The following is a 41,323-nucleotide window of genomic DNA, read 5'->3' on the forward strand; positions in this document are numbered from 1 at the left end:
GGGAATTGGTGCTATGATCGGCATCGCTCAGTCCGGTTGGTGATTTGGGATATTCAGCGATTGATCAGATCGCACAATTCGGGCTGAGTTCCCTCAAAGTGATCTACTATTCCGAACAGTTATTTAGAAAAAAGCACGGGTAATCTGAAGGTTGGATATGATCGTTAGACAGCATAACCATTGCGTATAACAACAGACGAGTTGAAGGAAAAAAACTGCTAAACCTCCGCTCTTGGCACAGGGCCGCTGTCGCAGCCCTGACAACCTTAGACTTCGATCGATTCAGATATCTCCAGCGCATCATCGACTTCAATGCCCAAGTATCGAACTGTACTTTCCAGTTTCTTGTAGCCCAGAAGGAGTTGGATCACTCTGAGATTCTTAGTTTTTTTGTAGATCAGGTAAGGTTTTGTTCTTCGCATAGAATGCGTGCTGTAAAGTGAATTTTCGAGACCAAGCTTTGCTATCCACCCATGAAAAATTCGGTTGTATTGCCGGGTTGATATGTGTTGGCAAGTACCAACCCGAGACCGGAACAAGAAGTCTTTACTATGCAAATTACCAAGCTTTATCAATGCAGCAACAGCTTCTCTTGTTCCTTTGGTTATCTCAAATTGGACAGGACTACCGGTTTTCTGTTGCAACACCGTTGCTCTGCTTGAAACAGAACTGCCATATGCAACATCTGATACTTTGAGTTTGACCAGGTCACAGCCTCGTAGCTTACTGTCCAAAGCCATGTTGAACAGTGCAAGATCGCGTGTTTTACCTTCCAGCTCAAGTCGAATCCGGATCCCCCAGATATGAGATATCTGAAGCGGCCTTTTTTGACCGATGATACAGTCTTTGTTCCACGGTGACGTTTTCATACTCAAATCTCCTGCAATATGGGAGATTTGAGTATGGTTGTCCCTTAAGAGCGAAGAGCGAAGAGCGGAAGCTAGCTTTATGGGTAATCTATTCCAGGTGATGCTACCAACTTACTGATGTAGTGTATGATGGTGTTTTTGAGGTGCTCCTGTGGCTTCCGTCTCCGTCTGTTGTCCCTCCTGTTCAGCTACTGACGGGGTGGTGCGTAACGGCAAAAGTACTGCCGGGCATCAGCGCTATCTCTGCTCTCACTGCCGTAAAACATGGCAGCTCACCTTCACTTACACCGCATCTCAGCCCGGAACACACCAGAAAATCATTGATATGGCCATGAATGGTGTCGGTTGCCGCGCCACCGCACGCATTATGGGCATTGGTCTCAACCCCATTTTCCGCCATTTAAAAAACTCAGGCCGCAGTCAGTAACCTCCCGGATACAGCCGGGCAGTGATGTCATTGTCTGTGCGGAGATGGACGAGCAATGGGGCTACGTCGGGGCAAAATCACGGCAGCGCTGGCTGTTTTACGCGTATGACAGGATACGCAGAACGGTGGTGGCGCATGTCTTTGGTGAACGCACCATGGCTACGCTGGAACGTCTTCTTGGCCTGCTGTCGGCCTTTGAGGTGGTGGTATGGATGACGGACGGATGGCCGCTGTATGAGTCACGCGGCTTTGTTGAATAAATCGAACTTTTGCTGAGTTGAAGGATCAGATCACGTATCTTCCCGACAACGCAGACCGTTCCGTGGCAAAGCAAAAGTTCAAAATCACCAACTGGCCCACCTACAATAAAGCCCTCATCAACCGTGGCTCCATAACTTTCTGGCTGGATGATGAAGCTATTCAGGCCTGGTATGAGTCAGCAACACCTTCTTCACGAGGCAGACCTCAGCGCTATTCTGACCTTGCCATCACGACTGTGCTGGTCATTAAACGCGTATTCAGGCTGACCCTGCGCGCTGCGCAGGGTTTTATTGATTCCATTTTTACACTGATGAATGTTCCGTTGCGCTGCCCGGATTACACCAGTGTCAGCAGGCGCGCAAAGTCGGTTAATGTCAGTTTCAAAACGTTCACCCGAGGTGAAATCGCGCATCTGGTGATTGATTCCACCGGGCTGAAGGTCTTTGGTGAAGGCGAATGGAAAGTCAAAAAACATGGCCAGGAACGCCGTCGTATATGGCGAAAGTTGCATCTGGCAGTTGACAGCAACACACATGAAATCATCTGTGCAGACCTGTCGCTGAACAATGTGACGGACTCAGAAGCCTTCCCGGGTCTTATCCGGCAGACTCACAGAAAAATCAGGGCAGCAGCGGCAGACGGCGCTTACGACACCCGGCTCTGTCACGATGAACTGCGGCGTAAGAAAATCAGCGCGCTTATCCCTCCCCGAAAAGGTGCAGGTTACTGGCCCGGTGAATATGCAGACCGTAACCGTGCAGTGGCTAATCAGCGAATGACCGGGAGTAATGCGCGGTGGAAATGGACAACAGATTACAACCGTCGCTCGATAGCGGAAACGGCGATGTACCGGGTAAAACAGCTGTTCGGGGGTTCACTGACGCTGCGTGACTACGATGGTCAGGTTGCGGAGGCTATGGCCCTGGTACGAGCGCTGAACAAAATGACGAAAGCAGGTATGCCTGAAAGCGTGCGTATTGCCTGAAAACACAACCCGCTACGGGGGAGACTTACCCGAAATCTGATTTATTCAACAAAGCCCCCAGCCACATGAAGGCCAGCGTGGTCACCGTTGAAAAGATGATAAAAGCATATCACAGTGAACGTTATGAAGGTGTTACCGCTTTTCTTTTATTTGGTAATCCAACAGATGTTCTTCATCTTGTTGAGGGCGGAGTTAAAATTCCTTCAGTAAATATTGGAGGAATGATTTATGAAGAGGGTCGTAAACAACTCACGAAATCCGTCAGCGCAACTCCTGAAGACATCGCGTCGTTTAAAAAACTGCATGAGAAAGGTGTTCAGCTTGAACTACGGCAATTACCCTCTGATTCCGCGGTTGATTTTTATTCTAAAATTGAATAATGAAGGTTAAATGACATGGAAACATATCAAATTATTGCACTGGTCATGGTAGCTGCTTTAGCGGGGATAGGGAGTGTGCTGGACGAAGCTCAGACCCACCGCCCACTTGTGGTTTGTACGCTGGTCGGGATCGTTCTGGGTGATATTAAAACCGGTATTATCTTAGGCGGTACACTTGAAATGATGGCCCTGGGCTGGATGAACGTCGGGCTTGCAATGGCGCCAGATACCGCCATTGCTTCCGTCATTTCAACTATCCTCGTCATTACGACCCATCAGGGCATTGGGCAAGGTATTGCCATCGCAGTCGCCCTGGCAGCAGCAGGTCAGGTCTTAACTATTTTTATCAGAACGATAGCGGTATTCTTTGTCCACAAGGCAGATACCTATGCCGAGTCCGGCAATATTCGAGGTATCGAGTTCATGCATATCAGTGCGCTGTCATTACAGGCATTACGCGTTGCACTCCCCACGCTGGCCGTACTGATGCTTGATGTTACCACCGTTCAGAACGTTCTCAACAGTATCCCGGAAGTCGTCACAAAAGGTCTCCAGATCGGAGGTGGCATTGTTGTCGTTGTGGGTTATGCAATGGTTGTCAATATGATGAATGTCAGACATTTGATGCCATTCCTGTTTGCGGGTTTTCTGATTGCGGCTTTCACCAATTTCAATCTGGTTGGACTTGGAGGGATGGGGTTAGTTGCCGCCATTATTTACCTTCAGGTAAATCCAAGATTTTCTGCGGCCAGTAAAGCGGTAAGTAGCCCATCGAAAGCAACCTTGTCTGATGAAGACGATCTCGATTCCTGAGGAGCCAATCATGTCAATCGATAATACCAATAAAGACACTACTGTTACCGAAAATAAACGCCTTACCTCTGGCGACCTTAGAAGTATGTTTTTAAGATCAAACGTCCTTCTGGCTTCAGCAAACTTTGAACGTGTACAGAATCTGGGTATTTGCTATATCATGATTCCTGCCATAAAACGGTTGTATGCGCCGGGTCCGGAAAGAATAGAAGCTCTTAAAAGACATCTGGAGTGGTTTAATACTCAGCCCTACTGCGCCTCCCCCATATTGGGTGTTGCGGCGGCGATGGAAGAGGAAAAAGCAAACGGTGCACAGATTGAAGGGAATAGTATCAGTGGTGTAAAAATCGGTTTGATGGGTCCCTTCGCAGGTGTTGGAGATCCTATTTTTTGGGGGACTATCAGACCCGTTCTTGCTGCCCTGGGAGCCTCTCTTGCGTTAACCGGAAATATCCTTGGCCCAATCATTTTTTTTGTATTGTTCAACGCAATCCGTTTAGCACTGAAATACTATGGTTTAAATTACGGATACCAGAAAGGAAGAGAAATTCTTAAGGATTTGGGTGGGGATCGCCTTCAGAAACTGACAGAAGGTGCATCAATTCTGGGACTGTTCGTTATTGGCGCCCTGGTTTGTAAGTGGACGACAATTAATGTACCGATTGTTGTATCCCGTGTCACACAGGCAGATGGCCATGTCACAGTAACAACGCTGCAGAACATCTTCGATCAGTTACTTCCGGGAATGCTTCCTTTGGCTCTTACATTGTTAGTTGCAAGATTGCTCAGGAAGAAACTGAGTCCCCTACTATTGATTATGCTTATTTTTGCATTCGGTATTCTGGGTTACTGGGCTGGAATATTGGCTTAATAATAAAACACAAAAACTTGGAGCTCCCCTGTCATCGGGGGAGCCTCCATCATTTCTTCATAAAAAATTCAACTCCATAAACAACACCTGTTTTATTAAATTGTTACTTACTCTCAATATGAAATTCATTAAAGATTTATCCCCAATGAAAATCATACGTGTGACGAGAAGGGTTTAAGTTTTGTGACGCTAGCACAACCTTTTGTAACTCCGATGTACCGCAAAACATAAAAAAGCATGAATTGGAATTCCAGACTGAATTCAGACCTACCCACAGACGATTTTTATATAATACCAAAAAGTATTTCTATTTCTTAGAAAACCCCCATCACCTTAATATACACACATCCTCAGCAGCAGTATTTTGACACGCGGCCATTATTATATTTTATTTAACATTAAACACTCATGAAAATTAAATATTGAGAAACGATCCTGGGGGTACATTTATTTAATAAGAATAAATTTTGACGCTGCTATAAAATTAAATCATTAGATATCAATGGAATACCGCGCATATCACGCATCCATTATCTTGTCTCATGACTTTACCTAAATTTGGTATTACCTCTAAGATTATATATATTCATTTTTTGATATTTGTATCCTCCTGTCGCCTCACTATTCGCAAGTAAGGTTGGTCATAATACAATCATGAAAAAGAGAAGGTCTGGCAATATCACCATCTACGAAATAATCAGAGACCTCTTTTCTATGCTAAACCGCGGACATACAAGCTCTGCCTCGTGGGCAGAAGCAACCACACTCGACAACATAATGCAACAAATAAATTAAAATTATTTTCTTCGCCAACGCAAGAACACACCATCAGTTAAATATTATTTAATTTAAAAAACAATCACATACATTAAAAAATGGCAAATCAACACCTGAAAACGCAATAATGATGCTTCAAAAAAAAAGATCCCCGCAATTATTTTAAAATCCAATCCCTTACCCTTTCCGGGTGAATTATCCCCCACAGACGATTTCCTCCCGGAAGGAGAACAATATGCAACAAGAAGCGTTAGGTATGGTCGAGACCAAAGGTCTGACTGCAGCAATAGAAGCTGCTGATGCGATGGTCAAATCAGCCAATGTCGTGCTCATTGGTTACGAAAAAATTGGTTCTGGTCTGATAACAGTGCTCGTACGCGGAGATGTGGGTGCAGTCAAAGCCGCCACCGATGCCGGTTGTGCCTCTGCTCGTCAGATCGGCGATGTCATCGCTACCCATGTCATTCCACGTCCGCATTCTGATGTTGAAAAACTCCTGCCAGCAGGCCTTAAACCATCTGAAGGAGTTAAACAATGAGTAGCGATAACCTCGTAGAAAATATTATCGCCGAGGTGCTCGGAAAAGTCGGGGATTTGAAAACCCCGTCCGCCGCATCCCAGCCGGGGATATCTCAGCAGGAGCCCGCTATCCCAAGAAAACTTTGCGGTTTAACCGAGTTCGTCGGGACGGCAACGGGCGACAGTATCGGCCTTGTAATTGCCAACGTTGACAGCGCCTTGCTGGATGCCATGCATCTGGAGAAGAAATACCGTTCAATAGGCATCCTTGGTGCACGTACTGGTGCGGGCCCACAGATCATGGCGGCTGATGAAGCTGTCAAAGCCACAAATACTGAAGTCGTTGCAATTGAACTGGCCCGCGACACTAAAGGCGGCGCAGGACACGGTTCACTGGTGCTGTTCGGTGGTCAGGATGTTTCCGATGTGAAACGGGCTGTGGAAGTGGCGCTAGGCGAACTTGAGCGTACTTTCGGTGACATTTACGCCAACGCAGCAGGTCATGTGGAACTCCAGTACACCGCACGCGCCAGCTACGCTCTGGAAAAAGCATTTGGCGCCCCCCTTGGACGCGCCTGTGGCGTGATTGTCGGTGCCCCGGCAGCGATTGGTGTGCTGATGGCAGACACGGCGATCAAATCTGCCAATGTGGATGTGGTGGCTTACAACTCCCCGGCAAAAGGCACCAGCTTTACTAACGAAGTTATTCTGATTGTTTCCGGTGACTCCGGTGCTGTGCGCCAGGCGGTGCGTTCTGCACGTGATGTAGGTCTGACTCTGCTGGAAACAATGGGTGGCAAAGCGCCTTCAGCCACAACCCCCTATATCTGATTTCCATGTAGTGGAGAACAAGAAATGAGCCAATTATCACAGGCTTTTGGTGAACCAACTGACCGAATTCGTGCCTTACGGGAACAAATCCTTGATACGACCCCCTGCATTGAGACGGATCGTGCCCGCCTGATCACCGAGTCCTATAAGGAAACGGAATCCCTGCCCATGATCATCCGTCGCGCCAAAGCGCTTGAGAAGATCCTTGCGGAATTGCCGGTCACCATCCGGGCAGGTGAACTAATCGTTGGTAGTCTGACAGTCACTCCTCATTCCACACAAATTTACCCGGAGTACTCAAATCGCTGGCTTCAGGATGAATTCGATCGTCTGAATCTGCGTAAAGGCGACCGTTTTACCATAACCGATGAAGCGAAACAGCAGCTGGATAGCGTATTTGGCTACTGGGAAGGGAAAACAACGAATGAACTGGCTACATCCTATATGTTGCCTGAAACGCTTGATTGCATGGCAGAAAATGTCTTCACTGTCGGCAACTATTACTTTAATGGCGTCGGTCATATAGCCGTGGACTACGCGCGTGTTCTCGCTCGTGGATACAAAGGCATCATCCAGGATGTTGTTGCAGCAATGGCCAGCGCTGATAAAAAAGACCCCGCTTTTCTGAAAAAAGAATCGTTCTACAAGGCGGTCATTATTTCTTGTAACGCAGCAATCAATTTTGCTCATCGTTACGCGGTTAAAGCTCGTACTCTCGCGGAACAGGCCTCACCAGTCCGTAAAAAAGAGCTGCTGAAAATTGCTGAAATCTGTGACAAAGTACCTGAAAATGGTGCAAGTAATTTCTATGAAGCCTGCCAGTCATTCTGGTTTGCCCATGCCATTATTCAACTTGAATCCAACGGGCATTCTATCTCCCCGGCGCGTTTCGATCAGTACATGTACCCTTACCTGGAAAAGGACAGCTCCCTGAGCGAGGAACAGGCGCAGGAATTGCTGGATTGTCTGTGGCTCAAGTTCAACGACGTTAACAAGGTTCGTGATGAAGGCTCGACCAAAGGTTTTGGTGGCTATCCGATGTTCCAGAACCTGATCGTTGGCGGTCAAACCAGCGGCGGACAGGACGCCACTAACAGACTGTCCTTTATGGCCATGACGGCTACCGCCCATGTTCGTCTGCATGAACCTTCACTGTCAGTACGTGTCTGGTCAAAATCTCCGGACGATTTGTTACTGAAAGCCTGTGAAGTCAGTCGTCTTGGTATGGGGATCCCGGCCTATTACAACGATGAAGTTGTTATCCCTGCATTGATTAACCGCGGCCTGACCCTGGAAGATGCGCGGGAATACGGCATCATCGGCTGCGTCGAACCTCAACGTCCGGGAAAAACAGAAGGCTGGCACGACGCCGCGTTCTATAACATGAGTAAGGTACTGGAAATAACCCTGAACAACGGACGCTGCGGGGATAAACAACTCGGCCCCAAAACTGGTGAGCTGGATTCATTCCAGAGTATTGAAGACATCATTGAAGCTTATCGTAAACAGAACGAATATTTTGTCTATCATCTGGCAATGGCCGATAACAGTGTTGACCTTGCTCATATGGAACGGGCCCCCCTGCCGTTCCTGTCCTGTATGGTGGATGACTGTATCAGTCGCGGTAAAAGCGTTCAGGAAGGCGGTGCCCATTATAACTTCACGGGTCCGCAAGGTGTCGGCGTTGCCAATGTGGGCGACTCGCTGATGGCTATCAAACGTCTGGTATTTGAAGAAGGCCAATTATCGCTGGGTCATCTGAAAGAAGCACTGGATGCCAATTTCGGTGTATCTGGCGGGATAGAGAAACCTGACACTATAGCCACTGAAAGTACGCCGAAACAGGATGCAACCTATGAACTAGTCCTTGAGGCCGTGAAGAAAGTGCTGGGCGAAAGCGGCGCACTTGCACTCACCTCACTCAATAGCAACCCACCGGAGCCTGTCAAAGGGGCTAATGCCGGGCTGACAGCAGTGCGTCAGTTACTCATTAATGGCGCCCCCAAGTTCGGTAATGACATTGACGAAGTGGATATGCTGGCCCGTACCGGTGCTGAAATTTACTGTCGCGAGGTAGAAAAATACACCAACCCACGTGGCGGTTTATTCCAGGCTGGCTTATATCCGGTATCCGCTAATGTGGCTCTCGGTGAGAGCGTCGGGGCAACTCCAGATGGACGTCTGGCCGGCCAGCCGCTTCCCGATGGGGTGTCGCCCAGCAGGGGCATGGATACAAAAGGTCCAACCGCTGCCGCCAACTCAGTAGCCAAGCTGGATCACTTCCTGGCCTCAAATGGCACGCTGTTTAATCAGAAATTCCATCCGGCAGCTCTGAAAGGCGATGAGGGATTATACCATCTGGCGGCCTTACTGCGTGGTTATTTCGATCAGAAAGGCATGCATGTTCAGTTCAATGTGATCGACCGTAATACACTGCTGGCAGCACAAAAAGAACCAGAAAAATATCGTGATCTGGTTGTGCGTGTGGCGGGTTACAGTGCGCAATTTGTCTCACTGGATAAAAGCGTACAGGACGATATTATCCTGCGAACCGAACATGTCTTTTAATTGACAGTCGGCCGGATTTCTCAACATAAGGATATTATCTTCTGATGATTGTTTTCCTTGTTTTTACAGACAAGGAAAACACATCCGGCCAATAACATGCTGAATATCAGCATGAAGAAAAGAAATAAAGGTATTGACATGGCGGAAATTGATTACGCGCAGACTGGCACCGTATTTAATATACAAAAATTCTCCTTACATGATGGCCCGGGAATACGCACCATTGTATTCCTGAAAGGCTGTTATCTGGCATGTAAATGGTGCAGTAATCCGGAATCACAGCACACTGAACCGGAAATATTTTACTACGATCGCAATTGTATCCATTGCGGACGCTGCGTATCCGCCTGCCCCGTTGGGGCTATCGATGCCTCACGTCAAGGGCTTATTGACCGGAATGCCTGTATTCATTGTGGAGCTTGCGCTGAGGTCTGCCCGGCTGGCGCGATGGTTCAGTCAGGTAAGAGAATGTCGGTGGTGGAGGTTATAGACGAACTGCGTAAAGATGAGACGCATTATCGCCGCTCCGGTGGAGGTATTACATTGTCCGGTGGCGAAGCACTGGCTCAGCCTGCATTTGCAGCAGCATTGCTGGCCGCCTGCAAAGCCAGAGGATGGCATACAGCGATGGAAACCACCGGAATAGCCTCCCGGGCCGTGCTGGAAAAGGTTATCCCATTGCTTGATATCGTATTGCTCGACATCAAAACCTTTTATAGTGAACGGCATAAGGAATTTACGGGACATCCGAATGAGACGGTTTTACGTAATGCACTGACAATTTCAGAACTGGCAAAGAATGTCGCCGTTCGGATCCCGGTAATTCCTGGATTTAATGATGATGAACAAAGTATCGAAGCTATTGCCAGATTTGTTACGCACATGAAAAATGTATCGCGATTACATTTATTGCCCTATCACAACTATGGCCAGAATAAATATAACCTGCTTGGCAGAACGTACGACATGATTGAAATAAAACCACCGGAAGAAAGTCGTATGCATAAATATAAAGATATTGTGACATCCCTTGGAATCGACTGCGTCATCGGTGGGTAACCGGTAGTTTTTTAAACTTTTGCAGGAAACGATTATGAACACAACCTTACCGACATTAAAGCAGGAGTGCCTTGCCGAATTTCTGGGCACCGGACTCTTTCTGTTTCTTGGTATCAGTTGCCTCGCAGCGATGAAACTGGCTGCCGCCAGTTTCGGTTTGTGGGAGATCTGTATTGTCTGGGGACTGAGTGTCGCACTCGGTGTTTACCTCACTGCGGGAATATCCGGAGGGCATCTTAATCCGGCAGTCACTATCGCATTGTGGCTTTTCGGCAATTTCAGTGCCCATAAGGTCTTACCTTACATCCTGTGCCAGATTATGGGCGCTTTTGGCGGCGCCATGGTGGTCTACCTGCTTTACCACAATCTGTTTATTGATTATGAGCTGGCACACCATATTCAACGCGGCAGCATGGACAGCCTTGCACAGGCGGGTATTTTCACGACGTTTCCCCATCCGGAAATTAATCTGCTTCAGGCTTTTGCCAGTGAAACCATCGGAACGCTGACGCTGATGTGCCTGATCATGGCGCTGACCGACGACGGCAACGGTGTTCCTCGCGGTCCGCTGGCGCCGCTACTGATTGGGATTTCCGTGGCCCTGATTGGGGTTGCCATCGGTGCACTGACGGGTTTTGCGCTGAATCCGGCAAGGGATTTAGGTCCCCGTCTGTTCAGCTATCTGGCTGGCTGGGGTAGTAATGCTTTAACAGGCGGACGTGCATTCCCCTACTTCATTATACCACTCGTCGCACCGATCTTCGGAGCCTGCCTTGGCGCCGCGCTGTATCGCGGTCTGACCAGGTTACCACTTCTGCCGGGCAAGGGGGGCCAGGGAAAAAGTCTGTCGCTGCCGGAATAATTATCTCCCGTCCCGTCAGGGACAGGAGCTGAAGATGAACTTTACACAAGAAACTCAGGAGTAAAAGAGAAATGAACAATGCGCTTGGAATGATCGAAACCTATGGACTGATTGGCGCCATCGTAGGTGCAGATGCCATGGTCAAATCGGCAAACGTCCAGTTGGTGGGTTACGAAAAAATTGGTTCCGGCCTGGTTACCGTCATGGTACGAGGTGATGTCGGTGCGGTAAAAGCTTCGGTGGAGGCGGGCTCCGCAGCTGCAGCCGGTGTGGGCCAGGTGAAATCAACTCACGTCATCCCACGTCCTCATAATGAGGTGGAAACGCTGTTGCCGGTTTATCAGACCGCAACAGCCGAGTGAAAAATTAACAAGGAAAAGGGGGAGCTTGTGCAACATTCTCTTGGCCTTATCGAAGTCTCGGGTATGTCTCTGGCGATAACTGTTGCTGATGTGATGGCGAAAACCGCCCAGATCAGACTGATCGGCGTGGAAAGAACCATCGGGTCTGGCTGGATGCTGGTGAAAATTGCAGGCGATGTTGCTGCAGTGCGTACGGCTCTATCGGCCGGAGAAGAAACAGCCAGAGCACACCAGGGATTTGTTGCCTGCACCACAATCGCCCGGCCAGCGAAAGGAACCGGTGAACTGGTTTCAACAACTAAACCGCCCCGAGCTGAGCCTGTTCAGAAGATAACCGTTCTCCCGGCCGTTGCCCTCACGGCATCCGCCGCCCATACCACAACCGGACCTGAATCCGTTCAGGAGGATCCGGACGCAGAAAAGGCAGTCCCCCCGATCAGGGAGGCTGTCGAGGGAAGCACAGGCAATATCATTCAGGTCGATGCTATCAATGATCCTGTGGAAACGGCCAGGGAAATCAGTAAACCAAACGCTTCAGCAAAGTCTCCTCCTGCTGAATATGGTGAAAAACAATCTGTGGCGACGGTCAAAGCATTTCCGGTCATGGGAGATATCGCTACTGACCTCGATATTCCGACAGCGTCAGCGAGATCCGTTGCCGTTGCGCAGCAGGTTAAACCCGGAATATCTCTGCATCAGTTTCATTATCAGGAAAAACCTGATGATGAAACTGCAGATGCGGGTAGCCAACAGACAGGTGAAACAAAACAGGCTGTCGCCATATCAGCAAAATTACTGGTGACATGCAAAATCTGTGGAGATCCTTCATGTCCGCGACATAAGGGCCAGCCACGCAGTAGATGTATTCACAATCAGAAATCGGTATTGAGGTAAATCAATGGATCACGATCTGATCACAAAACTGACCGGTCAGGTAATTGCGCAGATGCGGCAACGAACGATTCCGCTGGGTATATCAAACCGGCATGTTCATTTGTCGGCAAAAGATTACCAGAGTCTGTTTCCCGGACAGACTCTGAAAATTAAAAAGCCCCTTGGTCAGCCCGGGCAATTTGCGGCAGAGCAGACCGTTTCCTTAATCGGTCCAAGAGGTCAGTTGAAAAACGTACGGATACTGGGGCCGTTGCGGGGACAAACACAGGTGGAAATCTCGTACACCGATGCCAGGCAAATTGGCCTGACGGCGCCACTCCGCCTGTCAGGTGATCTGACCGGAAGTGTCTCTGTCACACTCAAAAGCGAGGCCGGAGAAATTAATCTCACCGAGGGAGTAATCATCGCTCGCAGACATATTCACATGTCGCCACTGGACGCTGCGATATTTGGCGTAACACAAGGAGAAACGGTGAAAGTCGGGATTGAGGGCACCGATCGAAAACTGATTTTTGATGATGTCTGTATCCGGGTTGCTGAGGATATGCGTCTTGAAATGCATATTGATACTGATGAAGCGAATGCTGCCGGTATTGATGGAGGCCAGGCAGTGGCAAGACTTCTCCTGACAAAACGCTAATGCAGGTGTGCCTATGCTGGACATGATCGTCTCAAGGGTCATTACACTTTTACAGGGAAGGGAAAGCCGGAGTTTACGGGTGACCCAGGCCGAGCTGGCGGCAGGCTTATCAAAAACGGTTTATTTGCATAATGCACAACTGATATTGCCCTTACCTGATCTGGCTTTTATTCAGAGTCTGGTTGCCTATGATCACCACCACCCGGCAGTGTCGACTGTCCTGGAAGCATGGGCATATGGCGTAAGGTTACACCTTCAGATCCACCAGCAATTACTGACCGCACTGCCACTGCGAGAGTTACGCCGCCTTCCGGTCACACTCACTGACCATATGAGTACACCGGTGAAACTGGCAGCTGCAGCTGGCCTCAGCTATGCCAGCGTTATTCACTGGCACGATTGCTGGGTTTTACTGGAAAAGCAGACGCTGATTACCGCCCTCGCCCGGGAAGTAATGGAAAGACAGAACATCAAACTAATATGGCAGGAGTAATGCAATGCAACTGGCGAAAGTCGTAGGGTCAGTGGTGTCGACGCAAAAATCTGCGTCCCTGACAGGTAAAAAATTGATGGTCGTTACTTTAGTTAATCTGGACGGCTCCACACCGCTTTTCCAGGAAAACACCCAGGAGGTTGCTGTGGATTCTATGGGAGCAGGTGAAGGTGAGCTGGTTCTGGTCAGCCGTGGCTCTTCAGCCAGAAAGATCTTTCCGGAACCAAATCAGGCCATTGATCTTGCCATCGTCGGCATCGTCGATACCATCGACCGGTTTTAGCCCCGGTCGGCTGTTACAGGAGAAACAGAGCTATGCCAGAACAGGATATAGCATCCCTTATCAGCGAGCATCGCATATTGCTGGAGGAGGCCGTCCGCGAAGTTATCCGTCGGTACCCGCAGTCACTTTCGCCATCGGAAAACTTCAGTAAGCACATTTTCAGTTCAGAGCAGTTGAAAAACATTATCGATACTGTTCTGGCAGAGGCGTGGCAGCAAAGCGCCATGGTAGTTATCACCTTGTGTGACGAAAAAGGCGAATGTGTTCTGACTTACCGCATGCCAGGTACATCGGCAGAAGATATTGCTGTCGCCGGGCGTGCAGCCGAAGCCGCGGTAAGTTTCGCTAAAGAAAATAAACAGATCATTGACCCCACACTACATAACGTTATTGGCGGGATTGATACCTCCCGCGGAGGCTGTGTCGTGTATTGTGCGGGGAAAGTGATCGGCGGGATCGGAATTAGCGGCGCATCCGCTGAAAAAAATCATCTTATTGCATTACGGGCTGTCGACAGCCTTAAATCAGGGAGTCAAAAATGAATACCACTGAACTGGAGAATATGATCCGCAATATTCTTGCTGATAATCTGAAAGGGACCGCTACTGCCCCTGGAAACATTCAGCACACTATCTTCGCTCGTGTGGAAGATGCTATCACTGCCAGCTACGATGCCTATAAAAAATACATGGCAGAACCTCTGGCACTTCGAACCAGGATCATTACAGCCCTGAAGGAAGAGCTGGCACCCTGGATCAAAGAGATGTCCGAACGCGCCGCAGAAGAAACCGGCATGGGTAATGCACCCGACAAAATCAGTAAAAACACTGCGGCACTGAATAATACTCCGGGGATTGAGGATTTGACCACAAGCGCCCTGACTGGTGATGGTGGCATGGTTTTATTCGAACTATCTCCCTTCGGAGTCATTGGCGCTATCGCCCCCAGCACCAATCCGACCGAAACTATCATTAACAACACCATCAGTATGCTGGCCGCTGGTAATGCTGTCTACTTCAGCCCCCATCCGGGCGCAAAAAAGGTATCCTTGTGGCTTATTGAAAAAATCGAAGACATCATTTATCGGGTAAGCGGGATCCGCAATCTGGTTACCACCGTAGCAGAGCCCACCTTTGACGCTACTCGCGAAATGATGTCAGATCCGCGCATTGCTCTGCTTGCGGTTACAGGTGGTCCGGCAATTGTCAATATGGCCATGAAAACCGGTAAAAAAGTTATCGGTGCTGGCCCTGGTAACCCCCCTGTACTGGTGGATGAGACTGCCTGTCCGGTCAAGGCTGCCAAAGATATCGTTGATGGTGCCTCTTTCGATCATAACGTCCTTTGTATCGCCGAAAAATGCGTCATCGTAGTAGATAGCATCGCCGATCGCCTCATGGATAATATGCAGAAAAACGATGCCTTTCTGGTAAAAACGCCCGGTGATATTGCCAGACTGCGCAAGGTCGTTATCAATGACAAAGGAGAAGCAAACAAGAAACTGGTAGGTAAAAGTCCGGCAGTGATCCTGCAGGCTGCTGATCTGAACACATCAACAGCACCGCGACTGATTATTGTAGAAGTGGAGCAGGACGATCCGCTGGTGATGGTCGAACAATTAATGCCAGTTCTGCCTGTTGTACGGGTCAGTGATTTCGAGACAGGACTGGCACTGGCTCTGAAGGTGGAAAACGAGCAGCACCATACCGCCATAATGCATTCTCAGAATGTTACCCGTCTGAACCTGGCTGCGAAGACCATGCAGACTTCAATATTTGTGAAAAATGGCCCTTCCTATGCCGGACTGGGCATAGGTGCCGAGGGTTTTACCACCTTTACTATTGCGACACCCACTGGCGAAGGGACAACATCAGCACGGAGCTTCGCCCGTAAACGCCGTTGTGTGCTGACCAATGGATTTTCCATCCGCTAAGTGGAGGATGTGAAGATGTCCCTGTTCACGGTAAAAACGCGGGTATATAGCGGAGCCGACAGTTTAACCTGGCTCAGAACGCTCCACGGTAAAAAGATCTGGATTGTCTGCGATGGTTTTCTGGCTGGCAGCCCCAATCTGAAAATGGTCACCGACAATATCCACGAGGACAACACTGTCGGTCTGTTTAGCGATATCATCCCCGATCCGCCTGTCGCTACAGTGGCGGCTGGTATTGAGGCTATGAGTGCGATACAGCCGGATGTAGTGATCGGTTTCGGCGGTGGGTCGGCACTGGATTCAGCAAAGGCGATAATTTTCTTTGGCCGCAAGCTTGGCATTATGGTTGAGAACTTCGTTGCAATCCCCACTACCAGTGGTACGGGTTCTGAAGTCACCAGCGCCAGTGTTATCAGCGATCCGGCCAGCAGAATAAAATACCCGTTGTTTGATGACAGTCTTTACCCTGATATAGCGCTTCTTGAACCGCGACTGGTGCTAAGCGTACCACCGGCAGTAACAGCCAATACCGGGCTTGACGTACTGACGCATGCACTTGAGGCATATGTGGCCAAAGGCGCAACGGACTTTACTGATGCACTGGCAGAAAAAGCAGCACAACTGGTCATCAGTTTCCTGCCCGTCGTATATCGGGACGGTAATGAACTGGAAGCTCGAACCCGGATGCATAATGCTTCCACGCTGGCCGGTATCGCCTTCAGCCAGGCCGGGCTGGGAATGAACCATGCCATTGCTCATCAACTGGGTGGTCAACTGCACATACCCCATGGACTTGCCAACGCGCTGTTGCTGTGCCACGTGATCCGGTTCAACAGTCGTGATTTAGCCGTTCGTGCAAAATATGCACGGTTAAGTAAACTGTGTGGCCTGGCAAACTTCCAGTCGGCGGATGAGTATTGTGTCGCGAGTCTAATCACCCATCTGCACAATCTCATGAAGCAGGTTAATGTCGCAGACAACCTTAGCGCATTAAACATCACTCGCGAACAGGTAACGACTGCTGAAAATGCCATGATTACAGCCGCTTTACAAGATGCCTGTCTATCCACCAATCCGGTAACCGTATCGGATACGGATATACGTGCTATTCTTAGAGCGATTATATAGAGTCAGGATCAGAAAATTTAAGCCGGAAAAAACTGTTAAGTTACGTGATTTTTTCCGGCTTCTTTTTTAATTTTCAATCCCCCGAACATGTTATATAGGGGTCCGCTTGGAAAACGGAAATTATCCCACGCTAAGACTGCTTTTTGTACAATTCGGTATCGACTGTGCGTAATGGCCGATATTTCCCGGACCCCAGCTTAAGATTATTACGCCAGACGTAATCTCCACTCAGATTGATATGTTCCCAGCCCAGGGGAGAAAGATGAGATACCAGTTGCTCATTAATCGGGATGCCTTTTCGTTTCAGTGACTCAATGGCTCTTTCTATATATACCGTGTTCCACAACGTGATCGCCGCTGTCAGTAACGTCAGCCCGCTGGCGCGGTAACTCTGATTCTCCAGCCCGCGATCCCTGATTTCACCCAAACGATGCATAAAGACCGCTCGCGCAAGGGCATTACGGGCCTCGCCCTTATTCAACCCCGCCTGTACGCGTTGGCGCAGACCGGGATCACGGAACCAGTCCAGCATAAACAGAGTACGCTCGATGCGGCCAATCTCTCTCAGCGCTTTGGCAAGCCCATTCTGTTTTGGGTAACTGGCTAACTTCTTCATCATCAGCGATGCGGTGACTGTCCCCTGTTTAATCGAGGTTGCCAGGCGTAATACCTCATCCCAGTGAGCCTCAATGTCTTTGAAATTCAGGCTGTTTGTTGATATGACGGACTGAAGCCCCGGATAGCGCTCGGCCTTTCCATGAATAAACAGCCGCTTGTCATGAAGATCACGGATCCTTGGCGCAAAAGCGAATCCCAGCAGGTACATCAGGGCGAAAACATGTTCAGTGAAGCCTGCGGTATCGGTGTAATGCTCGGTAATTTCCAGATCGCTTTCATGGTACAGCAGGCCATCAAGCACGTGGGTTGAGTCGCGCACACGGCTGATCACTTTGGCGTAGAACGGGCTGTATTGGTCTGAGATATGCGTATAAATCTGCACGCCCGGCTCCTGACCATATTTAAGATTGACCTGACCCGCATAACGTCCGTGACTGCCTACCCGAAAGTTCTGCCCGTCTGACGACGATGTTGTCCCGTCGCCCCAGAATGCGGCCAGAGGTCGCGCTTTCTGAGCGTTGACCAGCTCGGCCAGTGCCGCTGAATAAGTTTCATCTCTGATGTACCATGCCTGAATACCTTCGAGTGACGATCTTGTGGCCCCAGGGCAGGATTCAGCCATTTTTGTCAGCCCAAGATTGATGCCGTCAGCCAGAATGGTGGTCAGCAACAGCCTTCCGTCTTTTGGTCTGACGTTATTATTTTTGAGGTGCGCGAAGTGACGCGTAAATCCCGTCCAGCTGTCAACTTCTTCCAGTATCTCCGTAATTTTCGGATGGGGGAGCATGCCATAGACCAAATCCGCAAAGGGCGAAACACCTGAAGGAACGCTGTTCTCCAGCGGAGTGATTTTTACGCCTTTATCTGAGATATCAACATCGGGCAAATCACCGGCAAGCGCCATCGCGTTAACTTCTTCCAGCCGCGATGCAAGAAGAGTCATACGGGCCTGAAGGTATGCCTGGCAATCGGTCTGAACGGCTAACTGTAACTGGTCATTATGTCGGGATTTCTCAAACTCAGCAGTTGGGATGAGATAATCATCAAAATTTCTGTAGCGGCGCGATCCTTTTACCCAGATATCACCGGAACGTAACGCCCCCTTGAGTTCATTCAGCACGCAAAACTCGTAGTACTTGCGGTCGATCCCTGAAGGCGTGAGCACCAGTTTTCGCCAGCTTTCAGGGATAAATCCTGTGGGCGCTGCGGGTGGAACTTTACGAAGTTGTTTACGATACATTTCCGTTATGGTGTCCAGCGCATCGCTGAGCGCCTGCGCAGCAGGTGTCGCCATGAACTGCAATGCTGACAGCATACGCGGGGCGTATTTACGCAGCGTGCTGTATTTTTCGGTGATCAGGTGAAGTGGGTCGAAATTGCCCTTACGGGACAGAAACCGCGTTTCCTCCACGCTGTTGATGAATTCCTGCCAGGGAAGGACGTCTTCTATTGCAGTCCAGGGATCTTCGCCAGATTCTCTGGCGTTAAGTAACGCCTGCCCGACGGTAACGTACTGCTTCAGCTTGGTCTGAATAAGCTTTCCCGTTTGCTGGAGTCGTTCGGCCTGCGTGCGTTTTGCCCGGCTGAACAGAGTACCCAGGATACGCTCGTGCAGATCAATGACTTCGTCAGTCAGGGTGGCCCTGGCCTCTGTTATTATACAAACCAGCGTCGCGTAACGTCTGACATCGGTGAATTTTGCCAAGTCTCTGCTGCTCATTTTCCTGCCCTCACGCGCCAGTTTAAGCAATCTGTTCTGGTGAACGGAAAGCGCAATTCCATCAGGCAATCCCAGCGCGGCGATGGAATTAAGCCGGTCGATGTGTTGCAGCACGTTTTTACCGTTGATTTTACCCGGAGGCTGAAGTAGCCATGCCAGACGGGAAGGCTGTTCATCCTCTGATATGAGCAGGCTGTCGAGTGCTGATTTATGCTGCTGTTCCAGTTGCGCGGTAAGTGCCGAAAATACGGATCGGTCAGCGAGCGTGACGACTTCGGCAAGCGTCCGTTCAATCACATCAACAGAAGGGAAAATAACATTATTGTTATGTAACCAGCTGAGCATTTCCTCCGCCAGCATAAACCCTTTGTCAGTTCTCATGGCGTAGGGGTGCAGATGCCGGATACAGTCTTTTTGCAGTGACCGACTAAACGGGGATAATTTCAGGTAGCGATAAAGTTCGGTCAGATGTTCCCAGCGGGTTTGCTCTCTCGATGCATATTCCTGCCATAAATCAGGCTGAAGTTTCAGTCGGGAAGCAACCCTGGATACAATGCCATTGTGAGGGACACTGCTTTTGTCCGGAATAAATCCAGGTCCACGCAGATAACAGAGTAATACAGTAAAGCCCAGGCGATTAGCTGGCCGTCGGTGCTTATTAATGAGCGCAACATCCTGTTCATTTAAAAAGCACATCCGAGTCAGAATCATTTCATCATCTGGAATAACCAGCAAGCGCTCCTGCTCTTCACTGCTGAGAATTTGTCGCCGTGGCATAAATACTTCCCTCGCGTATAGTTTCCATATGTTATGGATTGGCTATGACCGAAACCGGTCGGTTTCGTACACCTTCTAATATATCTGTCCGAAAGTAAGTGAAATTCATTTCGTACAGGTGCTATAATTCGGACATCTATTTCGTACGGAAAGTTTCCTATGTCACGAGTTTTTGCTTACTGCCGGGTTTCGACTCTTGAGCAAACCACCGAGAATCAGCGAAGGGAAATTGAATCGGCGGGTTTTGCCATCAGACCCCAGCGACTGATTGAGGAACATATAAGTGGTTCGGTTGCTGCCAGCGAACGTCCCGGATTTATCCGGCTGCTTGATCGCATGGAAAATGGTGATGTGCTGATAGTCACAAAGCTGGACCGTCTTGGGCGTAATGCCATGGATATAAGAAAAACTGTTGAGCAACTGGCTTCGTCAGATATTCGTGTTCACTGCCTGGCGCTCGGAGGTGTTGATTTGACCAGCGCTGCCGGGAGAATGACGATGCAGGTGATTTCAGCGGTGGCAGAGTTTGAACGGGATTTGCTTCTTGAGCGTACACATTCAGGTATTGCGAGAGCGAAAGCAGCTGGGAAGCGGTTTGGTCGACCTTCTGCACTGAATGAAGAACAGCAACTTACAGTGATCGCTCGTATTAATGCTGGGATCAGCATCAGCGCCATTGCCCGGGAATTTAATACTACCCGGCAAACCATACTCCGGGTAAAAGCAGGACAGCAATCATCATGAATGTAGCTCCAGCTTGACGGCCAGCTATGTGCCAGGCATTTCAAAGCAAAATATGTGTATCACTTGTTGGGGAGGACTTATGTACTGAACCCCAGATTTGACCCTGCCTGTAATTTGTTTATAGTATTGAGCGGCTTTGGTTTGGTCCTGGCTCAGACCCTATGCCTCTTATTTATCCCGGGCAACAGACCCGGCAATACATGCACTCTCGCTTTGGAGAATCTGACAATCGTTATGCGTATTACGCCACCCTGAGTTTTTCCTTCCTCTGTCGTACTGAGCGAACCTCAGAACGCACTCAATAACATCCCGTCTGCGGATGTGTTTTACCGTACATAAAAATGCTGCCCTCAGGGGCTGACTGTATCTAAAAACTGAGAAATTACTATGTTGCTGTCCTCGACGCGTAAGGACTGGCTGGGTAACGTCCGTGGTGACGTTCTGGCCGGTATTGTTGTCGCGCTCGCACTCATTCCAGAAGCGATCGCCTTTTCCATTATCGCCGGTGTCGATCCCCAGGTGGGCCTCTACTCGGCGTTCTGTATTCCTCTCGTTATGGCCTTCTTTGGCGGACGTCCGGCGATGATTTCGTCCTCCACCGGTGCAATGGCGCTGCTGATGGTGACGCTGGTTAAAGATCATGGCTTACAGTATTTACTGGCCGCCTCCATACTGACCGGGGTATTCCAGCTGATAGCCGGATATCTGAAGCTCGGCGGGTTGATGCGTTTTGTTTCACGCTCAGTGGTCACGGGATTTGTTAATGCACTGGCAATACTGATTTTTATGGCCCAGTTGCCTGAGCTGACCAACGTGACCTGGCATGTTTATGCCATGACTGCGGCAGGGCTGGGGATCATCTATCTCTTCCCTTATATCAACAAAACCATTCCTTCACCGCTTGTGTGCATCGTGGTGCTGACCGGCATTGCCATGTGGCTGCATCTGGATGTGCGAACCGTCGGCGATATGGGGAAACTTCCCGACAGCCTGCCGGTCTTCCTGCTTCCTGACGTGCCTTTAAATCTTCAGACGCTGCTCATCATACTGCCATATTCTGCGGGGCTTGCGGTGGTTGGCCTGCTTGAGTCGATGATGACTGCCACTATCGTGGATGACATGACCGACACGTCAGGCGACAAAAACCGGGAGTGCAAAGCTCAGGGTATCGCGAACATCTGCACATCCTTCATCGGAGGAATGGCAGGCTGCGCGATGATTGGGCAATCCGTTATCAACGTAAAATCCGGTGGCCGTGGAAGGCTTTCAACCCTCACGGCGGGCGTGGTGCTGCTTTGCCTGATTGTGTTCCTGCGCGACTGGGTATCCCAAATCCCAATGGCAGCGCTTGTCGCGGTGATGATCATGGTTTCCATCGGGACATTCTCCTGGCGCTCCATTACAAACCTGCGTACACACCCCCTCTCAACCAGCGTGGTCATGCTTGCCACCGTCGCGGTTGTGGTGGCAACACATAATCTGGCCTTCGGCGTGCTGACCGGAGTGTTGATTGCTTCGCTCAACTTTGCTACGAAAGTATCCCGGTTCATGCGTGTAACCTCAGTTCTGGAAGGGACGAGCCGGACGTATACCGTCACCGGCCAGATATTCTTTGCATCAGCAGACCGCTTTACCAGCCAATTTGATTTCCGTGAGGCGATTGAGAATGTGACGATAGATGTTTCACACGCCCATTTCTGGGACATCACGTCCGTCAGCGCCCTGGATAAGGTGGTCATTAAGTTCCGCAGAGAGGGCACCGGGGTTGAGATACGTGGGATGAATGAAGCCACCCGCACCATCGTTGACCGGTTTGGTGTTCACGATAAGCCTGAAGAAGTCGAAAAACTGATGGGCGGTCATTAACAGACCGGAGGGAAAACTATGAATAATACTGTTACAGCCTGTGTGGACGGTTCACTTTCAACGCGGTCAGTGTGTGAATATGCGGCGTGGGCAGCCCGCACTTTGCAATCACAGCTCGCACTGTTGCACGTTATCGAAAAAGACAGCACCCCGGTAGTGTCAGACCTGACCGGCACTCTCGGTATAGACAGTCAGCAATTGCTGACCGATGAGCTGGTAGAAATCGAAGGGCAACGTAATCGCCTGCTGATGGCCCAGGGGAAAGCAATACTGGAAAGTTGTGCTGAACTGCTTCAAAAACAGGGAAACCAGGATGTGCTTTTAATGCAAAAACACGGTACACCGGATGAAGTTCTGGCAGAGCTGAGCGACCTTCGTCTTATGGTGCTGGGGCGTCGGGGCAGCCAGCATCCGGTAGGCTCTCATCTGGAAAGCGTTATTCGTCTACAAAAAAAGCCCCTGCTGGTTGTTCCGGAGAACTACTCTGCGCCTTCCAGAGCCATGTTTGCTTTTGATGGCAGTGAAGAAAGCAGGAGAAACCTGGAACGTCTGACGTTGAGTCCCTTACTCAGGGGGCTGGAGTGCCACCTTGTCATGGTAAACGGTAAGAAGGAAGAGCTGCTGACCACACAGCAAATTTTACGTGACGCGGGTATAGAAAACAGCACAACACATCTTACCGGGCAATCAGTCGGGGATGCACTTATTCGTTACGCCGGGGAAAATGCTGTCGATCTGATAGTGATGGGGGCCTACGGTCATTCAAGGTTGCGGCAGTTCTTTATCGGTAGTCATACCTCCGAAATGCTGCAAAAGACGCAGCAACCGCTACTGATCCTCCGTTAGCTCTGATTTTTTTAAATAAAAAAGGGCGAGTTCTCTCGCCCTTCGTCACCAGAACACGTTTAATTCAGCCGGTTTCCTTTTTCATCAACCACCTTCTCACCGTCCTCTTTCGTGAACGCGCTTTTCTGTGCATCGGGAAGAATATCCAGCACGACTTCAGAAGGGCGGCATAGCCGGGTACCCAGTGGCGTCACCACGATGGGACGATTGATCAGAACAGGGTGCTGCAACATAAAATCGATTAACTGCTCGTCAGTAAAGCGGTCTTCCGCCAGCCCTAACGCTTCAAAAGGTTCGACATTCTTACGCAGCAGATCTCGTACCATGATCCCCATATTCGCAATGAGTTTTACCAGTTCATCTCGTGATGGTGGGGTCTCAAGATAATGAATAACGGTCGGCTCTGTACCGCTGTTACGGATCATTTCAAGGGTATTGCGTGACGTGCCGCAGGCCGGGTTGTGGTAAATGGTAATGTTGCTCATATCAGTATCTCATTACAAAGTGAAAGACAGACGAAGCGCCAGTGCTGCCAGCGTGACAAACAGCACGGGGATTGTCATGACAATGCCCACCCGGAAGTAATATCCCCAGGTAATTTTGATGTTTTTCTGCGACAGAACGTGCAGCCACAGTAACGTTGCCAGACTGCCGATAGGGGTAATTTTTGGCCCCAGGTCGCTGCCGATGACGTTGGCGTAAATCATCGCTTCTTTGATAACACCGGTTGCTGTGCTGCCATCAATCGACAGCGCCCCGACCAGCACGGTCGGCATATTATTCATCACCGATGACAGGAAGGCCGTCAGGAAGCCCGTACCCAGCGTTGCCGCCCATAATCCCTGTTCTGCCAGCTGATTCAGCAAGGAAGAGAGATAGTGGGTCAGACCGGCATTTTGTAAGCCGTAGACCACCAGGTACATCCCCAGCGAGAAGATAACGATTTGCCAGGGCGCACCACGCAGCACCTTACCGGTGTTAATGGCATGCCCTTTTTTCGCAACAGCAAACAGAAGCAGTGCACCAGCGGCTGCGACCAGACTGACCGGTACGCCCAGCGGCTCCAGTCCGAAGAATCCCACCAGAAGCAACACCAGAACCAGCCAGCCGGTTTTAAAGGTATTCACATCACGTATAGCGTCTTTCGGTTCTTTCAACAGAGAAACGTCGTAAACGGCGGGAATGTCTTTACGGAAAAACAGATGCAGCATCACCAGCGTAGCCGCAATCGCGGCCAGGTTAACCGGGACCATCACGGCGGCATATTCGGAGAAACCAAGCTTAAAGAAATCCGCCGAGACGATATTCACCAGGTTTGAGACAATCAGTGGCAGGCTTGCCGTGTCAGCGATAAACCCTGCGGCCATGATAAACGCTAAGGTTGCCCCCCGGCTGAATCCCAGCGCCAGCAGCATCGCGATAACGATAGGTGTCAGGATCAATGCCGCACCGTCGTTGGCAAACAGTGCCGCGACCATCGCGCCAAGCAGGACGATCCAGGTGAAGAGCAGCCGCCCCCGGCCATTCCCCCAACGGGCAACGTGCAGCGCGGCCCATTCAAAGAAGCCGGATTCATCGAGCAGAAGACTGATCATGATCACGGCAATAAAGGTGGCGGTCGCATTCCACACTATCTGCCAGACCACCGGAATATCCCCCAGATGAACGACGCCAGTCAGCAATGCCAGACCTGCGCCCAGTGAGGCACTCCAGCCAATCCCCAGCCCTCTGGGTTGCCAGATAACCAGGACGAGCGTGAATAAAAAGATAGCACCAGCCAGTAACATCAGAAACTCCATTCACATTTGTTTATTCGAATGTATATATCGTCATCAGCAGGAGGCCGATGCAACGCGATTAAGCTTGTTGCGTAGGTTTTCTCGTTCACAGTTCCAGGCTGTATCAATAATACCCGCAGCCCATGCAGGCATGTGTGGCGACAGTCGGTAATGCACCCATTTTCCTTCGCGGCGGTCAATGACCAGTTCTGCTTCACGTAACAGCGCCATATGTCGTGATATTTTTGGCTGAGATTCTGCGGTTGCCCCACAGATGTCACAGACGCACATCTCACCGGACTCCCTGAGGAGCAACACAATGGTCGAACGGGTTTCGTCGGCGAGCAGTTTAAAAAGCTGAACAGGCTGTAGCATACTTAACCTCGTAAAAAAATAACAATACATATGGTATTTCATATGTGATAACTTTTAAAGCATAGCTTATGAAAATGGGGATTTTTTATGACCGACTTACCAGCAATCGAACCGGCTTATTTTGATGATGCGCTTGCCAGCAAACTTACGGGCAACAACGAAACCATGCCGCGTATTCTCATCCTGTACGGTTCAGTACGAGAGCGATCCTACAGTCGTTTTGCAGCGGAAGAGGCCGGGCGGTTGCTGGCAAAGATGGGCGCTGAGGTGAAAATCTTTAACCCATCCGGTCTGCCGTTACCCGATGATGCCCCCGAAAGTCACCCCAAAGTGCTTGAACTCCGCGAGCTGGTCAGGTGGTGTGACGGAATGGTCTGGAGTTCTCCGGAAAGACATGGCGCCATGAGCTCGGTGATGAAGGCCCAGATTGACTGGATACCCCTGAGTGAAGGTGCTGTCCGTCCGTCCCAGGGCAAAACGCTGGCCGTGATGCAGGTTTGCGGCGGCTCGCAGTCGTTTAATACGGTGAACCAGATGCGGATACTTAGCCGCTGGATGCGGATGTTCACCATTCCCAATCAGTCGTCAGTGCCAAAGGCATGGCAGGAATTTGATGATGAAGGGCGCATGAAACCCTCCCCCTGGTATGACAGGATTGTCGACGTTACCGAAGAGTTGTTCAAAATGACGTTACTCCTGAAAGGGCACACAGCCTACCTGTCCGACCGCTACAGCGAAAGGAAAGAAAGTCATCAGGAGCTCTCTGCACGGGTCAATCAGGCAAAAATCTGACGGTCAGGCATGCCCGATTCATTAGCGGGCTAATATATCTGTTTTTCCCAAATATTTCTTCAGTTCGAATGATCTAAGTTAGGGGCATCATTACCAGATCAATACTGCCAGGGAAGGTAGTATAATGTCTGCGTCGCTCAAAGTTGCCCGTCATGCCAGATTAAGAAACAAGCTAAGCGTAGGATATTTTCCGTTTTCCAAGCGGACCCCAATGTCGCGTAACAACGCGACGACTGCCTCCGGTCGCGTGTTATTAAGCGGCTCTTCTTGGTCGGTTCCGAGACCAAGCTTGGCAGACAATCCCTTCAGGCCATGTCGTCCGAACAGAATCAGAATCTGCGCGAACCGCTCGCGCTCCTTCATCGCAGCGGTCTCTGGCTCGTCCTTCAGTGCCGGAACAGCCATGGCTCATCATAGAAGTCCAGTCATGATCTCTACGGAAATCAGTGTCCTCTTCCATCTTGGAAGCAGGTTGGCTCTTGTGACACTAGATGCCCCTCCTGTGCGAGCAATATCTCCGTTCCTCAAACGATGGACCAGCCGGCGTCATCTAAAGCCGCCTTGGCTGCCTCGATCTCCGGCAGTTCTGCCTTCCATTTGGAAGCATCGAGCCGCCTTCCCGTCAGGCCATCTGACGCCTCGGAGGCAAGCCAGAGAAGCGGTTGAACAATGACTGAGGGGGCGAGCAAACTGGATCGCGCCTCGTGCGGGAAACCTTCTGGAATCATGCCTGTCGCCGTTGCGCCGCCTGGAAGCAGAGCGTTAACTGTAATCCCCGTACCGTCCAGATCCTGAGCCCAGATGATGGTTTCGGATTCTAGCGCCGCCTTGGACGGGCCGTATGGTGAGAAGCCGCGGCGTCGCATGGTGGCGTGATTCATTGTGATATTGATGATGCGCCCGCGACCTGCCTTGATCATCACTGGGACCGCTGCCCGTGCCATCAGAAAGGGGCCATTGACGTTGGTGTCGATGACAAGGCGCCAGATGTCCGGGTCGGTTTCCCAGAAACGGGTTGGATCGGTCAGGAATTGCTCGCTGACATACTTCATACCGCGACCGGCGTTATTGACGAGGATATCAAGTCGACCGAAGTGATGCTGTGCCATTGCCACGACGCGGGCACAATCTTCTTCACGCGTGACATCGGCAAGTACCGGAATTAGCCGGTCGTTCCCGACTTCGCTAGCCACGCCCTCGACTTCGGCCGCCTCACGCGATGCGGTCATGACAACCCGCGCTCCGGCCGCCACGAGTCCCAGCACCATCGCCCGACCGAGCCCGCGACCACCGCCGGTGACGATGGCAACCTTGCCCTTGAGTTTCTTGCCACTCATCGGTTCAGCGCCTGCATCTGAGGTGCAGCATAGCGCTCTCCGACGACGGCACCAGGCGGCAAGATGCGGTCGATTCGGCTGCGATCCTCAGCCGTGATACACACCTCAAGCGCCTCTACGTTCTCCTCAAGTCTCGCCCGTTTCTTGGTCCCTGGAATCGGAACAACGTCCTTACCCTGCGCAAGCAGCCATGCCAGCGCTAGCTGGGCTGGCGTGCAGCCTTTCTCACGCGCCATCGTCTCGATTTCCGCGACTAAGTCAAGGTTTTTCTGGAAGCTTTCACCCTGGAAGCGGGGCGCGTGCCGCCGATAGTCGTCCTCGGCGAGATCCTCAATGCTGCGGATCTGACCTGTGAGAAAGCCGCGTCCCAGCGGGCTATAAGCCACATACCCGATGCCGAGTTCGCGCACGGTCGGCAGTATCTCGTCTTCCGGATCGCGGCTCCAGAGCGAATATTCGGTCTGCAGGGCCGAGATCGGGTGAACCGCATGAGCGCGGCGAATGGTTTCTGGCGCGGCTTCCGACAAACCAAGGTAACGGACCTTACCTGCCTTAACAAGATCGGCCATGGCACCTACTGTTTCCTCGATCGGCGTGTTCGGGTCCACCCGGTGCTGGTAATAAAGGTCGATGTAGTCAACCCCAAGGCGCTTCAACGACGCATCACAAGCTTGGCGCACATATTCCGCATCGCCACGAATGCCAAGATATTCACCATTCTCGCTTCGGACGTTGGCGAACTTAGTTGCCAGCACGACCCCATGGCGGCGATCAGCGATTGCCTTACCGACCAAGGCCTCGTTGGTAAAGGGACCGTACATGTCGGCGGTATCAAGGAATGTGACACCAAGCTCGAGCGCCCGGTGGATCGTCGCGATCGCCTCGCCCTCATCGCGACCGCTATAAAATTCCGACATCCCCATGCAACCAAGACCAAGCGCCGAAACTTCCAGCCCCTGTGACCCCAGCTTACGCATACTAACTTGCATAGCTTCCTCCTAAATGTTGCTTCATCAAGTAATCTACCTGACTCAATCGGCTTTGTTGCAAGTATGCAACAAAGAACCAACGGTATGCAAAAGCGTTATCTTACATAACAATCATAATTAACAACGCTCTGCTGGGCGGCATTGACTACGTGCCGAAGCTATCAAGCTACAGCCTGCTGCGCGGCATGTCCACCAGTGTGCACCGCTCCGGTGCCGACTTCCGCGACGTCAAAAAGCAAGGCGGCTCGTGCCATGACGGCACAGTGCAAGGCTGCATTGAGAAGGCGAGCCGGTTCGAGGAAATCGCGGACGGTAGCTTGCTACGCACGCGGGTCAAACCAGCCTAATTTAGCTTAGCGCCAGATTTTTTCCGTTTTCCCTATTCTCCCCTAGCTGTCATTTCATCCTGCCGCCTTACATGCGCTGACGCGCATCAATCCCCGTTCCTCAGTGGAACGAAAACTCACGCTAACAGGGCAGTGACCGGGTAGCCACGATAACAGCCAACAATATTAGCTTAAAGGTTAATTTTACCTTGCCTGATATTAGCCTATAGGTTAATGTTAATAGAAAGGGGAGGTCACATGTTTAGCGTTGTTTATCACCCGGAAGCTAGGGAAGAAGCCACAGTATTACCCGTAAAAATCAGGGTGAAGTTTGACCGTCTCATCGGCAAACTGGAGTATGACGCCCGATTACTGCGGGAACCGGACACAAAGCCCCTGGGCGATGGACTTTTTGAGATCCGCACGATGGGGACGGACATAGCCAGGGGAATATGGGTATACCACAAAGGCAATACCATCATCATGCTCCGGGTTTTCATCAAGAAGTGACAAAAAACGCCAGCGAAAGAAATAGATCTCGCCAAAAAGCGGTTAGCGGAGGTACTTAATGAAACTGGTAAGTCATAAAGAACTGCATAACGAATGGATGCAGGACGACGAATATCGCGCTGCATGGCAGAAAGAAGAACGCAAGGAGAAGCTCAGAGAGCTACTTGCGGAATGGCGCAAGCATGACAACCTGACAAAAGCGCAGGTTGCTGAACGCATGGGGGTTACACCTCCGGTTATTTCCCGCCTTGAAAACAACATCACCAAAGCCAGCATCGACACACTGACCCGCTACGCTCACGCCTGCGGCATCAAGAAACCTGTCATTGCCCTGTACTAAATGACCAGCCCTCCGGGGCTGGCCATTTTGTTTCGGTTGGGCTTCAGACCCCTCTGAGAGGCAGACCAATCTGAGGCGAATAATGGTATTCTTTATATATAAATCTATTTTTTGAATAAGTTACGGTATAGCTAGATGAAACAGAACTTACAAAGTGAATTAGAAAACCATTATAATCAGATGGTTATGAAAAAAATAAATTATTTGAATGATTCATTCTCTGAGTCTTTAGCTATGTACGAGCAAACATCGGGATGTACTCCACTTTTGATGTGTGGTGATTCTCTTGAAGCTCTGGCACAGCTTCCTCCTGACTCTATCGATTTCATCATGACTTCCCCCCATACTGGGGGAAACGAGAATATGATAATGGAGGAATTGGATTAGAAATAGATCACATGGATTTTGAGTAATGCTGTAAGCACACCTGTTTTAGTTCCACTCACTTTTTGAGATTTCCGCGTTTTCGGCCAACAGGCTGTACTCTTCCGGCGTCAGGTTATTCAGAGATTCATGAGGCCGCTCGCTGTTGTATTCCGTCAGCCAGCGCTCTGTGATTTCCCGTACTTCGTTCAGGGTTCTGAACAGGTAAAAATCCAGTATTTCTGTCCGGTACGTCCGGTTAAACCGTTCGATAAAGGCATCCTGCGTCGGCTTACCAGGTTTGATAAATTCCAGTATCACACTATGCTCTTCGGCCCACTGCGCCAGAGCCAGTGAGACTAATTCTGGTCCATTGTCCATCCGCATTTTCAGCGGATATCCGCGGTTTGCCACTATCCTGTCCAGTACCCGAACGACACGCTGAGCCGGGATATTCAGGTCGATTTCTATCGCCAGCGCCTCACGGTTAAAATCATCCACCACGTTGAAGGTCCGGAAGCGTCTGCCGCAGACCAGCGCATCGTGCATAAAATCGATGGACCAGCTCTGGTTTAACGCTTGCGGCGTCGCCAGTGGGACCGGGTTGCGCACCGGCAGGCGTTGTTTACCCTTACGACGTAAATTCAGTTTCAGCAGGCAGTAAATCCGGTGTACACGCTTATCGTCTAATCAGTCAATATCAGGATCAGATGGGGTCTTTGTCGTCTTCGTAGTCATCTGTTGATGCTACTACATGTTGCAAGACGTCGTCCTCATTCCTATGTGATTCCCGCAAGGTTTTTACCCTGCAAAGCGTGTCCCGGAATTGAAGCGGATGACGAAATCCGTCTGATTTGATTATGATTTTTAGACCGTCAACTTACCGTTTTAAGGCGTTCATGATAAAAAGTCTCTGATTTCCACATACTCAACATCAATGTCGTCAGTTTTCGAGCCAGTGCAACAATAACCTTCTTGTAGCCCATCCTGCGTCGGAGTTCATTTGCCCATATAGCCATACTTGTATCTGTACCATAACGCGTTAACAAGCATGCTGCTGCTTCGTAGATAAGCGTGCGTGTCATTCTGTTTCCCTGCTTTGATATTCCCCCATTTCTGTCAACTTCGCCGGATTGATACTTTTTGGGCGTTAATCCGAGGAAAGCTCCTGCATCGCTGACACGTCTTCCGTATCCTGTCATACGCATAAAACAACCAGCGCTGGCGTGATTTAGCGCCCACGTAGCCCCACTGTTCGTCCATTTCAGCGCAGACAATAACGTCACTACCCGGTTGTATGCGCGAGGTTACCGACTGCGGCCTGAGTTTTTTAAGTGTCGTAAAATCGTGTTGAGGCCAACGCCCATAATGCGGGCGGTAGCCCTGCATCCGACGCCATTCATGGCCATATCAATAATTTTCTGGCGTGTACCGGGCTGAGAGGCGGTGTAAGTGAACTGTAGCTGCCATGTTTTACGACAGTGAGAGCAGAGATAGCGCTGATGTCCGGCAGTGCTTTTACCGTTACGCACCACGCCTTCAGTAGCTGAACAGGAGGGACAACTGATGGAAATGGAAGCCACTGGAGCACCTCAAAACCATCATCATACACTAAATCAGTAAATTGGTAGCATTACCCTCTTCTTCAATTTCAGACATTACACGCTCTCAATTATTATTCGATGGTCACACTGAGTATCGCCTTAAATTGGGCAACAACTTACTCAGACTCACACGACTTTTCGTAACCAACGAACATTACCACTAATAACACTTCAATCAATAGTACCTAAGTACTATTAACTCCTGGCTTATATTAGCCTCAATGCATAAGAGCAGTACCAAGTACCGCTCTTAATTTCTTGTCTTGAGGCGCAAAACCTATGCCCGTATCAATTGCGTCATTTCTTCGCGAACCTGCGGTACGGTTAAGCCGACAATAATTTGAAAGCTATCACCATTACGTACCATGTTTACTGCACCATGCTCTTGAAAATATTGCGTTTCCGCTACTTTTTCTGGCTCATGTACCTTGATACGTAACCGCGTGGCACAATTGGTGAGCAATGCTATGTTGTCTTTGCCACCCAGTCCTTCAATAAACGCACTCGCTTGCCCGCCATCAATCACACCGCTCGATGAATCGTTTTGTTGTGCCCCCTTATAGTCGGCTTTGGTATAAAGCTTCGCCTCTGCGCTGCCCCGGCCGGGCGTGGGGATATCAAATTTCAAAATCAGCGCGCGGAACACCACAAAGTAGATAGCGGTGAAACTCAGGCCGATGAGCACTTGCACAATATATGTGTCGCCATGCAAGCCGCCTAGCGGTAGCCAATTTTGAAAAATAAAGTCGATAAGCCCAGTCTGGAAGTTACCTGAGACACCAAACCAATAGGCAATGGTTGCCATGGTTGCCGCCAATACCGCGTGGAGCGCAAATAATGCCGGTGCGATAAACAGGAAGGTAAACTCAATAGGCTCGGTGATCCCAGTAAGAATGGCCGTCAATGCCGCACCAAGCACCAAGCCGAGCACCATTTTCTTGTTTTCTGGCTTCGCGGTTGCGTAAAGCGCCATAGCAATACCCGTACAACCAAAGACTTTCCCCATCCCAGTCAACATCAAGCCACCTTGTGGGAATTGCTCGGTTAAGGGGGCAGGATTGCTGGCAAAGTTTTGGATATTTTGAATCCAATGAGCCACTGTGCCGCCATCCACCGCTACAGGTCCATAGAATACGGGGCCATAGACAAAGTGATGCAGCCCCGTTGGGATCATAATCCGCTCAAGGAAAGTGAACATCCACACCCCGAATGAACCCGCACCGACTAAAAAGGTTTGTAGATTATTAATGCCGTGCTGAATACTTGGCCAAGTAAAACAGGTGATGATCGCCATGAGTACTATGATCGGAAAACTCACAATAACCACCAAAGGTGTGCCACCAAACACTGCCGCCCAGTTTGGCAGTTTTTTGTCGAAGAAACGGTTGTGAACCCAAACGGAGAGGCTAGCAATTACGATGGCACCCAATAGGTTAGTATCCAAAGTAAGTATACCGCCCACATCAGTAAGCCCACGCTCACCCTCCACATAGTTCACCCCAAGCTCAGGTCCCCAGAACTGTAAAATGCCACCAATCACATAATTAAAGGTGATGTATGACACCAGTGTTGCAAGCACTGCGCGCCCGGATGCAGATTTTGCTAGTGCTATCGGTAACCCTACCGCAAACACCAAGGCCATATTTTTAAACACCGCCAACGAGGCTTGGAGAAGGATAGTTGACACTTTTACCCATGCACTACCTTCCACTGCCCAAGGAAAGAGATCTTGGTTGAGTAGCATCACCGATAAGCCTAATAACATACCGGCTGCAGGAAAGAGGAGCACAGGGACAAACATTGCTGCACCAAAGCGCTGGATTATATCTTTCATGATGATCCCTCCCAGATTTTGGCCCCAGATGGTCTCTGGGGCATCATATTATTAATGAAATTGAGGTAGATAGTCGCCGTTAACACGTAAAAGCTCATCGACGATTTGTTGCGCTTTTGGCACATCCACAACGGTTCGGTTGAGCGTGAGCGCATTGACCAGTGTTTGTCGATCCCCGCTAAACCATGCATCCACGACCAGCTTTTCGTAGCCGAGTTGGCCTTCGATCAGTGCTTTTTGGAACGTAGGGATGGTTCCGACCGCAAAGCGTTTCGGGCCGTCATTGGTTAACGCGGCCGGCACTTCCACCATGGCATCATTCTGAATATTTGGGATCGCGCCATCATTCGGTACGATAACCAGATACGTCTCGCCACGGTTATAGGCCAAGGAGGCCGCTACACGCACCATATAGCGCCCATGGATGTCTGCATGAAGATGTTCATTAGCGGTAGTGCCCGCGGCAATGATGCGTTCATTCAGGCTAAACACTCGCTTTTCTCGTCCATTGATTACTTGGCGCGCACGCGTGTTAGCAATATCTTCTTTTTCTACCATTTTTTCCGGATACAAGTAGTACTGCAGATAAGTATTGGGTAAGTACTCAGGATTGTCTTTCAGCATGGTCTGCATGTTTTTAAACGTTGCCTGCCATGAAGGGTCATCAGCAATTTCTGGGTCAACAGCACTGATCCCCTCTTCCAAAATGATGCGTTTAAGCTCAGCGGTAAGGTCGACCCCTTCTCGGTTTCGTACCTTGGTAAACCACCCAAAGTGGTTCAGTCCAAAGTATTCCGGCACCAAATCCCAGATCTCGCAACCGAGTAATTGTGCATAACTCACCATAATGGCGGCAGGCATATCGCAGATGTTTAGAATGCGGTTGTCATGAGGAAATTCGCGCTGCAAGGCTTCAGCCACAATGGCTGCTGGGTTTGTATAGTTTAAAATCCAGGCATCCGGGGCGAAGTGACGAATGTCATTCACGAGAGTAATCATGTCACCTATCGAGCGTAGCCCATACGCCATGCCACCCGCGCCGCACGTTTCTTGTCCCACACAACCGTAAAACAATGGGATCTGCTCATCAAGCTCCCGCATGGCAAGGCCACCAGTGCGGATCTGAATAAAGAAGAAATCTGCATCTGAGAATGCCGTTTCTTTATCCGTGGTATAAACAAACTCTTCGACCTCAGGATAAGCCTCGCGCAGCAAGATCTCCGTCGCTTTGGCATTCGAGGCTTGTCTTTGTTCATCAATATCATAGAAGGTGATTTTGCTGAGCGGAAATGCCTCTTTTTCAGCAATCAAGCTATTGATCATCCCCAGTGTATAGGTGCTTCCACCCCCGACGATAGTGAGCTTTTGTGGTTTCATCATCGTGTCTCCTCTTAATATGTATCTTTAATGTATTACATAGGTGATACTTTAAATATACACAAAGGCTCATTTATTGATCGAAAACACAATGGGAATCTATTTATGTACTTTAAATGTATTATCGATCACAGTTTGTTATGATGGGGCTTGCAGCCAAAAGGAGCCGACATGTTGAAACCTCGCTACATGCAAATAGCCGATTTACTCACTGAGCAGATTAAAGATGGAACCCTGACACCAGGCGCGATGATGCCAACTGAGGCCGAGCTACAAGCCACCTATGACGTCAGCCGAGTCACGATACGTAAGGCGATGAAGGTGTTGGTTGATAACGATCTGCTCTACCGCGTCAGAGGTAGTGGCAGTTACGTAAAAGCCCCTAAAGCACAGCACAACGCCTTTCAACTGATGGGATTTATCGAAGAAGTCTCAGCACAAGGCAAAACGCCAAGCTCAAAGGTGATCGCATTTGAAACGTCACCTTGCAGCCACACCATTGCCAGTAAATTAAACGTGGAGGAAGGGACGTTGATTTATGAAATCCAACGTCTTCGTTTGATTGATGGCGAGCCAGAAATCCTTGAGTGCACCTACCTGCCGGTGGCTATGTTTACCGATCTCAGTATCGAAGTGATGCAAACATCGAAATACGATTATATCGAGCGACATAAGGGGATGCAGATCGCGAAAAGTCGCCAATGTGTCTGGCCAGATAGCACCTCCACCTCACTCGCCGCGCTCCTCAACACCCGTGAAAATTCGCCCATATTAAGGGTCGAATCAGTCAGTGAGCTTGTCGATGGGACACCGTTTGAATATACAGTGAACTACTTCCGCTTATATCAGTACAGCTTTGAATTCATCGCTCACCGCCAAACACCACAATGATCTGTTTCCTCGAGACGTCTCGGTTGCGTTGTTGAGTATGAGGTGTAGTCTGACCGGGTTACCTTATTTCGACGGGATATCTGATGCGAACAAAAGCAGATAGATGACGCCACGCTATCGGTTTTGAACTAACGGGCTTAATCTTGGTGGTCTTGGGGCTCAATTGGATCCTTGGAGCATGCATCGGCCATCTTGGGATCATGGGCGCGATTTTTTCTGTGCTTGCCACCCTTTGGAATTATGTCTACAACATTGGCTTTGATAAAGCGATGTTGGCTTGGCGGGGCTCAGTGCTCAAAACCTTACCGCTGCGTCTGCTGCATGCGGTGATCTTTGAAGCCGGGCTGCTGGTTGCGACCATCCCGTTTATTATGTGGTGGCTGTCGATGAGCTTTTGGCAAGCACTCAGTATGGATATCGGGCTAGTCCTATTTTATCTGGTGTATGCGTTCGTTTATAACTGGCTGTACGATTATCTGTTTCCGATCCCAAATGCGCAATCCCAGAAGGACTGAGTCTGCCAGCCCTTAATATCACGGGTACAAAGATTTACTGACGGAAGGTACGCGGCGAGGGGATCAAGTTGTGTTTGTTCAATAGCCGATACATGGTCGCACGTGACACACCGAGCTCTTTGGCCGCGGCCGATACTTGTCCCTTATTTTCTTCAAGGACGGCGATCAGCGCGTCTCGCTCAGACTCTTCACGGATTTTACGTAAGCTTTGTTTATAATCTCCCTGACGAGGAAGATCTAAGTGCTCCGCTTCAATCACCAGATGATCGGTGTTACCAACGGTGCAAAACTGGGTCTTCCGCAACTTGGGTGGAGTTGTTTAAGCCAGAGGGCTCATGACCCGTCGTCGCAGTAACTCGAAGCCAGCTCGACCGTACATCTGCCGTTTCAGCATTTTTAGGCGGTTTACATGGCCTTCCACAACGCCATTACTCCATCTGCTGCTTATCGCTTCGTGTATTGCTGTTGCATCCGCTTCCATACCGGCCGCAACACGCTGAAGGTCAATGAGCCCACTTTGACTGACGTCAGAGAACCATTGATTTAACTGCGATTTATTCTTCGTTTTCAACATTCGATAGAATGTCGAGCGACAGCTGTTGCGCCATTTTCAGTTGCGGTTCTTTCTGGCACATTGATTCGATGAAGCGGGATGCATAGTTTTCTTCCCCCCTGATCATTCCAGCGGCTTACCCTGGATGCTGAGGGGAGTCGGACTGGAGCGATAACGGGACTGTTAACCGGCTTACGCCACTTAGCCACAGCATCTCTGACCGTCATTTCACTCCCGGTGAAGCCAACATTTACCATCTCCCGCCATAGCTGCCCGGCATTATGGTTACCGTTTATCCGTTGTTCTTCCAGCCACTCCTGCCATGGATCAAGTAGCCCGGGTCTGGGTGGCTTAGTTGATATTTCAGGGAACGCTTTTGACTGTATCCACCGACGAACCGTCACCCGGGACAGCCCGGTGATACGTGATATTTCTCTTATCCCACAACCCTTTTTATAAAGAGAGTCTACCTCAGCCCAGCGCTGATAGCGTTTGTCACGCCGTTCTCGTTTAATACGTTCAGGGCGTCGTAACGTTGAAGTTGGCACCAGAGACGCTTCAGCGTTCTGTTCTTTGGGGGATAACTCGGTGGCCACCAGTCGTATCAATGGCATGTGTCTGTACATCATGCGCTCCAGCGCATCACCAATATTCTTCAGCAGATGCCAGCGATCGGCCACCTGTATTGCCTGCGGAGCACCATCGCGGGCAGCTAACGCATAGATCCCCCCGCGATCGCGTGAGACGACCTGTATCTCCGGGTATTTTTTGAACCATGCAGCCAGAGTACGTTGCTCCCGGCCTGGCAGCAGCACCAGGGGGCGATGGGTATCAAGATTTACGATCAGTGTGCCGTACCTGTGGCCCCGATGCCATGCCCACTCGTCAATACCGACATGCCTAGTCCGGTTTTCTGTTTGTTCCGGAGCCTGAACCACTCTGCGTAGTAAAGTATCCGCGCTAATCTGTATTCCTGAAGCTACTTCAGCTCGTCTCCCTGCTTCACCACCTGCGATAAGCCCCAGCTGATGCTGCAGATTTTTCAGCAATGCAGAAGACTGCTGCTGCGGACCTGCAAAGGGAGCAAGCGATTCAGCAAAAATTTTACGTGAACAGGATGGGTTACGGCAGTACCAGTGCCGGATGACGAAGACTAACCAAAGAGCCTGGCCTGAGCATGGAAGATGCTGTATTCGTCGCCGCCGGCAACTATGAACAGAATTACTGCGCGCGAGGCACTCAGGACATGATGCCGTTTTGCGCGTGGCGCGGAGATGGAGGGTTATTCCATCAGCACCAGTAATTTGTCGGCAGGTTTGCCACCCGCACCATCGTTGACCGGTTTGGTGTTCACGATAAACCTGAAGAAGTCGAAAAACTGATGGGCGGTCATTAACAGACCGGAGGGAAAACTATGAATAATACTGTTACAGCCTGTGTGGACGGTTCACTTTCAACGCGGTCAGTGTGTGAATATGCGGCGTGGGCAGCCCGCACTTTGCAATCACAGCTCGCACTGTTGCACGTTATCGAAAAAGACAGCACCCCGGTAGTGTCAGACCTGACCGGCACTCTCGGTATAGACAGTCAGCAATTGCTGACCGATGAGCTGGTAGAAATCGAAGGGCAACGTAATCGCCTGCTGATGGCCCAGGGGAAAGCAATACTGGAAAGTTGTGCTGAACTGCTTCAAAAACAGGGAAACCAGGATGTGCTTTTAATGCAAAAACACGGTACACCGGATGAAGTTCTGGCAGAGCTGAGCGACCTTCGTCTTATGGTGCTGGGGCGTCGGGGTAGCCAGCATCCGGTAGGCTCTCATCTGGAAAGTGTTATTCGTCTGCAAAAGAAACCCCTGCTGGTTGTTCCGGAGAACTACTCAGCACCTTCCAGAGCTATGATTGCTTATGATGGCGGTGAAGAAAGTCGGAGCAATCTGGAACGTCTGACGATGAGTCCCTTACTCAGGGGGCTGGAGTGCCACCTTGTCATGGTAAACGGTAAGAAGGAAGAGCTGCTGACCGCACAGCAAATTTTACGTGACGCGGGTATAGAAAACAGCACAACACATCTTACCGGGCAATCAGTCGGGGACGCGCTTATTCGTTACGCCGGGGAAAATGCTGTCGATCTGATAGTGATGGGGGCCTACGGTCATTCCAGGTTGCGGCAGTTCTTTATCGGTAGTCATACCTCCGAAATGCTGCAAAAGACGCAACAACCGCTTCTGATCCTCCGTTAGCAATGAAAAGGGGCGGGTACGCTCGCCCTACTTCATGAAGTGGATTAGCCGTCTATCACATGGATCACTCTGAATCGGCATGAGTGCAACGGCATAAGCCTGCTTAAAAAACAGGCTTAACGTGGGATATTTTCCGTTTTCCAAGTGGACCCCTATAAATCATATCCGTTTCCTGGATACTGGATTACCATTACAGAATAATCCCCTTTAAATCAATCCAACCAAATGATGGTCATTCAATGAAAATGACTCAGATCAAGAAATTAATACTTTAAAGCTCAGGCAAGAAAATGTGATGTAGCACAATTTACAACGATTTTAAAAAGAGTATAATTTTCATATGATATAGTCACGAATGTAATGGATTTATCTTTGTGAAAAACCAAGAATAACTAACGGATTACAACTTTTATTGCCAGGTAAAAAAATGAGAAACGCCCACGATATACTTGACAATATTGTATATGATTTTGCCAATGCCACAGGTCTGGGTTCTGTTGCCGTAGATCTGAATGGCAAAGAGATATCCCCATGGTATAATTTTACTTCTTTCTGCCAGCAGGTCAGGCAAATCGCAGCTTACCATCCCTATTGCCAACAATGCGATCGCTGTGGTGGTTTTGAAAGTACGAAAGCAAAACAGATTCAATGTTATCGCTGTCACGCAGGACTCGTAGATTTTTCCATTCCTATTTTCATTAACGGTAATCTGACAGGGTTTGTTTCTTGTGGACAAGCACGTGTTGCAGAAAACTTACCATTACCAAAAATAGTGGAAAACGATAAAAACTTACCAACAGAATCAAAACTTATCGAACTATATCATGAGGTGCCTGAACTGAGCCTGATGAAAATAAAGTCTGCTGCACAGCTCCTGAACCTTATTATAGAGAACTACCTTAGTAAGGAATATAATTTACGTATAGTAAAAAATGTCAGTCCTGTTAAAAATCAGAAACTGGAGACATTGGGTCGACATCAGGCAACAATGGAAATGATACTCAATCACATAAATCAGAATTTCTCTGACAATCTCAATCTTGAACAAATGGCCAGCAAAGCCAACCTGAGTATGTTTTATTTTTCCAGAACGTTTAAGGAGTTGACAGGCACAGGCTTCACTGCTTATTTAATAAATAAAAGAATGACGGAAGCTCATTGTCTCCTTGAACAAACAAACTGGAGCATTGAAAAAATAGCACGAAGTGTCGGTTATAATGATGTCCATTATTTTTCCCGTCTCTTTAAGAAAACGTTCAATAGGTCTCCATCAGAATTCCGAAATCATTCTTCAGGCTTTTCCATGTAAATATCTCGCTTAATCTGTCCATTCACTTTTGAGATCTTCCAACATGTTAATTATGTCTCCTGAGGATATGATTCACCGAATATCAGCTCAGCCCCTCCACCTACCCTAAGTACTTCACTCCCAGTACACCGCATTTCCGTTCAGTTACTTTTGGAAGTTCAAAAGCAACAGGGATGTGAGGAACTCATCCATAACATTCTTAACTCCGATGAAACGATACTTCAGAACCAGAAAAAGACTCAGAAACATGCTGATACTGAATAGACAGTACGACCATGCTTGCGCTTGCGAATCTGCCCACCTACTGCCTGTTCCATTACTTAACATCCCCAGATGGAAGATGTTACTATCGAAACCAGCCGGACGGGGCATTCCTGTCAACCGGGGGCGGTTTGTTTTTGATGTCCCGTTTCGGCTCTGTCAGTTTCAATTTATCGGGTTCCTGTGTTGATCATCCACTATCAGAAGAAATGATTAATCTGTAGCAAGTATCGTGGCTTGTCCTAAATAACTGATCCTAATACCGCTACACTTTAGCCAGCCCGTGTTTTCCACCGGGGAATGGGCTGACGGTATCCATAAAGTGATGAACCTTTTTCAACAGTTGCCACATTGAACGGCACTGGTGATTTCGGGTTATTGTCTCATGAAGCGCCTGCCAC

Annotated in this window: 39 protein-coding genes and 7 pseudogenes; 30 read left to right on the forward strand and 16 right to left on the reverse strand. The window is 49.7% G+C overall.

What is annotated here, in order from left to right; translation table 11 throughout:
- Nucleotides 1–266: 266 nt before the first annotated feature.
- Nucleotides 267–869 (reverse strand): site-specific integrase, encoded by a 603-nt coding sequence (locus QQZ17_RS14875; protein WP_011787827.1) that lies wholly within the window; start codon nt 867–869, stop codon nt 267–269.
- Nucleotides 870–1,020: 151 nt separating this feature from the next.
- Here QQZ17_RS14875 and QQZ17_RS14880 point away from each other — a divergent pair.
- From QQZ17_RS14880 to QQZ17_RS14965, 18 genes and pseudogenes are all read left to right on the forward strand, one after another.
- Nucleotides 1,021–1,541, forward strand: a pseudogene (locus QQZ17_RS14880) (IS1 family transposase); the annotation flags it as partial.
- Between the two features lie 77 nt (nt 1,542–1,618).
- Nucleotides 1,619–2,542 carry an IS5-like element IS903B family transposase gene (locus QQZ17_RS14885; protein ID WP_011787825.1) on the forward strand — a complete coding sequence of 308 codons (924 nt, stop codon included), beginning with the start codon at nt 1,619–1,621 and terminating at the stop codon, nt 2,540–2,542.
- A complete protein-coding gene (locus QQZ17_RS14890; RefSeq protein ID WP_227498154.1) occupies nt 2,539–2,922 on the forward strand; it encodes a PTS system mannose/fructose/N-acetylgalactosamine-transporter subunit IIB in 384 nt (127 codons plus the stop codon). The genes QQZ17_RS14885 and QQZ17_RS14890 overlap by 4 nt, the downstream gene beginning before the upstream one ends.
- A 15-nt stretch (nt 2,923–2,937) precedes the next feature.
- Nucleotides 2,938–3,735 (forward strand): PTS mannose/fructose/sorbose transporter subunit IIC, encoded by a 798-nt coding sequence (locus tag QQZ17_RS14895; RefSeq protein WP_011787823.1) that lies wholly within the window; start codon nt 2,938–2,940, stop codon nt 3,733–3,735.
- A gap of 10 nt (nt 3,736–3,745) precedes the next feature.
- Nucleotides 3,746–4,606 (forward strand): mannose/fructose/sorbose PTS transporter subunit IID, encoded by an 861-nt coding sequence (locus QQZ17_RS14900; protein WP_011787822.1) that lies wholly within the window; start codon nt 3,746–3,748, stop codon nt 4,604–4,606.
- A 1,012-nt stretch (nt 4,607–5,618) separates the two neighbouring features.
- Entirely contained in the window at nt 5,619–5,921 is a 303-nt protein-coding gene (pduA, locus tag QQZ17_RS14905) for a propanediol utilization microcompartment protein PduA (protein WP_011918380.1), read from the forward strand.
- Nucleotides 5,918–6,733 (forward strand): propanediol utilization microcompartment protein PduB, encoded by an 816-nt coding sequence (pduB, locus tag QQZ17_RS14910; RefSeq protein WP_011787820.1) that lies wholly within the window; start codon nt 5,918–5,920, stop codon nt 6,731–6,733. Before pduA ends, pduB begins: the two co-directional genes overlap by 4 nt.
- 24 nt (nt 6,734–6,757) lie before the next feature.
- The gene (locus tag QQZ17_RS14915; RefSeq protein ID WP_011787819.1) at nt 6,758–9,301 is read left to right on the forward strand and encodes a glycyl radical protein; all 2,544 of its coding nucleotides are present in this window, start codon (nt 6,758–6,760) and stop codon (nt 9,299–9,301) included.
- A 138-nt stretch (nt 9,302–9,439) separates the two neighbouring features.
- Nucleotides 9,440–10,360, forward strand: coding sequence for a glycyl-radical enzyme activating protein (locus QQZ17_RS14920; protein WP_011787818.1), 921 nt, complete (start codon nt 9,440–9,442; stop codon nt 10,358–10,360).
- A 34-nt stretch (nt 10,361–10,394) separates the two neighbouring features.
- Complete coding sequence (locus QQZ17_RS14925) at nt 10,395–11,222, forward strand: MIP/aquaporin family protein (RefSeq protein ID WP_011787817.1); 828 nt, start codon at nt 10,395–10,397, stop codon at nt 11,220–11,222.
- Between the two features lie 71 nt (nt 11,223–11,293).
- Nucleotides 11,294–11,584: a BMC domain-containing protein gene (locus tag QQZ17_RS14930; protein WP_011787816.1), complete on the forward strand. Its 291-nt coding sequence runs from the start codon at nt 11,294–11,296 to the stop codon at nt 11,582–11,584.
- Between the two features lie 27 nt (nt 11,585–11,611).
- Complete coding sequence (locus QQZ17_RS26460) at nt 11,612–12,478, forward strand: BMC domain-containing protein (protein WP_011787815.1); 867 nt, start codon at nt 11,612–11,614, stop codon at nt 12,476–12,478.
- A gap of 4 nt (nt 12,479–12,482) precedes the next feature.
- On the forward strand, nt 12,483–13,118 hold the full coding sequence (locus QQZ17_RS14940; RefSeq protein ID WP_011787814.1) for a phosphate propanoyltransferase: 636 nt from the start codon (nt 12,483–12,485) through the stop codon (nt 13,116–13,118).
- 13 nt (nt 13,119–13,131) lie between these two features.
- Nucleotides 13,132–13,611, forward strand: coding sequence for a microcompartment protein PduM (gene pduM, locus QQZ17_RS14945; RefSeq protein WP_011918379.1), 480 nt, complete (start codon nt 13,132–13,134; stop codon nt 13,609–13,611).
- 4 nt (nt 13,612–13,615) lie between these two features.
- Nucleotides 13,616–13,894: a EutN/CcmL family microcompartment protein gene (locus QQZ17_RS14950; protein ID WP_011918378.1), complete on the forward strand. Its 279-nt coding sequence runs from the start codon at nt 13,616–13,618 to the stop codon at nt 13,892–13,894.
- 32 nt (nt 13,895–13,926) lie between these two features.
- Nucleotides 13,927–14,436, forward strand: a complete 510-nt coding sequence (locus tag QQZ17_RS14955; protein ID WP_011787811.1) for a heme-binding protein — start codon at nt 13,927–13,929, stop codon at nt 14,434–14,436.
- On the forward strand, nt 14,433–15,827 hold the full coding sequence (locus QQZ17_RS14960; protein WP_011787810.1) for an aldehyde dehydrogenase family protein: 1,395 nt from the start codon (nt 14,433–14,435) through the stop codon (nt 15,825–15,827). The genes QQZ17_RS14955 and QQZ17_RS14960 overlap by 4 nt, the downstream gene beginning before the upstream one ends.
- Before the next feature lie 15 nt (nt 15,828–15,842).
- Nucleotides 15,843–16,955, forward strand: a complete 1,113-nt coding sequence (locus QQZ17_RS14965; RefSeq protein WP_011787809.1) for a 1-propanol dehydrogenase PduQ — start codon at nt 15,843–15,845, stop codon at nt 16,953–16,955.
- A 130-nt stretch (nt 16,956–17,085) separates the two neighbouring features.
- Here the strand turns inward: QQZ17_RS14965 and QQZ17_RS14970 are convergent, their stop codons facing one another.
- Nucleotides 17,086–20,070 carry a Tn3 family transposase gene (locus QQZ17_RS14970; RefSeq protein ID WP_192468019.1) on the reverse strand — a complete coding sequence of 995 codons (2,985 nt, stop codon included), beginning with the start codon at nt 20,068–20,070 and terminating at the stop codon, nt 17,086–17,088.
- Between the two features lie 159 nt (nt 20,071–20,229).
- Between QQZ17_RS14970 and QQZ17_RS14975 the strand changes: the two genes are divergently transcribed.
- The 3 genes from QQZ17_RS14975 (at nt 20,230) to QQZ17_RS14985 (ending at nt 23,526) form a co-directional block, all read left to right on the forward strand.
- Nucleotides 20,230–20,814: a recombinase family protein gene (locus QQZ17_RS14975; RefSeq protein ID WP_096995113.1), complete on the forward strand. Its 585-nt coding sequence runs from the start codon at nt 20,230–20,232 to the stop codon at nt 20,812–20,814.
- Between the two features lie 387 nt (nt 20,815–21,201).
- Nucleotides 21,202–22,680, forward strand: coding sequence for a SulP family inorganic anion transporter (locus QQZ17_RS14980; protein ID WP_096995110.1), 1,479 nt, complete (start codon nt 21,202–21,204; stop codon nt 22,678–22,680).
- 18 nt (nt 22,681–22,698) lie between these two features.
- Nucleotides 22,699–23,526 (forward strand): universal stress protein, encoded by an 828-nt coding sequence (locus tag QQZ17_RS14985; protein ID WP_096995108.1) that lies wholly within the window; start codon nt 22,699–22,701, stop codon nt 23,524–23,526.
- 59 nt (nt 23,527–23,585) lie between these two features.
- On the opposite strand, the gene arsC is transcribed toward QQZ17_RS14985, so the two are convergent.
- Genes arsC through QQZ17_RS15000 form a run of 3 tightly spaced genes read right to left on the reverse strand, consistent with a single transcriptional unit; the run spans nt 23,586 to nt 25,679 of the window.
- Nucleotides 23,586–24,011 carry a glutaredoxin-dependent arsenate reductase gene (arsC, locus tag QQZ17_RS14990; RefSeq protein WP_096995105.1) on the reverse strand — a complete coding sequence of 142 codons (426 nt, stop codon included), beginning with the start codon at nt 24,009–24,011 and terminating at the stop codon, nt 23,586–23,588.
- 12 nt (nt 24,012–24,023) lie between these two features.
- Nucleotides 24,024–25,313 carry an arsenic transporter gene (locus QQZ17_RS14995; RefSeq protein ID WP_096995102.1) on the reverse strand — a complete coding sequence of 430 codons (1,290 nt, stop codon included), beginning with the start codon at nt 25,311–25,313 and terminating at the stop codon, nt 24,024–24,026.
- A 45-nt stretch (nt 25,314–25,358) separates the two neighbouring features.
- Nucleotides 25,359–25,679 carry a metalloregulator ArsR/SmtB family transcription factor gene (locus QQZ17_RS15000; RefSeq protein ID WP_096995100.1) on the reverse strand — a complete coding sequence of 107 codons (321 nt, stop codon included), beginning with the start codon at nt 25,677–25,679 and terminating at the stop codon, nt 25,359–25,361.
- An 87-nt stretch (nt 25,680–25,766) separates the two neighbouring features.
- On the opposite strand from QQZ17_RS15000, the gene arsH reads away from it, so the two are divergent.
- On the forward strand, nt 25,767–26,471 hold the full coding sequence (gene arsH, locus QQZ17_RS15005; protein ID WP_096995098.1) for an arsenical resistance protein ArsH: 705 nt from the start codon (nt 25,767–25,769) through the stop codon (nt 26,469–26,471).
- A gap of 150 nt (nt 26,472–26,621) precedes the next feature.
- Here arsH and QQZ17_RS15010 read toward each other — a convergent pair whose 3' ends face one another.
- The 3 genes from QQZ17_RS15010 to QQZ17_RS15020 all read right to left on the reverse strand — a co-directional run bounded on the left by QQZ17_RS15010 (nt 26,622) and on the right by QQZ17_RS15020 (nt 28,797).
- On the reverse strand, nt 26,622–26,876 hold the full coding sequence (locus QQZ17_RS15010; RefSeq protein WP_284554140.1) for a hypothetical protein: 255 nt from the start codon (nt 26,874–26,876) through the stop codon (nt 26,622–26,624).
- A 119-nt stretch (nt 26,877–26,995) separates the two neighbouring features.
- On the reverse strand, nt 26,996–27,808 hold the full coding sequence (locus tag QQZ17_RS15015; RefSeq protein WP_192466107.1) for an SDR family NAD(P)-dependent oxidoreductase: 813 nt from the start codon (nt 27,806–27,808) through the stop codon (nt 26,996–26,998).
- Nucleotides 27,805–28,797 carry an aldo/keto reductase gene (locus QQZ17_RS15020; RefSeq protein ID WP_225622146.1) on the reverse strand — a complete coding sequence of 331 codons (993 nt, stop codon included), beginning with the start codon at nt 28,795–28,797 and terminating at the stop codon, nt 27,805–27,807. The genes QQZ17_RS15015 and QQZ17_RS15020 overlap by 4 nt, the downstream gene beginning before the upstream one ends.
- A 584-nt stretch (nt 28,798–29,381) precedes the next feature.
- On the opposite strand from QQZ17_RS15020, the pseudogene QQZ17_RS15025 reads away from it, so the two are divergent.
- From QQZ17_RS15025 to QQZ17_RS15035, 3 genes and pseudogenes are all read left to right on the forward strand, one after another.
- Nucleotides 29,382–29,711, forward strand: a pseudogene (locus QQZ17_RS15025) (type II toxin-antitoxin system RelE/ParE family toxin).
- Nucleotides 29,692–29,973, forward strand: coding sequence for a helix-turn-helix domain-containing protein (locus QQZ17_RS15030; protein WP_192466126.1), 282 nt, complete (start codon nt 29,692–29,694; stop codon nt 29,971–29,973). The pseudogene QQZ17_RS15025 and the gene QQZ17_RS15030 overlap by 20 nt, the downstream one beginning before the upstream one ends.
- Before the next feature lie 135 nt (nt 29,974–30,108).
- On the forward strand, nt 30,109–30,360 hold the full coding sequence (locus tag QQZ17_RS15035) for a site-specific DNA-methyltransferase (protein WP_192466125.1): 252 nt from the start codon (nt 30,109–30,111) through the stop codon (nt 30,358–30,360).
- Between the two features lie 45 nt (nt 30,361–30,405).
- Here QQZ17_RS15035 and QQZ17_RS15040 read toward each other — a convergent pair.
- From QQZ17_RS15040 to QQZ17_RS15060, 5 genes and pseudogenes are all read right to left on the reverse strand, one after another.
- Nucleotides 30,406–31,017: pseudogene (locus QQZ17_RS15040) on the reverse strand (IS3 family transposase); the annotation flags it as partial.
- A 194-nt stretch (nt 31,018–31,211) separates the two neighbouring features.
- Nucleotides 31,212–31,544: a transposase gene (locus QQZ17_RS15045; protein ID WP_192466124.1), complete on the reverse strand. Its 333-nt coding sequence runs from the start codon at nt 31,542–31,544 to the stop codon at nt 31,212–31,214.
- Nucleotides 31,519–31,919: pseudogene (locus tag QQZ17_RS15050) on the reverse strand (IS1 family transposase); the annotation flags it as partial. The pseudogene QQZ17_RS15050 and the gene QQZ17_RS15045, both read right to left, overlap by 26 nt.
- 298 nt (nt 31,920–32,217) lie before the next feature.
- The gene (locus QQZ17_RS15055) at nt 32,218–33,774 is read right to left on the reverse strand and encodes an alpha-glucoside-specific PTS transporter subunit IIBC (protein ID WP_192466105.1); all 1,557 of its coding nucleotides are present in this window, start codon (nt 33,772–33,774) and stop codon (nt 32,218–32,220) included.
- A gap of 51 nt (nt 33,775–33,825) precedes the next feature.
- Complete coding sequence (locus QQZ17_RS15060; protein WP_206098739.1) at nt 33,826–35,154, reverse strand: 6-phospho-alpha-glucosidase; 1,329 nt, start codon at nt 35,152–35,154, stop codon at nt 33,826–33,828.
- 168 nt (nt 35,155–35,322) lie between these two features.
- Between QQZ17_RS15060 and QQZ17_RS15065 the strand changes: the two genes are divergently transcribed.
- Entirely contained in the window at nt 35,323–36,042 is a 720-nt protein-coding gene (locus QQZ17_RS15065) for a GntR family transcriptional regulator (RefSeq protein WP_064760475.1), read from the forward strand.
- A gap of 116 nt (nt 36,043–36,158) precedes the next feature.
- Nucleotides 36,159–36,557, forward strand: a complete 399-nt coding sequence (locus tag QQZ17_RS15070; RefSeq protein ID WP_225622121.1) for a PACE efflux transporter — start codon at nt 36,159–36,161, stop codon at nt 36,555–36,557.
- Nucleotides 36,558–36,591: 34 nt separating this feature from the next.
- Here QQZ17_RS15070 and QQZ17_RS26465 read toward each other — a convergent pair whose 3' ends face one another.
- Both QQZ17_RS26465 and QQZ17_RS15075 read right to left on the reverse strand, forming a co-directional pair.
- Nucleotides 36,592–36,816, reverse strand: coding sequence for a helix-turn-helix domain-containing protein (locus tag QQZ17_RS26465; protein WP_281492800.1), 225 nt, complete (start codon nt 36,814–36,816; stop codon nt 36,592–36,594).
- Nucleotides 36,817–36,876: 60 nt separating this feature from the next.
- Nucleotides 36,877–38,414 (reverse strand): annotated as a pseudogene (locus tag QQZ17_RS15075) (ISL3 family transposase).
- Nucleotides 38,415–38,428: 14 nt separating this feature from the next.
- Between QQZ17_RS15075 and QQZ17_RS26470 the strand changes: the two are divergent.
- The 3 genes and pseudogenes from QQZ17_RS26470 to QQZ17_RS15085 all read left to right on the forward strand — a co-directional run.
- Nucleotides 38,429–38,506 (forward strand): annotated as a pseudogene (locus QQZ17_RS26470) (STAS domain-containing protein); the annotation flags it as partial.
- A gap of 18 nt (nt 38,507–38,524) precedes the next feature.
- On the forward strand, nt 38,525–39,352 hold the full coding sequence (locus QQZ17_RS15080; protein ID WP_192466106.1) for a universal stress protein: 828 nt from the start codon (nt 38,525–38,527) through the stop codon (nt 39,350–39,352).
- A gap of 427 nt (nt 39,353–39,779) precedes the next feature.
- Nucleotides 39,780–40,661: a PocR ligand-binding domain-containing protein gene (locus tag QQZ17_RS15085; RefSeq protein ID WP_011787829.1), complete on the forward strand. Its 882-nt coding sequence runs from the start codon at nt 39,780–39,782 to the stop codon at nt 40,659–40,661.
- A 526-nt stretch (nt 40,662–41,187) separates the two neighbouring features.
- Here QQZ17_RS15085 and QQZ17_RS15090 read toward each other — a convergent pair.
- Nucleotides 41,188–41,323: pseudogene (locus QQZ17_RS15090) on the reverse strand (IS630 family transposase); the annotation flags it as partial.

It is taken from the genome of Citrobacter sp. T1.2D-1, assembly GCF_950098555.1.
GTDB classification, from domain to species: domain Bacteria; phylum Pseudomonadota; class Gammaproteobacteria; order Enterobacterales; family Enterobacteriaceae; genus Citrobacter_A; species Citrobacter_A telavivensis.

Coding starts and splice junctions, on each gene's coding strand:
- QQZ17_RS14875 (WP_011787827.1), bottom strand. CDS start 869: ATGAAAACGTCACCGTGGAACAAAGACTGTATCATCGGTCAAAAAAGG.
- QQZ17_RS14895 (WP_011787823.1), top strand. CDS start 2,938: ATGGAAACATATCAAATTATTGCACTGGTCATGGTAGCTGCTTTAGCG.
- QQZ17_RS14900 (WP_011787822.1), top strand. CDS start 3,746: ATGTCAATCGATAATACCAATAAAGACACTACTGTTACCGAAAATAAA.
- pduA (WP_011918380.1), top strand. CDS start 5,619: ATGCAACAAGAAGCGTTAGGTATGGTCGAGACCAAAGGTCTGACTGCA.
- pduB (WP_011787820.1), top strand. CDS start 5,918: ATGAGTAGCGATAACCTCGTAGAAAATATTATCGCCGAGGTGCTCGGA.
- QQZ17_RS14915 (WP_011787819.1), top strand. CDS start 6,758: ATGAGCCAATTATCACAGGCTTTTGGTGAACCAACTGACCGAATTCGT.
- QQZ17_RS14920 (WP_011787818.1), top strand. CDS start 9,440: ATGGCGGAAATTGATTACGCGCAGACTGGCACCGTATTTAATATACAA.
- QQZ17_RS14925 (WP_011787817.1), top strand. CDS start 10,395: ATGAACACAACCTTACCGACATTAAAGCAGGAGTGCCTTGCCGAATTT.
- QQZ17_RS14930 (WP_011787816.1), top strand. CDS start 11,294: ATGAACAATGCGCTTGGAATGATCGAAACCTATGGACTGATTGGCGCC.
- QQZ17_RS14940 (WP_011787814.1), top strand. CDS start 12,483: ATGGATCACGATCTGATCACAAAACTGACCGGTCAGGTAATTGCGCAG.
- pduM (WP_011918379.1), top strand. CDS start 13,132: ATGCTGGACATGATCGTCTCAAGGGTCATTACACTTTTACAGGGAAGG.
- QQZ17_RS14950 (WP_011918378.1), top strand. CDS start 13,616: ATGCAACTGGCGAAAGTCGTAGGGTCAGTGGTGTCGACGCAAAAATCT.
- QQZ17_RS14955 (WP_011787811.1), top strand. CDS start 13,927: ATGCCAGAACAGGATATAGCATCCCTTATCAGCGAGCATCGCATATTG.
- QQZ17_RS14960 (WP_011787810.1), top strand. CDS start 14,433: ATGAATACCACTGAACTGGAGAATATGATCCGCAATATTCTTGCTGAT.
- QQZ17_RS14965 (WP_011787809.1), top strand. CDS start 15,843: ATGTCCCTGTTCACGGTAAAAACGCGGGTATATAGCGGAGCCGACAGT.
- QQZ17_RS14970 (WP_192468019.1), bottom strand. CDS start 20,070: ATGCCACGGCGACAAATTCTCAGCAGTGAAGAGCAGGAGCGCTTGCTG.
- QQZ17_RS14975 (WP_096995113.1), top strand. CDS start 20,230: ATGTCACGAGTTTTTGCTTACTGCCGGGTTTCGACTCTTGAGCAAACC.
- QQZ17_RS14980 (WP_096995110.1), top strand. CDS start 21,202: ATGTTGCTGTCCTCGACGCGTAAGGACTGGCTGGGTAACGTCCGTGGT.
- QQZ17_RS14985 (WP_096995108.1), top strand. CDS start 22,699: ATGAATAATACTGTTACAGCCTGTGTGGACGGTTCACTTTCAACGCGG.
- arsC (WP_096995105.1), bottom strand. CDS start 24,011: ATGAGCAACATTACCATTTACCACAACCCGGCCTGCGGCACGTCACGC.
- QQZ17_RS14995 (WP_096995102.1), bottom strand. CDS start 25,313: ATGTTACTGGCTGGTGCTATCTTTTTATTCACGCTCGTCCTGGTTATC.
- QQZ17_RS15000 (WP_096995100.1), bottom strand. CDS start 25,679: ATGCTACAGCCTGTTCAGCTTTTTAAACTGCTCGCCGACGAAACCCGT.
- arsH (WP_096995098.1), top strand. CDS start 25,767: ATGACCGACTTACCAGCAATCGAACCGGCTTATTTTGATGATGCGCTT.
- QQZ17_RS15010 (WP_284554140.1), bottom strand. CDS start 26,876: ATGGCTGTTCCGGCACTGAAGGACGAGCCAGAGACCGCTGCGATGAAG.
- QQZ17_RS15015 (WP_192466107.1), bottom strand. CDS start 27,808: ATGAGTGGCAAGAAACTCAAGGGCAAGGTTGCCATCGTCACCGGCGGT.
- QQZ17_RS15020 (WP_225622146.1), bottom strand. CDS start 28,797: ATGCAAGTTAGTATGCGTAAGCTGGGGTCACAGGGGCTGGAAGTTTCG.
- QQZ17_RS15030 (WP_192466126.1), top strand. CDS start 29,692: ATGAAACTGGTAAGTCATAAAGAACTGCATAACGAATGGATGCAGGAC.
- QQZ17_RS15035 (WP_192466125.1), top strand. CDS start 30,109: ATGAAACAGAACTTACAAAGTGAATTAGAAAACCATTATAATCAGATG.
- QQZ17_RS15045 (WP_192466124.1), bottom strand. CDS start 31,544: ATGCGTATGACAGGATACGGAAGACGTGTCAGCGATGCAGGAGCTTTC.
- QQZ17_RS15055 (WP_192466105.1), bottom strand. CDS start 33,774: ATGAAAGATATAATCCAGCGCTTTGGTGCAGCAATGTTTGTCCCTGTG.
- QQZ17_RS15060 (WP_206098739.1), bottom strand. CDS start 35,154: ATGATGAAACCACAAAAGCTCACTATCGTCGGGGGTGGAAGCACCTAT.
- QQZ17_RS15065 (WP_064760475.1), top strand. CDS start 35,323: ATGTTGAAACCTCGCTACATGCAAATAGCCGATTTACTCACTGAGCAG.
- QQZ17_RS15080 (WP_192466106.1), top strand. CDS start 38,525: ATGAATAATACTGTTACAGCCTGTGTGGACGGTTCACTTTCAACGCGG.
- QQZ17_RS15085 (WP_011787829.1), top strand. CDS start 39,780: ATGAGAAACGCCCACGATATACTTGACAATATTGTATATGATTTTGCC.